The 57,671-nt window shown below is 74.3% G+C and carries 40 protein-coding genes (2 of these 40 cut by a window edge); 16 read left to right on the forward strand and 24 right to left on the reverse strand.

The window, feature by feature from the left end:
- The 3 genes in view from ACZ3YL_RS24460 to ACZ3YL_RS24470 are tightly spaced (at most 22 nt apart) and all read left to right on the forward strand, a layout consistent with a single transcriptional unit that may run on beyond the window.
- Positions 1–2,260, forward strand: the 3' portion of a protein-coding gene (locus ACZ3YL_RS24460) for a non-ribosomal peptide synthetase (RefSeq protein WP_465659850.1). It extends 983 nt beyond the left edge of the window; the window shows 2,260 of its 3,243 coding nt (coding positions 984–3,243); its start codon lies off the left edge, out of view; it ends in the stop codon at positions 2,258–2,260.
- Positions 2,257–3,486: an NAD(P)/FAD-dependent oxidoreductase gene (locus ACZ3YL_RS24465; protein ID WP_188309467.1), complete on the forward strand. Its 1,230-nt coding sequence runs from the start codon at positions 2,257–2,259 to the stop codon at positions 3,484–3,486. The genes ACZ3YL_RS24460 and ACZ3YL_RS24465 overlap by 4 nt, the downstream gene beginning before the upstream one ends.
- A 22-nt stretch (positions 3,487–3,508) precedes the next feature.
- A complete protein-coding gene (locus ACZ3YL_RS24470; RefSeq protein ID WP_465659851.1) occupies positions 3,509–5,047 on the forward strand; it encodes an AMP-binding protein in 1,539 nt (512 codons plus the stop codon).
- Positions 5,048–5,099: 52 nt separating this feature from the next.
- Here ACZ3YL_RS24470 and ACZ3YL_RS24475 read toward each other — a convergent pair whose 3' ends face one another.
- Both ACZ3YL_RS24475 and ACZ3YL_RS24480 read right to left on the reverse strand, forming a co-directional pair.
- Positions 5,100–7,478: a non-ribosomal peptide synthetase gene (locus ACZ3YL_RS24475; RefSeq protein WP_465659852.1), complete on the reverse strand. Its 2,379-nt coding sequence runs from the start codon at positions 7,476–7,478 to the stop codon at positions 5,100–5,102.
- Positions 7,475–8,854, reverse strand: coding sequence for a condensation domain-containing protein (locus ACZ3YL_RS24480; protein WP_465659853.1), 1,380 nt, complete (start codon positions 8,852–8,854; stop codon positions 7,475–7,477). The genes ACZ3YL_RS24475 and ACZ3YL_RS24480 overlap by 4 nt, the downstream gene beginning before the upstream one ends.
- A gap of 302 nt (positions 8,855–9,156) precedes the next feature.
- On the opposite strand from ACZ3YL_RS24480, the gene ACZ3YL_RS24485 reads away from it, so the two are divergent.
- From ACZ3YL_RS24485 to ACZ3YL_RS24495, 3 genes are all read left to right on the forward strand, one after another.
- The gene (locus ACZ3YL_RS24485) at positions 9,157–11,619 is read left to right on the forward strand and encodes a non-ribosomal peptide synthetase (protein ID WP_465659854.1); all 2,463 of its coding nucleotides are present in this window, start codon (positions 9,157–9,159) and stop codon (positions 11,617–11,619) included.
- 14 nt (positions 11,620–11,633) lie between these two features.
- The gene (locus tag ACZ3YL_RS24490; protein WP_465659855.1) at positions 11,634–13,031 is read left to right on the forward strand and encodes a serine hydroxymethyltransferase; all 1,398 of its coding nucleotides are present in this window, start codon (positions 11,634–11,636) and stop codon (positions 13,029–13,031) included.
- Positions 13,032–13,249: 218 nt separating this feature from the next.
- Complete coding sequence (locus ACZ3YL_RS24495; protein WP_465659856.1) at positions 13,250–13,462, forward strand: MbtH family protein; 213 nt, start codon at positions 13,250–13,252, stop codon at positions 13,460–13,462.
- Between the two features lie 66 nt (positions 13,463–13,528).
- Here ACZ3YL_RS24495 and ACZ3YL_RS24500 read toward each other — a convergent pair whose 3' ends face one another.
- The gene (locus ACZ3YL_RS24500; protein ID WP_188309460.1) at positions 13,529–14,182 is read right to left on the reverse strand and encodes an FMN-binding negative transcriptional regulator; all 654 of its coding nucleotides are present in this window, start codon (positions 14,180–14,182) and stop codon (positions 13,529–13,531) included.
- Between the two features lie 128 nt (positions 14,183–14,310).
- Positions 14,311–15,612 carry a lysine N(6)-hydroxylase/L-ornithine N(5)-oxygenase family protein gene (locus tag ACZ3YL_RS24505; protein ID WP_317621475.1) on the reverse strand — a complete coding sequence of 434 codons (1,302 nt, stop codon included), beginning with the start codon at positions 15,610–15,612 and terminating at the stop codon, positions 14,311–14,313.
- A gap of 418 nt (positions 15,613–16,030) precedes the next feature.
- Between ACZ3YL_RS24505 and ltaE the strand changes: the two genes are divergently transcribed.
- Complete coding sequence (ltaE, locus tag ACZ3YL_RS24510; RefSeq protein WP_465659857.1) at positions 16,031–17,080, forward strand: low-specificity L-threonine aldolase; 1,050 nt, start codon at positions 16,031–16,033, stop codon at positions 17,078–17,080.
- A gap of 42 nt (positions 17,081–17,122) precedes the next feature.
- On the opposite strand, the gene ACZ3YL_RS24515 is transcribed toward ltaE, so the two are convergent.
- Positions 17,123–19,591, reverse strand: coding sequence for a SpoIIE family protein phosphatase (locus ACZ3YL_RS24515; protein WP_317621474.1), 2,469 nt, complete (start codon positions 19,589–19,591; stop codon positions 17,123–17,125).
- A 43-nt stretch (positions 19,592–19,634) separates the two neighbouring features.
- Entirely contained in the window at positions 19,635–23,084 is a 3,450-nt protein-coding gene (locus ACZ3YL_RS24520) for a HAMP domain-containing protein (RefSeq protein WP_465659858.1), read from the reverse strand.
- Between the two features lie 460 nt (positions 23,085–23,544).
- Here ACZ3YL_RS24520 and ACZ3YL_RS24525 point away from each other — a divergent pair, with 460 nt between their 5' ends.
- From ACZ3YL_RS24525 to ACZ3YL_RS24535, 3 genes are all read left to right on the forward strand, one after another.
- Positions 23,545–23,940 (forward strand): STAS domain-containing protein, encoded by a 396-nt coding sequence (locus ACZ3YL_RS24525; RefSeq protein ID WP_223243485.1) that lies wholly within the window; start codon positions 23,545–23,547, stop codon positions 23,938–23,940.
- A 101-nt stretch (positions 23,941–24,041) separates the two neighbouring features.
- Positions 24,042–24,509 (forward strand): ATP-binding protein, encoded by a 468-nt coding sequence (locus ACZ3YL_RS24530; RefSeq protein ID WP_188309457.1) that lies wholly within the window; start codon positions 24,042–24,044, stop codon positions 24,507–24,509.
- 102 nt (positions 24,510–24,611) lie between these two features.
- Positions 24,612–25,715, forward strand: coding sequence for a carboxylate-amine ligase (locus tag ACZ3YL_RS24535; RefSeq protein WP_188309456.1), 1,104 nt, complete (start codon positions 24,612–24,614; stop codon positions 25,713–25,715).
- 124 nt (positions 25,716–25,839) lie between these two features.
- Here the strand turns inward: ACZ3YL_RS24535 and ACZ3YL_RS24540 are convergent, their stop codons facing one another.
- A complete protein-coding gene (locus tag ACZ3YL_RS24540) occupies positions 25,840–26,010 on the reverse strand; it encodes a hydrophobic protein (protein WP_188309455.1) in 171 nt (56 codons plus the stop codon).
- 292 nt (positions 26,011–26,302) lie between these two features.
- On the opposite strand from ACZ3YL_RS24540, the gene ACZ3YL_RS24545 reads away from it, so the two are divergent.
- The 3 genes from ACZ3YL_RS24545 to ACZ3YL_RS24555 all read left to right on the forward strand — a co-directional run bounded on the left by ACZ3YL_RS24545 (position 26,303) and on the right by ACZ3YL_RS24555 (position 28,609).
- Positions 26,303–27,835 (forward strand): threonine/serine exporter family protein, encoded by a 1,533-nt coding sequence (locus ACZ3YL_RS24545; RefSeq protein ID WP_465659859.1) that lies wholly within the window; start codon positions 26,303–26,305, stop codon positions 27,833–27,835.
- Between the two features lie 171 nt (positions 27,836–28,006).
- Positions 28,007–28,300, forward strand: coding sequence for a WhiB family transcriptional regulator (locus ACZ3YL_RS24550; RefSeq protein WP_317621473.1), 294 nt, complete (start codon positions 28,007–28,009; stop codon positions 28,298–28,300).
- 153 nt (positions 28,301–28,453) lie between these two features.
- Complete coding sequence (locus tag ACZ3YL_RS24555; RefSeq protein ID WP_188309454.1) at positions 28,454–28,609, forward strand: DUF6131 family protein; 156 nt, start codon at positions 28,454–28,456, stop codon at positions 28,607–28,609.
- An 86-nt stretch (positions 28,610–28,695) separates the two neighbouring features.
- On the opposite strand, the gene ACZ3YL_RS24560 is transcribed toward ACZ3YL_RS24555, so the two are convergent.
- The 4 genes from ACZ3YL_RS24560 to ACZ3YL_RS24575 all read right to left on the reverse strand — a co-directional run bounded on the left by ACZ3YL_RS24560 (position 28,696) and on the right by ACZ3YL_RS24575 (position 30,685).
- Positions 28,696–28,947: a hypothetical protein gene (locus ACZ3YL_RS24560; protein ID WP_465659860.1), complete on the reverse strand. Its 252-nt coding sequence runs from the start codon at positions 28,945–28,947 to the stop codon at positions 28,696–28,698.
- Between the two features lie 170 nt (positions 28,948–29,117).
- Positions 29,118–29,522 carry an SsgA family sporulation/cell division regulator gene (locus ACZ3YL_RS24565; RefSeq protein WP_188307656.1) on the reverse strand — a complete coding sequence of 135 codons (405 nt, stop codon included), beginning with the start codon at positions 29,520–29,522 and terminating at the stop codon, positions 29,118–29,120.
- A gap of 229 nt (positions 29,523–29,751) precedes the next feature.
- Positions 29,752–30,003 (reverse strand): hypothetical protein, encoded by a 252-nt coding sequence (locus ACZ3YL_RS24570; protein ID WP_465659861.1) that lies wholly within the window; start codon positions 30,001–30,003, stop codon positions 29,752–29,754.
- Positions 29,990–30,685 (reverse strand): hypothetical protein, encoded by a 696-nt coding sequence (locus ACZ3YL_RS24575; protein WP_188307654.1) that lies wholly within the window; start codon positions 30,683–30,685, stop codon positions 29,990–29,992. Before ACZ3YL_RS24575 ends, ACZ3YL_RS24570 begins: the two co-directional genes overlap by 14 nt.
- A gap of 249 nt (positions 30,686–30,934) precedes the next feature.
- On the opposite strand from ACZ3YL_RS24575, the gene ACZ3YL_RS24580 reads away from it, so the two are divergent.
- Positions 30,935–31,879, forward strand: a complete 945-nt coding sequence (locus tag ACZ3YL_RS24580) for a helix-turn-helix domain-containing protein (RefSeq protein ID WP_223242964.1) — start codon at positions 30,935–30,937, stop codon at positions 31,877–31,879.
- A 177-nt stretch (positions 31,880–32,056) separates the two neighbouring features.
- Here ACZ3YL_RS24580 and ACZ3YL_RS24585 read toward each other — a convergent pair whose 3' ends face one another.
- From ACZ3YL_RS24585 to ACZ3YL_RS24605, 5 genes are read right to left on the reverse strand one after another with little or no spacing between them, the layout of a single operon-like run.
- A complete protein-coding gene (locus tag ACZ3YL_RS24585) occupies positions 32,057–32,752 on the reverse strand; it encodes a formyltransferase family protein (protein ID WP_465659862.1) in 696 nt (231 codons plus the stop codon).
- 46 nt (positions 32,753–32,798) lie between these two features.
- Positions 32,799–34,037 carry a cytochrome P450 gene (locus ACZ3YL_RS24590; RefSeq protein WP_465659863.1) on the reverse strand — a complete coding sequence of 413 codons (1,239 nt, stop codon included), beginning with the start codon at positions 34,035–34,037 and terminating at the stop codon, positions 32,799–32,801.
- A gap of 2 nt (positions 34,038–34,039) precedes the next feature.
- Positions 34,040–35,821: a beta-ketoacyl synthase N-terminal-like domain-containing protein gene (locus tag ACZ3YL_RS24595; RefSeq protein WP_188307650.1), complete on the reverse strand. Its 1,782-nt coding sequence runs from the start codon at positions 35,819–35,821 to the stop codon at positions 34,040–34,042.
- Positions 35,822–35,863: 42 nt separating this feature from the next.
- Positions 35,864–37,687, reverse strand: a complete 1,824-nt coding sequence (locus ACZ3YL_RS24600; RefSeq protein ID WP_465659864.1) for a non-ribosomal peptide synthetase — start codon at positions 37,685–37,687, stop codon at positions 35,864–35,866.
- Complete coding sequence (locus ACZ3YL_RS24605) at positions 37,684–43,698, reverse strand: acyltransferase domain-containing protein (protein ID WP_465659865.1); 6,015 nt, start codon at positions 43,696–43,698, stop codon at positions 37,684–37,686. The genes ACZ3YL_RS24600 and ACZ3YL_RS24605 overlap by 4 nt, the downstream gene beginning before the upstream one ends.
- Positions 43,699–44,635: 937 nt before the next feature.
- On the opposite strand from ACZ3YL_RS24605, the gene ACZ3YL_RS24610 reads away from it, so the two are divergent.
- Positions 44,636–45,982: an MFS transporter gene (locus tag ACZ3YL_RS24610; RefSeq protein ID WP_465659866.1), complete on the forward strand. Its 1,347-nt coding sequence runs from the start codon at positions 44,636–44,638 to the stop codon at positions 45,980–45,982.
- Between the two features lie 140 nt (positions 45,983–46,122).
- Positions 46,123–47,919 (forward strand): acyl-CoA dehydrogenase, encoded by a 1,797-nt coding sequence (locus ACZ3YL_RS24615; protein WP_465659867.1) that lies wholly within the window; start codon positions 46,123–46,125, stop codon positions 47,917–47,919.
- A gap of 43 nt (positions 47,920–47,962) precedes the next feature.
- On the opposite strand, the gene ACZ3YL_RS24620 is transcribed toward ACZ3YL_RS24615, so the two are convergent.
- The 8 genes from ACZ3YL_RS24620 to ACZ3YL_RS24655 all read right to left on the reverse strand — a co-directional run.
- Positions 47,963–49,675 (reverse strand): ABC transporter ATP-binding protein, encoded by a 1,713-nt coding sequence (locus ACZ3YL_RS24620; protein WP_465659868.1) that lies wholly within the window; start codon positions 49,673–49,675, stop codon positions 47,963–47,965.
- Positions 49,672–50,661 carry an ABC transporter permease gene (locus ACZ3YL_RS24625; RefSeq protein ID WP_465659869.1) on the reverse strand — a complete coding sequence of 330 codons (990 nt, stop codon included), beginning with the start codon at positions 50,659–50,661 and terminating at the stop codon, positions 49,672–49,674. Before ACZ3YL_RS24625 ends, ACZ3YL_RS24620 begins: the two co-directional genes overlap by 4 nt.
- Positions 50,658–51,677: an ABC transporter permease gene (locus ACZ3YL_RS24630; RefSeq protein ID WP_465659870.1), complete on the reverse strand. Its 1,020-nt coding sequence runs from the start codon at positions 51,675–51,677 to the stop codon at positions 50,658–50,660. The genes ACZ3YL_RS24625 and ACZ3YL_RS24630 overlap by 4 nt, the downstream gene beginning before the upstream one ends.
- A 32-nt stretch (positions 51,678–51,709) precedes the next feature.
- Positions 51,710–53,428: an ABC transporter substrate-binding protein gene (locus ACZ3YL_RS24635; protein WP_188307642.1), complete on the reverse strand. Its 1,719-nt coding sequence runs from the start codon at positions 53,426–53,428 to the stop codon at positions 51,710–51,712.
- 145 nt (positions 53,429–53,573) lie between these two features.
- On the reverse strand, positions 53,574–53,666 hold the full coding sequence (locus ACZ3YL_RS24640; protein ID WP_317621300.1) for an Ms4533A family Cys-rich leader peptide: 93 nt from the start codon (positions 53,664–53,666) through the stop codon (positions 53,574–53,576).
- Between the two features lie 90 nt (positions 53,667–53,756).
- Complete coding sequence (locus ACZ3YL_RS24645; RefSeq protein ID WP_188307641.1) at positions 53,757–54,677, reverse strand: PfkB family carbohydrate kinase; 921 nt, start codon at positions 54,675–54,677, stop codon at positions 53,757–53,759.
- A complete protein-coding gene (locus ACZ3YL_RS24650) occupies positions 54,674–57,502 on the reverse strand; it encodes an FAD-binding and (Fe-S)-binding domain-containing protein (protein WP_465659871.1) in 2,829 nt (942 codons plus the stop codon). Before ACZ3YL_RS24650 ends, ACZ3YL_RS24645 begins: the two co-directional genes overlap by 4 nt.
- A gap of 10 nt (positions 57,503–57,512) precedes the next feature.
- Positions 57,513–57,671, reverse strand: partial view of a phosphoribosylaminoimidazolesuccinocarboxamide synthase gene (locus tag ACZ3YL_RS24655; protein WP_188307639.1) — the final stretch only. The gene runs 843 nt beyond the window's last position; 159 of the gene's 1,002 nt are visible here — the last part of the coding sequence; its start codon lies beyond the right edge, outside the window — the gene reads right to left on this strand; its stop codon occupies positions 57,513–57,515.

Below are 57,671 nucleotides of genomic sequence, written 5' to 3' on the forward strand. Positions count from 1 at the left end.
CGACATCGTCAAGATGACGGCCAGTCAGGGATCCGTCAGCCACTCGCCGTTGGTGCAGGCGGTATTCGGATACCACCAGGAGCCGGCGCCGGCCCTGCCATTGGACGGCCTGCGGACCAGCCACTGGAACGTGCCGACCGGATTCGTCCAGACGGACCTGGAGTTCGACCTCACGCGGGCCGCGGACGGTTCCGTGACGGGCGTCATCGCCTATGACAGCGACCTCTTCGACGAGGCCACGATCGCCCGGCTGGGCGCGAACTACCGTGCCCTGCTGGAAGCGGCGCTGGCCGATCCGCAGACACCGCTGGCCCGGCTCGAACCGCGTTCCGCGGCGGAAATCCGGCTCGCCGGCGAGGTGAACGCGACCGACGCCGAGTTCCCGGCGGACGCCTGCCTGCACGAGCTGTTCGAGGCCCAGGCGGCGCGCACCCCGGACGACGTCGCCGTGGTCTCGGAAACGGCCCGGCTCAGCTACCGGGAACTGGACGAGCGGGCCGAGGCGCTGGCCCGGGAGCTGCGGGCCCGGGGCGTGGGCCCCGAGCGGGCGGTGGGCATCTGCCTGGAGCGCTCGGTGGAGCTGGTGGTCGGGCTGCTCGGCATCCTGAAGGCCGGCGGCGCCTACCTGCCGCTGGACCCGGCCAGCCCGCCGGCGAGGATCCGCCAGATCCTGGCCGACGCCGGAGCCCCGGTGCTGCTGGCCGCCCGGGCCCTGGGCGAGGAGATCGACGCGGCCTCGGCCGGCGCCGAGACGCTCGACCCGACGGCCGGCGCCGAACCGCTCGACCCGACGACGCCTCCCGACGCCCCGGTCTCCGCCCCGGCCTGCGCCTCGGCGTTCGAGGCCCCGCACCCGGAGAACCTGGTCTCGGTGTACTACACCTCCGGCTCCACCGGCATGCCCAAGGGCGTGGCCAGCCGGCACCGCGGCTGGGTGAACCGGATGGTCTGGATGCAGCGGCAGCACCGGCTGGCCCGTGGTGAGACCGTGCTGCACAAGACGACGCTGACCTTCGACGACTCCGCCCTGGAGATCTTCTGGCCGCTGTCCGTCGGCGGCCGGGTGGCGGTCCTCGAACCCGGCCGCCACCGGGACCCGGTGGCGGTGCTGGAGGCCGCCACCCGCTACGAGTCGGTGTACCTCCAGGTCGTCCCGAGCATGCTGAACGCGGTGCTCGACCTGGTGGAGCAGGCGCCCGACCGGGTGCCGCCCCGGCTGCGGAACACCACCTCCAGCGGTGAGGCGCTCACCGCCGCGACCGTCGAGCGCTTCCACCGGCTGATGCCGGGCGCGCTGCACAACACCTGGGGCGCGACCGAGGTGTCGATCGACTCGACCTGCCACACCTGCGGCCCGGCCGACGAGACCGCCGCCGGACCGGTGAGCCTGGGCCGCCCGTTCGACAACAACACCGTGCACGTGCTGGACCGCGAGCTGCGGCCGGTCCCGGTCGGCGTGGTCGGCGACCTCCACATCGGCGGCCTCGGCCTGGCCCGCGGCTACCTCAACGACCCGGCACGGACGGCCGGTGCCTTCCTGCCCGACCCGTTCCGCCCCGGCGAGCGCCTCTACCGCACCGGCGACCAGGGCTTCCTGCACCCCGACGGCGCCTTCCGCTTCGTCGGGCGCAGCGACCACCAGGTGAAGATCCGCGGCATGCGGGTCGAACTCGGCGAGATCGAGACCGTGCTGCTCGGGCACCCGCAGGTGCGGGAGGCCGTGGTGGTGGTCGCGGCCGAGGGCCCGGCGCAGCGGCTGGTGGCCTTCGTCACCGCCGCCGACCCGGCCGACCCGCCGGGCTTCGAGGCGGTCCGCGAGCACGCCAAGGAGTGGCTGCCGCACTACATGATCCCGGCCCAGCTGGTGGTCGAGCGGGCCTTCCCGCTGAACGCCAACGGCAAGGTGGACCGCCGGGCACTCACGGTGCCCGAGCCGCCGGCCGGTTCGCAGGCCGCCGGGAGCGAGGCGCCGCGGACGCCGTCCGAGCAGTTCGTCGCCGGGGTGTGGCGGGAGTTGCTCGGGGTCGAGCGGATCGGCGCCGAGGACGGCTTCTTCCTGCTCGGCGGGCACTCGCTGATCGCCACCCGGTTCACCGCGCGGGTGCGCCAGCGGCTGGGCGTGGAGTTCCCGCTGGTCACGCTCTACTCGGAGCCGACGGTACGGGCGACGGCCAGGACCCTGGAGGAGCTGGTCACGCGGAAGCTGGCCGCCGACGCCCGGCCGGCCGCGGCAGGAGAGCCCGCGGAGGCCCAGGCGTGAGCGGAGGCTGGGACGCCGTGGTGGTGGGCGCCCGGGTCGCCGGCGCCGCCACCGCGCTGCTGCTGGCCCGCAGCGGCCACCGGGTGCTGCTGATCGACCGGGCGGCCTTCCCCTCGGACACCGCCTCCACCCTCTACATCCACCAGCCCGGGGTGGCCAAGCTCGCCGAGTGGGGCGTGCTCCCGGCGCTGCTGGACTCCGGCTGCCCCGCGCTGGACACCATCGGCTACGAGGTCGGCGGCGTCCGGCTGGCCGGCCCGGCGCCGGTGATGCCGGGTGCGCCGGCCGCCTTCGCGCCGCGCCGCCGGGTGCTGGACCAACTGCTGGTCGACGCTGCCGTCAAGGCGGGCGTGGAGTTCGCCGACCGGGCCAACCTCCAGGAGCTGGTCCACTCCGACGGCCGGGTCACCGGGGTGCGCTTTCGCACCGCGAGCGGGGTGCGCACCGAGCACGCCCGGCTGGTGGTCGGGGCCGACGGGATGCGCTCCCGGGTGGCCCGACTGGTCGACGCCCCGGTCGAGTCGGGCGACCCACGGGCCAGCTGCGTGTACTACACCGGCTGGACCGGCCTCAGCACCGGCTTCGGCTTCCACGAGAGCCCCGGGAACTGGATCGTCCGGATCCCCACCCACGACGACCTCACCCTGATTTCCACCTACTTCCCGCAGGACCGTTTCACCGAGATCAGACAGGACCCGTTCCGCCACCACTTGGCGGCCGTCCGCGCCACCGCGCCCGGGCTGTACCAGCAGCTCACCGAGGCGGAGCAGGTCGAGCCGATCATCGGGACGGGCGACCAGCAGAACTACTTCCGCCGCGGGCACGGCCCCGGCTGGGTGCTGGTCGGCGACGCCGGGCACCACCTGGACACCATCAGCGCCCGCGGCATCACCAACGCCCTGCTCCAGGCCGCCTTCCTGGCGGAGGAGCTGACCGTCGATCCGGCGGACCCGGTACGGCTGGACGCCGCCCTGGCCCGGTTCACCCGCCGCCGCGACGAGGCGCTGACCGAGCCGTACCAGAGCACGCTGGAGCTGGCTCGGCTGACCGTCACGCCCGCCCGGCTGCGGATGCTGCGCGAGATCGCCGAGTCGCCCGCACTGACCGGCCGCTACTTCGCCGTCGTCGCCGGGATGCTCGGCATCGACGAGCTCTTCGACGACGAGGATCTCGACGACGACGAGCTCTTCGACGACGACGGTCCCGATGACGACGACGTGTGCTGATCCCACCCCTGGAGGAACCGCAATGAGTCCCGCTCCACTCTCGCTCTGGGGCGGCGAGTCCCGACCGCCCTGCCTCCTGGCCGCGTTCGAGGAGCAGGCCCTCGCCAGGGCCGGGGAGACCGCCGTCGTCGACGGTGGTCTGAGCCTGACCTACGGCGAGCTGCTGGCCCAAGTCCGGGGCATCGCCGAGGGCCTGGCCGCGGCCGGGATCGGCCCGGGGGACCGGGTCGCCGTCACCGGCCGGCGCAGCGCCGCGGTGGTGGCCGCGATGCTCGGCACCATGTGGGCCGGCGCCGCCTACCTGCCGCTGGACCGCGAGTACCCGGCGGCCCGGCTCGCCCACATGCTCAAGGACAGTGGCGCCGGCCTGCTGCTGTACGCGGACGAGCCACCGGAGTTCGAGGTGCCGGTGCCCAGCCTGCCGATCGCCGGCCTGCCGACCACCGGCACGGCCGACCCGGTGGACTGCCGGCCCGAGCTGTGGACGTACATCATCTACACCTCCGGTTCCACCGGTCTGCCCAAGGGCGTCGCCGTGCCGCACAGCTGCCTGGACACGATGGCCGACTGGCAGCGCAACCACTCCGTCCGGCCCGAGCTGCGCACCGCCCAGTTCGCCCCGCTGAACTTCGACGTCTCCTTCCAGGAGGTGCTGGGCACCCTGTGCGGCGGCGGCACGCTCGTGGTGGTGCCGGAGGAGCTGCGCCAGGACCCGTTCGAGCTGCTGGAGTGGCTGGGCGAGCACCGGATCGAGCGGCTCTTCCTGCCGTACGTCGCGCTGCAGATGCTCGCGGTGGCCGCCGCCGAGGAGGAGTCGCTGGACCACCTGGCGCTGGCCGAGGTCAACGCGGCCGGGGAGCAGCTGGTCTGCACCCCGGACATCCGGGCGCTGTTCGCCCGGCTGCCGCAGTGCCGGCTGAACAACCACTACGGGCAGAGCGAGTCCGCGATGGTCACGGCGCACACCCTGACCGGCCCCAGCGACTCCTGGCCCGCCCTGCCGCCGATCGGCGCGCCGCTGCCGGGCTGCGAGCTGCTGATCGACCCGCTGGACGCGGCCGAGCCGAACGTCGGCGAACTGCTGGTGGCCGGTGCGCCGTTGTCGCCCGGCTACCTCAACCAGCCGGAGCTGAACGCCCGGCGCTTCGTCAGCGTCGACCCGACCCCGCAGGGGCACACCGCGGCCTTCCGCACCGGCGACCTGGTCCGGCTGGCGGACGGCGAGGTGACCTTCCTGGCCCGCCGGGACAAGGACGTGAAGATCCGCGGCTACCGGGTCAACCTGCTGGAGGTCGAGGTGCGGCTGCTGGAGCTGCCCACCGTCTCCGCGGCCGTCTGCGTCGCCCTGGACGACGGGCAGGGCTCGCGCTCGCTGCACTGCGCGGTGACCGTCGACGCGGGCGCCGGGCCGCTGGACGGCGCCCGGGCGGCGGAGGAACTGCGCCGCCACCTGCCGGATCCGTACATCCCGCGCTCCTTCAGCACGGTGGCCGTGCTGCCGCGCACCCACAGCGGCAAGGTCGACCGGGACGCGGTGGCCCGCACGCTCGCCGGGCGCTGACCGTACGCCGAAAGGGCCGGCTGGGAGGCCGGCCCTTTCGGCGTGCCCGGCCTCAGCGCAGCGACGGCCGGGTGCTGGTGCCGCGCCGCTCGGTGACGATGGCGGCGACCGCGGCCACGGTGTCGGCGGCGATCAGGTCGGCCACCTTCAGCGCGGTGCCGAACCGCCGGTTGAGCCGTCCGACGACCTGGATGGCGGCCAGCGAGTTGCCTCCCAGGTCGATGAACGAGGCGGCGGCGCCTGGGACTTCGGGCAGGCCCAGGACCTCGTGCCAGGTCTCGCCGACGGCGGTGCGGACGGCCGGGTCGGCGGGGCGCTCGGTCGCGGCGGGGGCGGTCGCGGCCTCGGCGGCGAGCCGTTCCAGCTCCGGTCGGGCGATCTTGCCGTTCTGGTTCACCGGCAGCTCGGCGAGCGCGAACACCCGGGCCGGGACCATGCTCTCCGGCAGCCGTTCGCGCAGGTGGGCGCGCAGCTCCTCGACGGAGGCCCCGGCGGTTCCGGCCACCGAGACATAGGCGGCCAGTGACTGGGCGATGCCCGCCGCGTCGCGCACCGGCACCACGACGGCGTCCGCCACCGACGGGTGCTCGCGCAGACAGGACTGGATCTCGCCCAGCTCGATCCGCACGCCGCCGATCTTCACCTGGTGGTCGACCCGGCCGATCAGCTCCAGCTCGCCGTCCGCCCGCAGCCGGGCCAGGTCGCCGGTGCGGTACAGCCGGGCGCCGGGGACGGCGGAGAACGGGTCGGGCAGGAAGCGCTCGGCGGTGAAGGCGGGCCGGTCCTGGTAGCCCCAGCCGACGCCCAGCCCGCCGAGGAACAGCTCGCCGAGCTGGTCCACCGCGGCGGGCGTGCCGAAGGCGTCCAGCACGTGGGCGCTCTGGTTGGTCATCGGCCGCCCGTACGGGATCGAGCGCCAGCGCGGGTCGACGGCCGTGACGTCGTAGTAGGTGCTGTCCACCGAGACCTCGGTGGCGCCGCCCAGGCTGATGAAGCGGGCCTGCGGGAAGGCCCTGCGGACGGCCTCGGGCTGGGCCAGCGGGATCCAGTCCCCGCCCAGCAGGAAGGCCCGCAGCGCGCCGGCCCGGCCGGTGCCCCAGGTGCGCAGGAACTGCGCCAGCGAGGACGGGACGGAGTGCCAGACGGTGATCCCGGCGTGCTCGACCAGCTCGGCCCAGTGCTCGACGTCGTTCTCCCGGCCGCGCTCGGGCAGCACCAGCGTGGCGCCGGTCATCAGCGCGGCGAACACGTCGTAGACCGTCATGTCGAAGCTCGGCGAGGAGACGCCGAGGATCCGGTCGCCGGGGCCGAGGCCGTAGCGGGCGCTGAGGTCGAGGATCATGCTGGTCCGGCCGACGTGGTCGAGCAGGGCGCCCTTGGGCTCGCCGGAGGAGCCGGAGGTGAAGATGACGTAGGCGAGGTCCCGGCCGGTCACCGGGACGTCCGGGCGGGGCTCCCCGGCGGTGGCCGACGGCGGTTCCCCGACCGGGCCGAGGACGATCACCGGGACCTCTTCGGTGCTGCCGTCCGCGCCGTTGGCGGCGCCCGCCGTGTCGGCGACCACCACGTCCACCCGGCCCAGCCGGTGCAGCACCGCGCGGCGGTGGGCGGGCAGCATCGGGTCCAGCGGGACGAAGGCCGCGCCGGTCTTCAGCGCCGCGTACGCCGCCACCACCAGCTCGACGCCGCGGGTCGCCGCCACGCCGACCCGGCCGCCGATCCCCACCCCGAGCCCGGCCAGCCGGGCGGCCAGGGCCTCGGCCCTGGCGTCGAGTTCGCCGTAGCTGAGGCTCACCGGGCCCTGGACCACGGCGATCCGCTCCGGGGCCGCGGCCGCCTGCCGCTCCACCCGGTGGTGCAGGCAGACCGGCTCGGACAGCGGTGGCTGCGGGCGGTTCAACTCCGCGACCAGCTCCCGTTCGGTGGTGGTCAGGTGGTCGACCCGGTCGATCCGGAGCTCGTCGGGGGCGTCGAGGCAGGCCGCCAGGTGGGCGGTGATCCGGGTCAGCGCCTGCGCGTCGTCGGGCCGGGCGGCGGCCCGCAGCCGCAGCGTCCAGCTGCCGTCGGCGGCGGGGGAGAAGGCGAACACGGCCGGTGAGGACTGGGGATCGACGGACAGCTCCAGCCCGCCCCGGAAGCCCGTCAGGTGCCGGGCGAAGACGGCCCGGCAGGCTCCGAGGGTGGGCGTGGAGGATCCGGTTCCGGCCAGTTCGGCGGGCTCGGTGCGCCAGGCCGTCCACTCCCGGGTGGCGTCGGTGCGGCCCCAGACGGTGACCGGCCGCAGGCCGCCGTAGCGCAGCAGCAGCGCGCACAGCCCGGCGGCGAGGTCCGAGGGCGCGGCCGCCCGCAGGCCGGTCAGCGGCCCGGACTCGACGGCGTCGGTGTGGTCGCTCCACAGCACCGGGAGGACGGGATCGGCGTGCTCGGTCATGTCGCGGCTCCAGGGTCTCCGGGGTGGGAATCGGATCGGGTGCGGGCGAGCAGCCGGGAGGCGCGGGCACCGGGGCGCTCCACGGCCGCCCGGAGCAGCCCCCGCAACTGGTCGGCCAGGCCGGCGGCCCACGGCGCGTCGAACGCCTCGGTGGAGTACTCGATGCTGAGCAGGAAGTCCGGGCCGTCCTCGATGAAGGTCACCGTGGCGTCGAAGGCGTGCTGCCCGGGGTACAGGTCGACGTCCTCGCAGGCCACGCCCGGCAGTTCCGGGCGGCCCGGGGAGCTGCCGCCGGTGCGCAGCTGCAGGGTGACCCGGGCCAGCGGGTTGCGGCCGGGGCTGCGGGCGGGGGCGAGGCGGCGCACCACGGTGGCGAACGGCACCTCGTGGTCGATGGCCCGCAGATTGGCGGCGTTCAGCCGGGCGGCCAGCTCGCAGAAGGCCGGGTCGTCGGCGAGGTCGGTGCGCAGCACCACCATGTTGACGAAGTAGCCGATCAGCGGTTCGAGTTCCGGCTCGCCGCGGCCCGCGAGCAGGGTGGCGAAGGCGGTGTCGGGGCGGCCGGTGCGCTCGGTCAGGGCGAGTGAGAAGGCCGCGCCGAGCCACGAGAACAGCGACACCCGGGCGGCCCGGGCCAGCTCGGTGAGGGCGCGGCGCAGCCCCGGGTCCAGGCGCACCACCAGCCGGTCGGCGGCGAAGGACGGCCGGCGGGGGCGCGGGCGCCCGTCCGCCAGGTCGACCGTCGGCGCGTCGCGCAGCGCCTCCGCCCAGTGGCCGAGCAGTTCCTCCAGCTCCGGGCCCTGGAAGCAGTCCCGCTGCCACCGGGCGTACCGCCGGTAGGGCACCGGCAGTTCGGGCAGCGCCGCCTCCGGGTCCGTGCCGGCCAGCAGCGCCGCGTACCCGGCGGACAGTTCGTCGGTGAGCACCCGCAAGGACCATCCGTCGGTGGCGATGTGATGCATCACCAGGCTGAGCACGTGTTCCTCCGGGCCGAGCCGGAACAGCCGCAGCCGGAACGGCCGGCCCGCCGCCAGGTCGAAGGGCTCGCGCGCCTCCCGGTGCAGCGCGGCCGCCAGCTCGTCCCCGTCGGCGACCTCGTACAGCGGCAACTCGGCCTCGCCGGGCGGGAGGACCTGCTGGTACGGCTCGCCGTCGTCCTCCCGGAAGGCGGTGCGCAGCACCTCCTGGCGGCGCACCACCACCGTCAGCGCGGCCCGCAGCAGATCGGTGCGCAGCGGGCCGCGCAGCCGGAAGGCGAGCGGGACGTGGTAGGCGGCGGTGCCGGGCGCCAGCTGCTCGAACATCCACAACGCCTCCTGACCGGAGGACAGTTCGTACCGCTCGGCCGGGTCGGTCGCGCCGACGGAACCGGGCATCGTGCTCCCATCGCTGGAGGGGGTCGGGGCGTTCGGAGGGCCGGGGCGAGTGCCGGGGCGGAGTGCAGGGGCGGAGGGCCGGCGCGTCGCCGTGCCGCCCGGGGCGTCGGGGCGGAAAGGGCGGGCCGGCCGGCGGGCGATCAAGGACCAGTCTGTCAGCGATGCGCACGCTGCGGAAGATCCTTCCGGGCGGAGGGCCGGAAAACTCCGGGGCGAAAGGAAGTTGGTTGTCATCCCTCGACGGGTGAGGTATCCCTTGATCCAGAACCTGTCCGGTGCATGCTCACTCTCGGGAGTCTCCAATGACCGGCCCACACACCGCCGGTGGCCTCGTCACGACGGCGGCCGTCGGGATGGTGCGGTTGCCGTGCGACCGGTGGCTCGCCGATCAGCCGGTCAGCCGCAGTGCTTCGGGTACGCACCCGCTCCCGGCGCCGGTCCTGGCACGCTTCCTGAGCCTCGGTCAGGAGCTGGGCGGCAGCCCGGACACCGGGCTCGCGGCCGTCCTCGCCGTCCTGCTGCACCACTACGGCGGCCAGGACGAGGTCATGGTCACACTGGAGCGGCCGGACGGCCCCGACGAGGCCCGGATCACGGTCGCCGACGAGGCGAGCCTGCGCCGGATCTGGCAGGACCTCGGCCCTGTCCGGCCGATCGTGCCGGGCAGATCGACCGGACAGGACCTCGGCACCCGACCCGCCGGGCCGGGCCCGGAGTCGGACGCCCCGCTGACCGTGCTGCTGCGCGCCGACGGCCCGGGCGCCGCGCTGGAAGCCTCGTACGACCCGGCGCTGCTGGACCGACCCACCGCCGAACGCGTGCTGGCCCACGCCGCCCGGCTGTTGGAGGCGCTGGTCACCGACCCCGACGCCCCGGCCCGGCGGGCCCGGTTCGGCTCGGCGGAGGAACGCGAGCGGATCCTCACGGACTGGAACGGCACCCGGACGCCCTATCCGGACTCCACCGTGGTGGCCGCCTTCGAGGAGCAGGCCCGGGCGACCCCGTCCGCGCCCGCCGTCGAGTTCGAGGGCGAGCTGCTCAGCTACGCCGAACTCGACCGCCGGGCGGGTCTGGTGAGCCGCCGGCTGCTGTCCGCCCAGGGATCCGGCTTCGTCGGCATCCACCTGGAGCGCTCGACCGAGCTGGTGGTGGCGATCCTCGGGGTGCTCAAGGCCGGGCTCGCCTACCTGCCGCTCGATCCCGAACTGCCCGCCGAGCGGGTGCGCCACCTGATCGAGGACTCCGGCGCCCGGACGGTGCTGTGCCGCCCCGAGGACCTCGAAACGTTTCCGGGCGTCACCGCGCTGACCGTCCGACAGGCCGTCGAGGACCCGGGGGAGGCCGTCGGGCGCCCGGAGATCACCGGCGACACCCCGGTCTACCTGATCTACACCTCCGGCTCCACCGGCCGCCCCAAGGGCGTGCTCAACCGGCACGCGGGCGTCTTCAACACCGTCCACTGGCGCCGGCAGCGCTTCGACCTCACCCCCGCCGACCGGGTGCTGCAGAAGACCCCGTTCGGATTCGACGTCTCCGCCTGGGAGTTCCTCTGGCCGCTGGTCTCCGGCGCCTGCCTGGTGGTGGCCCGCCCGGGCGGTCACCGGGACACCCGCTACCTCAAGCGGACCATCCGCGACCGGGGCATCACCGTCGTCCACTTCGTGCCGTCCATGCTGGACGCCTTCCTCGAAGAGGACGAACTGCCCGAGCACTGCGCCGGCCTGCGGCTGGTGTTCGCCAGCGGCGAGGCGCTCACCCCGTCGACCGTCCGGGCCTTCTTCGAGCGGCTGGACTGCGAACTGCACAACCTCTACGGGCCCACCGAGGCCTCCATCGAGGTCTCGCACTGGCAGGCCACCCGGGAGTTCGCCGGGCGTGACGTACCGATCGGCCGGCCGATCGCCAACACCGGGCTGTACGTTCTGGACGAGCGGCTCGAACCGGTGCCGGTCGGTGTGGTGGGCGAACTGTGCATCGGCGGGGTGCAGGTCGCCCTCGGCTACCACCGGCAGCCGGAGTTGACCCGGGAGCGGTTCGTTGCCGACCCCTTCACCCCGGGCGGCCGGCTCTACCGGACCGGCGACCTCGCCCGGCACCGCACCGACGGGCGGATCGAGTACCTCGGGCGACTGGACGACCAGGTCAAGATCAGCGGGTTCCGGATCGAACCGGGCGAGGTCGAGACCGTGCTGCGCGGCCTGCCGGGCGTCGCCCAGGCCGCCGTGCTCCCGGTCGGGCCGGACGGCGCCCGCCGGCTGGCCGCCTTCCTGGTCCCGACCGCGCCGGGTGCCCTCGACCCGGAGCGATGCCGTTCCGCGCTCGCCGGGCTGCTTCCCGGCTACCTGGTCCCCAAGCAGTTCACCGTGCTGGCCGCGCTGCCCACATCGGCCAACGGCAAGCTCGACCGCCGTGCCCTGGCCGACCTCGCCCAGCCGGCCGCTCAGCCCCAGGCCCAGCCCCAGAACCAGGCCCAGCCCCAGGCTCAGGCCCCCGCCGACGACGCCGGGGAAGCCGGGGAGACCGAGGACGCCGAGGACACCGGATCCGGACTGGAGCCGGCCCTGCGCGCGCTGTTCGCCCAGTCGCTGGGCGTCGCCGAGGTCGGCCGCCACGAGGACTACTTCGAACTGGGCGGCCACTCGCTGGCCGCCGTGAAGCTGGCGACCCGGATCCGGGCCGCGCTCGGAGTGGACCTCGACGTCTGGACCCTGTTCGACTTCCCCACCGTGGCCGCGTTGGCACGCGAACTCGCCCGGCCACTCTGACGAAGGACGATCCCATGTCAGCTTCACCCGCCCCCGCCCGCGCCCCGGAGGACGCCGAGGAGGCCGACGACTCCGAGGACATCGTGCGCGACCTGCTGCTCACCGGCGCCGAGCGGCTCGCCGCCGACGACCCGGAGCTGCACCGGGTGCTGGCCCGCGAGCAGGCCCGGCAGAACGCCACCCTCTCCCTGGTGGCCTCCTCCAGCGTGGTCGACCCCTCGGTGCTGGCCGCGCAGGCGTCCACCGCCGTGAACGTGACGGCGGAGGGCTACCCGGGCCGCCGCTACCACGCCGGCTGCGGTGTCATCGACGACATCGAGCGGCTGGCGATCGAGCGCGCCCGGAGCGTCTTCGGCGCCCGCTACGCCAACGTCCAGGCGCACTCGGCGACCACCGCCAACTACGCCGTCCTGTCCGCCCTGCTGGACCCGGGGGACACCCTGCTCGGGATGACCCTGGCCGAGGGCGGCCACCTGACCCACGGCAGCCCGGCCGCGTACGCCGGGCAGTACTTCGACGCCGTCGGCTACGGGCTGGACGCGGACGGGCTGATCGACTACGACCAGGTGGCCGGGCTGGCCCGGGAGCACCGCCCCCGGGTGATCATCTGCGGGGCGACGGCCTACAGCCGGATCGTCGACTTCGCCCGGTTCCGGGCCATCGCCGACGAGGTCGGCGCCTACCTGATGGCGGACATCTCGCACGTCGCCGGGCTGGTCGCCACCGGCCTGCACCCGAGCCCGGTCGACCACGCCCACATCACCACCGCCTGCACCCACAAGCAGCTGTTCGGCCCGCGCGGCGGCCTGATCCTGGTCGGCCGGGACCACGACGCCCCGGCGCCCAGGGGCAACGGCGACCTCGCCGCCTTCCTCCAGCGCGCGATCTTCCCGTACTACCAGGGCGCCCCCGCGCTGAACGCCATCGCGGCGAAGGCCCGCGCGCTGGCGATCGTGGCGACCCCGGGCTTCGCGGCCACCACCGGGCGGATCGTCGCCTTCTCCCGCGGCATGGCGGCCGAACTCGCCCAGCGGGGCTACCCGATCGTCTCCGGCGGCACGGACAACCACACCGTCCTGGTGGACCTGCGGGCCCGCGGCCTCAGCGGCCTGGTGGCCGAGGAGGCGCTGGAGGAGTGCGGGATCGTGGTCAACAAGAACCGGGTGCCCGGCGACACCACCCCGCCGCTGGTCGGCGGCGGGGTGCGGCTCGGCTCCAACAGCGCCGCGCACCGGGGGATGGGCGGGCCCGAGGCGGCCCGCTGCGCCGAGCTGATCGACACCGTGCTGTCCGCCGTCACCACGCTAGGGCCGCGCAGCTACCTGCTGTCCGACGACGTCCGCTACGCGGTCTCCTCCCAGGTCGCCGAACTGGCGGCCAAGTTCCCCCTGCCCGGCTACCCGATCGACTAGGGCCTGTCTTCACACTCCCGTCGTCCGCCCGGAGGGCGGGCGGGGCGGCGGTGGGGTGCGTGCATCGCAAGGCGGAGGAGGACGACAATGCAGCGCATTGGCAACCGACGACAACGCGGCGAGGTGCGTGGCCCGGCGTCGCCCCGCAGGCGGGAGTTTGAAGACAGGCCCTTGGCCCTGTCCGGGCCTCTCCCAGGCCCCCAACGGAAGGAACGCACATGAGCGAGCTCGACGACGACCGCCGGCACCTGGTGGTCCTCAACGACGAGGAGCAGTACTCCGTCTGGCCGGCCGAGCGGGACGTCCCGGCCGGCTGGCGGGTCGAGGGCTTCGCGGGGACCCGCCAGGAGTGCCTGGACCACGTGGCGCAGGTGTGGACGGACATGCGCCCGCTGAGCCTGCGGCGCGCCATGGACTCCGCCCAGGGCTGACCCGCCCGGACGGGAACGCCGGAGGCCCGGGGCGGTACCCGCCCCGGGCCTCCGGCGTTCTCCGGCTCAGCCGGCCTCGGTGCCCAGCCGCAGCGCCCGCATGGTGTCGGCCACCTCCCGGTGCAGCCCCGAGCCGCTGTCGGCGAACCGGTCGATCACCCGCTGCCGGACCTCGGCGTCCTTCTCCTGGCTCAGCTTGAACATCGCCTCGACCTTGGTCACGGTGAAGTGGATGCCGCCGACCGCGCCCACGATCTGCCGGTGGTACTCCAGCGAGGGGGCGAGCGGCATCTTGTCCCCGAACCGGTCCTCCAGCGTCTGCGCGGTGGTGTGGACGATGGTCAGGGTCTCGTCGTCCCCGGCGAGTTCCACCGTGCCCTCCAGGTGGACCGCCACGTAGTTCCAGGTCGGCGAGACCATCGGGGCGGAGTAGAGGGTCGGCGTGACGTAGCCGTCCGGGCCGTGGAAGACCAGCTTCGCCGGGCCGCCGCCGTCGGCGACGAGCTGCCGGAAGTGCGGGTTCGCCCGGGTCATGTGGGTCCACAGGCGCATCCCGAGCAGCGGGCTGCCGACGGTGGTGTCCGGCGGCACGATCACCGGGATGTGGGTGGCGTTGGGCGTCGGGTGCCCGTTGCTGGTGAGCACCGCGAGCGGATGCCGCTCGACGACCCGCAGCGGCCAGTCGTCCCCGTCCACCTGGTAGAGCTTCGGCGTGAACACTCGTCCTTCTCCCTCTCAGCGGTTCGGCGCTGCGGCGTTGCGGCATGCCGGCGTTCAGGCGTGCCGGTGTTCCGGCGTGCCGGTGGCCCGGCGTCCGGGCGTGCCGGTGACCCGGCGCGGCGCCCCGGTCAGCCGGACAGCGCCTTGACGAGCATGTCGCCGATCTCCCCGGCCCGGACGGCGGAGAGCGACAGCAGGGTCTCGGAGAGCCCGTGGCTGTGCTCGCCGAAGCCCTGGACGTAGATCCCGCACCGCACGCCGTCGTCGGTGACCACCCGGTGCTCCCGGTCCAGCCGCAGCCGGCCCTGGTCGTCGAACCGGCAGTGCGGCAGCAGGCCGTCCAGGAACACCGCCGGATCGGTGCGGGTGTACCCGGTCGCGCACACCAGCGCCTGCGCCTCGATGACGGTGCTGGTGCCGGAGGACAGTGATTCGACGTCGACCCGCAGACCGTCCGGAGTTTCCGCCACTTCGCGGATCCGGGAGACGTTGTGGAAATGCAGCCGGGGCTTTCCGGCCACCTTTTCCAGATACGCCTGCCGGAACAGCGAGTTCAGCAGATCGGCGTCCACCACCGCGTAGTTGGTACTGGCGTGATATTCGACGAGGCGCTGTCGGACGTCGTCCGGCGCGGTGTGGAAACGGTCCACCGCCTCGGGATTGAACACCTGGTTGGCGAACGGGCTGTCGTCGGCGACGCTGAAGCCGTACCGGGCGTGCACCGAGTGCACCTGCGCCCGAGGGAAGCGCGCGTGGAGGTGCTCGATCGCCTCCGCCGCGCTCTGGCCCGAGCCCAGCACCACGAAGGAGCGCGGGTCCTGCGGCGCGATCCGCTCCACCTCCGGCAGGAACCCGGAGGTGTGCCAGATCCGGGCCGAGACCGGCAGTTCGGCGGGCAGCCGCGGCTCGATCCCGGCGGCGACCACCAGGTGGCGGGCGCGCTGGACCTGCCGGGTGCCGTCGGCCGCGACGAAGACCACGTCCAGGAACTCGATCCCCTGCTCGCCGGTGACCGGCTCGACCGCCACCACCCGCGACCCGTAGGAGACGAGGTCCGCGAAGCTCTCCGCAACCCACTCCAGGTAGTCGTGGAACTCCACCCGCAGCGGGTAGGCGGACTTGGTGTTGATGAAGTCCGCCAGCCGGTCCTTCGCCTGCAGATAGCACAGGAACGAGTACGGACTCCGCGGATTCCGCATCGTCACCAGGTCCTTGAGGTACGAGACCTGCATGGTCGCGCCCTCGATCAGCATGCCCCGGTGCCAGCCGAAACGCGGCTGCGCCTCGAAGAAGCGCGCGGTCACCGGGGCCCCGTCGGCGGTCTCCGCGATGGCGGCCGCGAGGGCCAGATTCGAGGGGCCGAAGCCGATTCCGGCCACGTCGACGATGCCGGTTCCGGCGACCACGCCGGACCGCTGCCGCTCACCCACGGACTTCCCTGCTCTCTCCCTTTTGGGGATGGCCTTGTCTGGGTCGACGCCGAGTCAGGCCGACCGATGACGGTGCTCAGGGCAGCACGCTGCCGCGACTCCTGATCACTCCATGACAGTAGGAGCTGCCCACCGGCTGTGCAAGCAAAAGAATGAACTCACGATCAATCGAGCTGACTTGGCGTTCTTCCGGCGAGGAGATCAAGACCACCCTTGACGGCGGATCGGCGCGCTGAATAGCATCCGAAGAGTTCGAGGTGGGGGCTGTCCGCACCCCAAGTCGGCGACTCGGCAAATGAGTTCGTCACCGGCTATCCGAACTCCATTCACTGACTTTCCATCAAGAACCGACCGGGCAGGGTTTCGCGCGTGCGGGGATCCGCGACCGCACCGTCCTGGAACGAGAGGCCTTCCCGCCGTGATCGAGCTGCGCAGCGACACCTTCACCCTGCCGACGCCCGCGATGCTCACCGCGATGATCGGGGCGCGGCTCGGCGACGACGTCTACGGCGAGGACCCGACGGTCAACGAGCTGGAACGCCGCTCCGCCGAACTCACCGGCAAGCAGGCGGCCTGCTTCTTCCCGAGCGGCACCATGGCCAACCTGGCCTCGATCATGGCCCACGCCCCGCGCGGCACCAAGGCCGTGGTCGGCGCCGAGAGCGACATCTGGCTGTACGAGGCGGGCGGCGCCGCCGTCTGCGGCGGAGTCGTCTACGAGCCGGTGCCGAACCAGGCCGACGGCACCATCGCGCTCGCCGACCTCGCCGCCGCCTTCCCGGACGACCCGGACGACCCCCAGTTCGCGCTGCCCTCGCTGATCTGCCTGGAGAACACCCACAACCGCTGCGGCGGGATGGTGCTGCCGCTGGACTACCTGGCGGAGGTGCGCCGCTTCGCCGACGAACGGGGCGTCGCGGTGCACCTGGACGGCGCCCGGGTGGTCAACGCGGCGATCGCCGCCGGGGTGGAGGTCGCGGAGATCACCGCGCACGTCGACTCGGTGCAGTTCTGCCTGTCCAAGGGCCTCGGCGCACCGGTCGGCTCGATGGTGGCCGGCAGCGCGGAGTTCGTCGGGAAGGCCCGCCGGCTGCGCAAGATGCTCGGCGGCGGGATGCGCCAGGCCGGGCTGCTGGCCGCCGCCGCCCTGGTCGCCCTGGACACCCGGGAGCGGCTGGCCGAGGACCACGCCAACGCCCGGCGGCTGGCCGAGGGGCTGGCCGTGCTCCCCGGCGTGGAGCTGGACGTGGACACCGTCGCGACCAACATCGTCATCTTCGAGGTCACCGACGAGCGGTTCAGCTGGCGCACCTTCCTGGACGCGCTGGCCCACCACGGCGTGGCTGCCACCGAGTTCGGCCACGGCCGGATCCGCCTGGTGGTCCACAACGGGGTGAGCGCCGAGGACGTGACGGCCGCCGTCGCCATCGTGGCCCGGGTGCTCAAGGAGGGCCCGGTGGCCGGCTGAGCCCGGCGCTCTGCTGAGCCCGGCGGGCTGAGCCGGCCGGGCTCAGCGGACGGCCACCCCGACCAGGCAGGTGTCGTCGTCGGTGTCGGCGCTGCTGTACTGCAGCAGGTGGTCCAGGTGCCCTTCGAGACCGTCCGCGCTGTCGGCCGACAGCCGGTGGGCCCGTTCGGAGAGGGTCATCAGGTTGCTCAGCGACGCCTGGAGCGACTCGTCCCGGCGCTCGATCAGTCCGTCGGTGTACATCACCAGGGTGTCCCCGGCCTCCAGGACGAACTCGTCCTCCTGGTAGTCCGCCTGGTCCAGGGCACCGAGCAGGATCCCGCCGAGCTGCGGGAGGGTCCGCGCCCGGCCCTCGCGCAGCAGCACCGGCGGCGGGTGGCCCGCGCGGGCCCAGCGCAGCCGGCGGGTGGCGGGTTCGTAGAGTCCGCAGACCGCGGTGGCGGTGACGTTGTCGGTGAGGTGGTGGGTGACGCTGTTGAGCCAGTTCAGCAGCTGGGCCGGCCCGGCGCCGGTGGCGGCCAGGCCGCGCAGGGCGTTGCGCAGCGCGACCATGCCGGTGGCGGCCTCGATGCCGTGCCCGGCGACGTCGCCGACGCACAGCAGCACGTCGCCGGTGGGCAGGACGAGGGCGTCGTACCAGTCGCCGCCGACCAGGTGGTCCTTCTCGGCGGGGCGGTAGCGCACGGCCACGTGCAGGTCGTGGAGGTCCAGCGGGCCCCGGGCGGGCGGCATGATGGCGTGCTGGAGCTGGAGGGCCAGCCGGCTGCGTTCGGCGGCCTGCTGCTCGCTCTGGGCGAGCTGGTCGCGGGTGGCGGCCAGGGCGACCTCCGTCCAGTGCTGGGCGGAGATGTCCTGGTAGGCGCCGCGGACGACGCGCAGTCCGCTGCCGGGGTCGTGCACCGGCTCCGCCACCACCCGGATGTGCCGGGTGACCCCGTCGGGGCGTTGCAGCCGGAAGGCGGTGGAGGCCGGTCGCCGGTGGTGCAGCAGGGTGCGCAGGAAGCGGCCGATGGTGTGCCGGTCGTCCGGGTGGGCGTGTTCGGCGAGCTGCTCGAGGGAGATCGGCTGCGAGCCGGGAGCCAGCCCGTGCAGCTCGAACAGGGTCTCGTTCCAGGCGATCTGGCGGGTCCCCAGGTTCTCCTCGAAGCCGCCGATCCGGCCCAGGCGCTGGGCGTGCTGGAGCAGCCGGGCGACCCGCGGGGTGCCGTCGTCGAGCCGCCAGACCACCACCAGGTGGGTGCCGTGCCGGCTGATGCTGACCTGGGCCCGGGTGGTCAGCGGCACCCCGTCGACCAGTGCGGCGAGCCGCATCTCCTGGGTCCGGAAGGGCTCGCCGGTGGCGAAGACGTGCTCGATCATCTCGGCCAGGCCGCCCGGCTCGGCCGCCAGCGGGTACGCCTCCAGCAGCCGCCGGCCCACGATGGCCACGGTGGGGCGGCCGGCGAAGTCCACGAAGGACGGGTTGACGTGCCGGACCACGAACCGCGGCGGGAGCTCGTCGCCGTCCGGGGCCACCCGCAGGACCAGGCAGGGGTCGAACAGTCCGTCGGTCAGCTGCCGCAGCTCGTCGAACCGGGCGTCGGTGGGGTCGGTGGTGGAGAACTCCTGGCCGTCCCAGGACTCCAGGGTCGCGGCCGCGACCTCCGCGAGTGCCTCGAACTGCCGCTGCAGCGGCTGGGAGCGCTCGGGGAGCTCCTCGCGCCAGCAGATCTCCAGCACGCCGATCAGCCGGCCGCCGACGCCGGCCGGAACGGCCAGCCGGCCGCCCCGGACGTCGTGCTGGCCGATCGAGGGGAGCGAGGCGTCGGCGAGGGTGTGGTAGGCGACGGTGCCGCGTTCGTCCAGGGCCCGGCGGGCCGGGGTGGGGACGCCGGGTGGGACGTGCCGCCAGTGGCGGGCCTCGTCCGGCTGGAAGCCGGCACTGCCCGCCAGGGACAGCGAGAGGTCGGGGTGGGCGGCCCAGACGGCCACCGCGGCCACGCCGAGCGGGCGCAGGGCGTGCTCCAGCATGGAGCGCGCCGCCGTCGCGGCGTCGCCGCCCGCGAGGGTGTCCGCCTCGATGCTGCGCAGCCGCCGTGCGACCGGTTCCGCGGGCTGGACCGCCGTCCCGGCGACGAACTCGCGGGCGAGCGCGGAGATCCGGTCCGCCGCGACCTGGTTCACCAGGTCGGCGGCCAGCGCCAGGGTGGTCACCCCGGCCTGGGCGGCGAGGCCCTCCAGCTGCCGGGCGGCCTCGGTGGGGCCGCAGCGCAGGCGTTCCACCAGGACGCCCACGGCGAGTTCGACCACGGCGCGGCCCGCCGAGTCGGCCTGGGCCTGGTCCAGCTCCTGGCGCAGCCGATCCACCGTGCTGGCGAGCCGGCCCATCGCCGTCGCCGTGCGGTCCGCCTCCCGGCCGGCCGGTGGCTGCGGGTCGTCCGGGGTCCGCTGGGCGCCGACCCGGGGGAGGACGGGGCCCGGGTCGGCCGCCGGGGTGTGGTCGGCCGCGGGTTGCTCCTGGGGGTGCTGCACGGTGGTGGGCTCCTGGGTCGTGGACTGCGGCTCCGTACGGCGGTTACCGGGCGAGGTGGTGGGTGATCCGGTTGATCACCTCGTCGGCGTCGACCGGCTTGGTGATGTAGTCGCTCGCCCCGGCGGCCAGGCTCTTCTCCCGGTCGCCGATCATCGCCTTGGCGGTCACGGCGATGATCGGCAGTCCCTCGTGCTCGGGCATGGCGCGGATCGCCGCGGTGGCCGTGTAGCCGTCCATCTCGGGCATCATCACGTCCATCAGGATCACGTCGATGCGGGGGTGGGCGGTCAGCGACTCCAGGGCGGCGCGGCCGTTCTCGGCCTGGAGGACCCGCATCCCGTGCAGTTCCAGGATGCTGGTGATCGCGTACAGGTTGCGGTCGTCGTCGTCGACCACCAGGGCCGTGCGCCCGGAGAGGGCCGGCCCGGCGTCGGGGCTCCAGGCCTGGACCCGGTCCGTGTCGCGCACCGGTGGGAGGGCGCCGCCGGGGTGGTCGGCGCTCATGTGGAGGGCGATCCGTTCGCGCAGTTCGTCGAGGCTGGTGAGCAGTTCCAGCGGGCGGCCGTCCGGCCGTCCGAGGGTGTCCGGGTGCTCGGCGGTGACGCTCCGGTTGTTGTGCGCCAGCACCGGCACGGTGTGCAGCGCCGGGTCGCCCTCCATCTCGGAGAGCAGGGTCGCGGCCGTCCCGTCCGGCAGGTCCAGTTCCAGGACCACGCAGTGGCAGGGCGCGGTGGCGAGGGCGGTGGCGGCCTCCTGGGCGCCGACGGCGGTGACGATGTCGACCTGCCGGTGCCCCGCGGAGTAGCGGGCGAGGTCCGCGACGGCGTTCTCCGCCACCAGGGTCAGCAGGCCGTTCGGGCGGCTCTCGACCACGAGGAGCCGGCGCGGCTGCCCGGGGGCGGCGTGGTCGGCCGGGTCGTGGGGGTGGTCCGCGGTGGGCCGCGCGGCGCCGCCGGTGGCCGGTCCGGACGCCGCCGGGGGTTCGGCGGCGACCTCGTGTTCGACGGGCAGGTAGAGGGTGAAGGCGCTGCCCTGGCCCAGGGTGCTCTCCACGGTGATCGCGCCGCCGAGCAGGTAGGCGATCTCGCGGCTGATGGACAGTCCGAGGCCGGTGCCGCCGTACTTGCGGCTGGTGGTGCCGTCGGCCTGCTGGAAGGCGCCGAACACGGTCTCCAGGTGCTGGGGCGCGATGCCGATGCCGGAGTCGGTGACCCGGAAGGCGAGCACCGGGACGCCGCGCCGCACGCCGTCCGGCAGTTCGGCCTCGGCGGCGGGCTCGATGCGCAGCTCGACCTGGCCGTGCTCGGTGAACTTGACGGCGTTGGACAGCAGGTTGCGCAGCACCTGGCGCAGCCGGTAGTCGTCGGTGCGCAGTTCGCCGGGGACCCCGTTCGCGGTCCGGACGGAGAAGGCGAGGTTCTTCTGACCGGTCATCGGGCGGAAGGTGGCCTCGACGTAGTCCAGCAGGGTGTGCAGCGGCACCGCGTCGACGTTGAGGTCCATCTTCCCGGCCTCGACCTTGGACAGGTCGAGGATGTCGTTGATCAGCTGGAGCAGGTCGGACCCGGCGGAGTGGATGATGCCGGCGTACTCGACCTGCTTGGCGCTCAGGTTGCGGGTGGGGTTCTGCGCGAGCAGCTGGGCCAGGATCAGCAGGCTGTTGAGCGGGGTGCGCAGTTCGTGGCTCATGTTGGCCAGGAACTCGGACTTGTACTTCGAGGCGAGGGACAGCTGGTGGGCGCGCTCCTCCAGCTCCTGGCGGGCCTGCTCGATCTCCAGGTTCTTGGTCTCGATGTCCCGGTTCTGTGTGGCCAGCAGCTCCGCCTTGTTCTCCAGTTCGGCGTTGGAGAACTGGAGTTCCTCCTGCCGGGCCTGCAACTCGGCGGACCTCGCCTGGAGTTCGGCGGTCAGCCGCTGGGACTCGCCGAGCAGTTCGTCCGTCCGGGCGTTGGCGATGATGGTGTTGACGTTGACGCCGATGGTCTCCATCAGCTGGTCCAGGAAGTCCCGGTGGACCTGGGTGAACGGCTGTACGGAGGCCAGCTCGATGACGCCGAGGACCTGCTCCTCGACCACGATCGGCAGCACGATCAGGGACAGCGACTCGGTGCGGCCCAGGCCGGAGGAGGCGGCCAGGTAGCCGGGCGGCAGGGCGCCGACGGCGATGGTTCGCCGGCTGCGCGCGGCCTGGCCGACGAACGACTCGCCCAGCCGGAAGCGGGTGGGCCGCTCGCCGTCGGGGAACGCGTACGAGCCGACGAGCTGGAGTATCGTCCCGGCCCCGCTGTCCTCGGCGAGGTAGAAGGCGCCGCACTGGGCGCCGACCAGCGGGGCGAGTTCGTCCATGACGGACTCGGCGACCACGCCCAGGTCGCGCCGGCCCTGCATCAGCGCGGAGAACCGGGCGAGATTGGTCTTCAGCCAGTCCTGTTCCTCGTTGGCGCGGGTCGTCTCGCGCAGCGACTCGACCATGAAGTTGATGTTGTCCTTGAGGTCGGCGACCTCGCCGGAGGCGTCCACGGTGATCGAGCGGGTGAGGTCGCCGGCCGCGACGGCGCTGGTGACCTCGGCGATCGCCCGGACCTGCCGGGTGAGGTTGCCGGCCAGCTCGTTGACGTTCTCGGTGAGCCGCTTCCAGGTGCCGGAGACGCCCTCGACCTTGGCCTGTCCGCCGAGCCGGCCCTCGGTGCCGACCTCCCGGGCGACCCGGGTCACCTCGTCGGCGAACGAGGAGAGCTGGTCGACCATCGTGTTGATGGTCTCCTTCAGCTCCAGGATCTCCCCGCGTGCGGTGACGGTGATCTTCTGTGAGAGGTCGCCCTCGGCCACCGCGGTGGCCACCTGGGCGATCGCACGGACCTGCCCGGTGAGGTTGCCGGCCATGGAGTTCACCGAGTCGGTGAGGTCGCGCCAGGTGCCGGAGACGCCCTCGACCTTGGCCTGGCCGCCGAGCCGGCCCTCGGTGCCGACCTCCCGGGCGACCCGGGTCACCTCCCCGGCGAACGAGGAGAGTTGGTCGACCATCGTGTTGACGGTGTTCTTCAGCTCCAGGATCTCGCCCCGGGCGTCCACCTCGATCTTCTGGGTGAGGTCGCCGCGGGCCACCGCCGTGGTCACCTGGGCGATGCCGCGCACCTGCCAGGTGAGGTTGCCCGCCATCGCGTTGACCGAGTCGGTGAGGTCCGCCCAGGTGCCCGAGACGCCCGGCACCTGGGCCTGGCCGCCGAGCCGGCCCTCGGTGCCGACCTCCCGGGCGACCCGGGTCACCTCGGAGGTGAAGTGCGACAGCTGGTCGACCATCCCGTTGAACACCGAGGCGATCTCGCCCAGCAGCCCGTGCTCGTCATCGGGCAGCTTGGTGCTGAAGTCGCCGTCCCGGACGGCCGTGAGCCCCGCCAGCAACTGCCGGAGCTCGGGCTCGTTCACGAGTGCCGTGTCCGGCTCGTTTCCCGGGCGCTGCCGTGAACCGTCGGTCGTGGTCAGGCCAGCCATCGAACGTCGCCTCCGTAGAACGCGGGGCCTGGGCCCGGCATCCGGTCGTGGGCACCGCCGGGCGGGAACCGGACGGCGCCGGTCGATGCTCCGGGTGCGGTGGGTACCGCCACGGAGGCTACCCCAGCGCCCTCACCGCCGGAAATGGCCGCCGCCGGGGCGGGACGGGCCGCCGCGGGCCTTCACCGGACCTCCACGGAGCCGGGGCGCATCGATCCGCCGGGGCGGGGTAATAGAGCGCCCGTCGTGCCGTCGCATGGGAGGACCGGCATGCTCGCGCCCACCGGTGAACCCCTCGCCACGGCAGCTCCCAGCGGACGGTCCCCGGGATCGACCCCGGCGGGCCGGCTGCGGGAGGGGCCGGAGGGCGGCTGACGCCGCTCGGCCCGGGCCGGGCTGCGGTTTTGGCCGTCGCGTCCGGCCTGCGTAGGGTCGGGGTACGGACAGGGAGGGAACGACGATGATGCCATCCGAGGACGACCAGGGCGCCACGGCCCTGGCGGTTCCCGCGCCCCGGCCCGGCCTGGAGGTGCGCAGCCGCACCACCGACGAGGGCGCGGTGGTGTGCACGCTGGTCGGCGACCTCGACGTCGAGTCGCTGGTCCCGGCCGCCGGAGCGCTCGCCGACCTGGTCGCGCGGCGCCCGACCGCCGTGGTGATCGATCTGCGGGGAGTCGCCTTCTGCGACTCCTCGGGCCTGAACCTCCTGCTCAGGACGCGCCTCGCGGCGGAACGGGAAGGACTGGAACTGCGGCTCGCGGCGGTGGCGCCCACCGTGCAGCGGGTCCTCGAACTGACCGGCGCGCAAGCGGTCTTCTCCGTCCACGAGTCGGTCGAGGCGGCCCTGGCCCGTTGAGGGCGGTGCCCGCCGGGGCTCCGTCCCGGATCGGGCATAATCCCGGGGCCACCGGGAAACCGAGCTGCGAAAGCGTCGTCGATCCAAAGGGGTGCCCTCACATGACGATGAGCCGGGGAGCCCTGGACGGCGGCCCTCACGGGACCGGTCTCGTCCTGCCCGCCGGCGGTCAGCGGCGGCGCCTGCCCCTGCTCGGGCTGCCCAAGCCGGTCGCCCGGGCCCGGGCCCACACCGTCCTGGCGCTCGGCGACTGGTGCCCGCCCCGGACGGCGGACGGGATCGCGGAGGACATCGTCCTGGTGGTCGCCGAACTCGTCGGCAACGCCATGCTGCACGGCGGCGGTCCGCTGGAACTCGTCCTCGACCTCACCGGGGACCGGCTGCGGATCGAGGTCAGCGACCGCAGCGGCGACCTGCCCGCCCCGCGCGAACCGCACCATCCGGCCCTGCCCGGCGGCCACGGGCTGTTCATCGTGCAGCGGATCGCCGACCGCTGGGGGGCCGAACGGCACGCCCTGGGCAAGACGATCTGGGCCGAGTTCGACGCCGGCCGGCTCGACCGGGCGTAGCACGGCCCCGGTCGCCCCGGTCCCGCCCGCGGGCCGCGGTGTCCTGGCGCGCGGATCGGGGCGGGCCGTGTACGGAACGGTCTGCGGGGTAGCGGTCCGGGCATGCTGACACTCGGAGTCGAAGAAGAATACCTGCTGGTGGACCCCCGGGACGGGGTGCCGCTGCCCCGGGCGGCCGAGGTCCTGGCGACCGCCTCGCTGGCGCCCGCGCTGCGCCCCGCGGAGGCACAGCACGAACTGCTCCAGGTCCAGGTGGAGACCGCCACACCGGTGTGCGAGGACCTGACCGAGGTGGCCCGGCACCTGTCCAGGGTGCGCGCCGGACTGAACGCGGCCGCCGCGCAGCACGGGTGCCGGGTGGTGCCGGTCGGGTCGGCGCCGTTCGCCCCGGGCGGCCCGGTGCCGGTCACGGACGGGGAGCGCTACCGGCGCGCCCGCGACCAGGCACCGGCGCTGGTGGACGACCTGATGCTGAACGGGATGCACGTGCACGTCGGCGTCCCGGACGAGGAGGAACGGCTCGGGGCCCTGGTGCGGCTGCGCCCCTGGCTGCCGGTGCTGGTGGCGCTGAGCGCCAACTCGCCGTTCTGGCGCGGTGCCGACACCCGGTTCGCCAGCTGGCGGACGGTCCACTTCGACCAGTGGGCGGTCAGCGGCCCGCCGCCGGCCTTCCACGACCTGGCGGACCACCATCGGCGGGTGGCGGCGCTGAAGGCCGCCGGAGCGATCGTGGACGAGGGGCAGCTGTACTGGCAGGCCCGGTTGTCGAGCCGCTACCCGACCGTCGAGATCCGCGCGATGGACGTCCAGCTGACCGTCGCCGAAGCCGAGTTGTTCGCCGGTCTGGCCAGGGCACTGGTCGTCTCGGCGGTTCTGGACGAACGGGCCGGGCGCCCCCGCCCCGACGCTCCGGACGAACTGCTGCGCGCCGCTACCTGGCACGCCGCCCGCACCGGCCTGCACGGCCGGCTGGTCTCCCCGTCCGACGGAGTCGCCCGGCCGGCCGCGGCCGTGCTCGGAGAACTGCGGGCCCGTCTCGCCCCCGGGCTCGCGGCGTCCGGGGACACCGACCGGGTGGCCGAGCTGTGGCGCGGCCTGGAGCGCGAGGGCAACGGGGCCGACCGGCAGCGCCGCTGGTGCCGCGAGGGCGGCCGGAAGGGCCTGGTGGCGGGGCTGGTGGGGGCCACGGTGACCCGTACGCCCTGACCGCGGGTGGTGCCGGGGGAGCGGCCCCGGCACCACCGGCCGGTTCCGGACGCACCGCGGGGCCGCCCGGACGGACGGCCCCGCGGTGCGGAGCGGCCGGCCGTGCCGACCGCCCCGTGAGCGGCTACCAGCGGTACCAGCGACCCCGCGCGCCGGTCGACGACGTGCCCCGCGCGACGAAGCCGAGCAGCCAGACCACGAGCACGATGACGGCTGCCCACCAGAGCACCTTCAGGGCGAATCCGGCGCCGAACAGGATCAGAGCGAGCAGAAGGACCAGCAGGAGCGGGACCATGGTTCGACCTCCTCGGTTGGCGTGTGTGTCGTCGCTCCTTCTGCCCCCGGATCGCAGGAGTATGTCCCGGTTTGTTGTGCCGGGGCGGGTGCGCGGTCCGTCCCGCCGGGTACGGGCGCGTGGTCAGAACGCCTCTCGCAGTGCCGGCAGGAGGGTCTGCCCGGTGACGGCCGTCTCCACCAGGGCGTGCGGGCCCGGCCGCGCTCCGGGTGTGACGTTCACGAATCGACGGCGACGGGTAGTCGGATGGGTGCCGAGAGCAGCCGAGTGGGGGGTGATGCAGGGAGCGACGATGCCGGAGCACGAGGAGCGTGGCGCGCGGGCCGGAACGGACGGCCCGGACGGCCGACGGGTGCCGCCGCAGGGCAGGCCGGAGGAGGCCGAGGAGGCCGACCCCGTCTCCGGAAGACCGCCCGGGGCGGCGGACGGCGCGGTCCGCTGGCCCGAGCAGATGCTGCCGCTGCTGCGCACCCCGGCCGCCGCCCACCCCCCGGCCGGGCACGGCGAGGGGGAGGACGGCGGCGCGGACGGGCCGGGCCCGACCGAGGTGACCGCCGTGCTCGGCCTGGCGCTGCTGGTGGGCGAGTTGATGCTGGCCTGCGGTGAGGCCGCGGAGGACGTCGAGGCGGCGATGCTCGCCGTCGCGCGGACCTACCGGGCCCGCGCCTGCGACCCCCAGGTGGCCTTCACCCGGGTCGCGATCTCCTACCAACCCGGCCACGGCGAACCGCCGGTGACGGCCGAACGCTTCGTGCGCCGGCCCGCCGAGGACTACGCGGGCCTGGCCGCCCTGTTCCGGATGGTCACCGAGATCACCGCGGGCGGGCTCGCCGTGGACGACGCCCACCGGCGGCTGCGGGCCGTGCGCCGGCACTGCCGCCACTACCCGGCCTGGCTGCTGGTGCTCTCCTCCGGCCTGCTGGCCGGCGGCGCCACCCTGCTGGTCGGCGGCCGGGCCGACGCCCGGGCCTGGCTGGTGTTCGTCAGCGCCGTGGTCACCACGATGGCGGGCGGTCTGCTGGCCGCCCAGGTCGAGCGGCACGACCTGCCGGAGTTCTACCGGATCGCGGTGGCCGCGACCCCGGCCGCGGTGGTCGGCATCCTGATGTCCTTCAACCACCTGCACCTGCGCGGCTCGGTGGTGATCACCGGCGGACTGTACGCGCTGCTGCCCGGCTGGCCGATGGTGGCGGCCGTGCAGGACGGCCTCGCGGGCTTCTACCTCACCGCCGCCGCCCGGCTGCTGGAGGTGCTGTACCTGCTGGCGGGCGTGGTCGTCGGGGTGATGACCGTGCTCTACGTCGGGGTCAACAACGGCGCCGACCTGGCCGCCCAGAGCGGCCCGGCCGCCGCCGCCAACCCGCCGCTCCAGCTGGCCGCCGCCGTCCTGCTGGCGCTGGCCTTCGCCGTGCTGCTCAACACCGAGCCGGCCACGCTGCCGGCCGTCCTGGTCAACAGTGCGGCGGGCTGGACGACGTACTCGGTGCTGGTCGGCGCGGGCGCGGAGCCGATCATGGCCACCGGCCTGGCCGCGGTGCTGGTGGGCCTGTCCGGCCAGCTGATGGCCCGGTACCGGGGCAGCTCGGTGCTGCCGTTCGTCACCGCCGCGCTGGGGTCGCTGCTGCCCGGGTCACTGCTCTACTTCGGGCTGCTCGCCTTCGTCCGCGGCGAGCCCGAGGCCGGGCTCAGCGGCCTGGGGCACGCCACGGCCACCGCGATGGCCCTTGCCATCGGCGTCAACCTGGGCCGGGAGGCGGCCCGGCTGTTCCTCCCGGCCCGGGGTCCGGCCCCGGCCGCCGGCCGCCGGGGCCGCCACCGGCGCTGAGCGGCGGCCGGGCCCCGCTTTCCGGACCGGGCCCCGGGCCTGGACGCGTCAGAGGTGCGTCACAGTGCGCCGCAAGCGCGTCAGAGGTGCGCCAGGGTCCGTGGCCGGGGGCATGAACGCGCGGGACGGGGTTAGACGACGGGGGACGACCCCCGACCGGAAGGATCCGCCGTGGCCGACCTCCCCCGCCTGCCCGAAGCCGCCGAGCGCCGCTGGAGCCCCGAACCGGCGGCGGCCTGCCGCCGCGCCGACCACGGGCGCCTGTTCCTGGCCGCCCCCGAGCGGCCGGACGCCGCGAGGGAGCGCGAGGAGGCGGCGAAGGCCGTCTGCGCCGGCTGCGAGGTGCGGGTGGAGTGCCGCCGGCAGGCGCTCGCGGAGCGGGAGCCGTACGGGGTCCGGGGCGGCCTGACGGCGGAGGAGCGCCGGGCCCTGTTCACCGGCGGTCCGGCCGCTCCGGCGGCCTGAGGCCCGCCGGGGTTTGCCCCGGCGCTGGGGCGGTAGACGCGGTTCATGGGCACGGCGGAGGACGTGACGGCTCCGCCACCCGGGCGGGTTTCGGTACCGAGCGTGCCGCGGCCGGCCTTCCGACCGCCGTCTCCACCACCCAGGGAGGACACAGTGATCGTCCTCGGCGTCATCCTGCTCATCGTCGGCTTCGTCATCGGATTCCCGATCCTGTGGACCATCGGGATCATCCTGGTCGCCATCGGCCTCGTCCTGTGGGTCGCCGGTTCCCTCGGGCACGCGGTCGGCGGCCGTCGCCACTACTACTGACCGGCACACCTCGCACCCGGCTCGGGCCGGCCAGGACACCCGTTCCTGGCCGGCCCGAGCCGGGTGCGGCCCGCTCAGCGGTCGGGTCAGTGGTCGGGTCGGTGGTCGTCGGAGCGCCGCCCGGCGCGCCGCGGGCCCTCGCCGTCGGGCGTGCGCCAGGAGTCCGCGCGCCCGGCGGCGGCGCCCCGCTCGGCCCGGGGCGGCCGGCGCCGGGACAGGCGGTGGCTGCCCCAGGCGAAGGCGCCGATGAGCAGCGCGGCGACGACCAGGGCGGGCAGCAGGACGGCCGGCAGCGAGGGGCTGACGGCGAGCGCGGCCGGGAGCGGTTGCGTGGTCATGGTCGGCTCCGTTCCGTTCGGTTGCCATGGGGTCGGGGGCCGGAGGGCCGTGGCGGCGGCCCGGCCCCGCGGGGAGGAAGGGCGCCGGGCCGGGACCGCCGTGCGTTCCGGCTACCCCGCCCGGTCCGGCCCATGCACGGCCGTCGCGCGGCGGTGGACGGGCCGGCCCGTCAGGGCAGCAGCCGGGCGAGGGCGGCGTCGACGTCCAGGTGTTCCGGCTCGCGGCCGGCCGGCACCAGGGCGAAGGAGTCGACGAGGAAGGCGGTCACCGCTTCCGCCGGGACGCTGATCAGCGCCCGCCCCTCGCGGCTGCGCAGGGTCACCAGGACCTGCCCGCGCGGCCCGGGGGCGACGGTCACGTCCCCGTACCCGGCCGGGGCGTGCCGGCCCTCGTTCAGCAGCTCGCGCGCGAAGAACCACCGGAGCTCCTCGCCTCCGTCGTCGACCGGGGGGAAGGCCAGGCACACCGCGTACGGGAGCGAGGCGTCGAAACGCAGCTCGGCCTCGACCGACACGTGCGGGAACGGGCCTTCGGGCAGGGTGACGGAGGTGAGCCGGCAGGTGGCGACGGTCATGCGGTGGATCTCCATTCGGTGGACGGGGCTCCGGGGGCCCGCCGCGGCGCCGAACGCCGACGGCGGCAGCGCTCGGCTACCCCTTCCGGGCCGATCCACCGCTCCGGCGTGCCACGGAAACACACCGGATTCCCGCCGGTTCCGCACGCCGTCCCCGCGGGTTCCGCGCAGGCCCGGCACCCGTCCGGCGGCGGGTGCCGGACGGGTGCGGGGCGGGGGCGGGGCGTCGTCAGGGCGCCACGGCGTCGGCCGCGGGCGGCTCCGGGTCGTCCTCGTCGTGCGTTGCGGCCTTGCGCCGGACGTCGGCCGGGGTGGGGGCGGTGATCGAGTGCTCCTCGGCGGACCGCTCCCGGTCCCCGACCGGCCCCTCCGCCTTCTCCCGGACGTCGGCCGGGGTGGGCGAGGTGATCGAACGCTCCTCGGCGGACCGCTCCCGGGCCGGCTCGTCCGGCTGGGTCCCGTTGTCGTCACGCGTGGTCATGGTGTGCTTCCCTTCCGAGGCGGCGATGGTCGGACGGTTCGGCGGGTGCCCGCCAGCCCGGTTCCGAATCAGCCGGACCGGACGCCCCGAGGGCGCGGCGCCCGCGGACCGGATCAGGCGACGGCGTCCGGGGCCAGGCCGTCCGGGCGGGCCCGTCGGGGGCCGGTCCGCCCGCGGCCCGGCTGTCCGGGCTGGTCTCCGGCCCCGGCTGCGGGCCGACGCCGGCCGTGCCGATCCGGGTGAGCGCCGAGCAGAGCCGGCGTACGGCGCCCTCGGCGTCGCCGAGTTCATCGGCGTCCGGTACGACGGTGCCGAAGGACTGCCGCCGGTCGGCGGGCAGCGACCGCCAGCGCAGCACGGGCGTCAGCACGGTGCTGGCCCGGGCGAGGAACCAGGCCAGCTGCCCGTGGGTGCGGGCGATGCCGATGGCCAGCACCGCGAGCGCCTCACGGAGGTGCTCCAGCCGGTCGATGACCGCCAGCCGCTCCTGCTCGGCGGCGGTGCCCACCGCCTGGGCGAGGCCCTCGGCGGTCGTCCGGGCGAGGACCGCGTCCTGCGCGGCGAACTCCAGGAGCCCGTCCCGGAACTGGCGTTCAGCCTCCGCGGCGAGCTCGGTGACCTGCGCGGACATGTCGGTACCGGACTGCGGGCGGCGGGACTGCGGAGCCCTGCGCACGGTCATGGTGGTCCTTTCCCGGTGGGTGGACGGCGCCCAGGAGCAGGGCACCGATCCCACCGTGGTGCACCGCGGGGCCCGCCCACAGCTGCGGGAGCGAAGCGCCGGCCCCGGACGGCTGCCGGAACGAAACGGCTGCGGGCGGGCGGGCGAGGGCCCGGCTTTGCGTGCCGCCGACGGGCGCGTAGCGTCTGGACCAGGTGCGCGGGCCAGGGCTGCCGCGCGGACGGACGGGTGGTGAGGATGGTCGAGTCGTTGTCGTTCGACAGCGCGAGCCTGGAGGCCACGGAGGAGTTCCTGTCCACCGCCTACACGCCGATGCGGATCGGCAAGTCGGTGGCGGACGCCCGGGCGAGCATCAGCCGCCGGGCGGTCGGCCCGCTCAGCGTGGACCGGCTGTCCTTCGGCTACGACATGTCCTACACCGCCGACAGCCTCGGCCGGGTGTGCCTGATCAGCGTGCACGCCGGGACGCTCGCCGACCGGACCGGAGACGGCGAGGAGACGGTGTTCGGCCCGGGCGAGACCTTCCTGATCGCCCCGCCGGACGCCCCCTACCAGGGCGAGGTCCGTTCGGCCCGCTACACCATCGCGATGTTCGACAGCAGTCTGCTGGAGGCCGTCGCGCCGACCGGTGCGGACGGGCGCGGCCCGGTGCGGCTGACCGGGCTGGGGGCCGTCGACGAGGCGGCGAACCGGCAGCTCGGCGCCGCGGTCGCCTACGTCCGCGACCACGTGGTGGGCAATCCGGCGGCCTGCGCCAGCGAGCTGCTGATCGCCTCCGCGGCCCAGCACCTGGCGGCCGCGACCCTGGCGGCCCTGCCCCACACCGGCCGCACCGAGCCGGTGCCCGCCGACCGGACGGACGCCACCCCGGACACCCTGCGCCGGGCGATCGCCCACATCGAGGCGAACGCGGAGCGCGACGTCTCGCTCGCGGACATCGCCGCGGCCGCCTTCGTCACCCCGAGGGCACTGCAGTACGCCTTCCGCCGGCACCTGGACACCACGCCGCTCGGCTATCTGCGCCGGGTACGGCTGGACGCCGCGCACCGGGAGCTGCTGGCCGCCGACCCGGGCGGCGCCACGGTGGCCGGGATCGCGATGCGCTGGGGCTTCGCCCACCAGGGGCACTTCGCCGGCCTCTACCGCGAGGCCTACCACCGCTCGCCCGGCGACACCCTGCGCGAACGGGCCTGAGCCGCACCCGCGCGAGCGGCGACGGCGACGGAGCGTCCGGACGGTGCGACGCGACGTGGTACGGCGCGGTGCGGTGCGGCGGAACGCGGTGCGGGGCCGTGCGGCGGCCGCCCGCTGACCGCCGGCGGGAACGCCGGTGCCCCGCACCCGGGGAGGGCGCGGGGCGGGGAGTCCGGCTCACTGCTCGTGCAGGGCCCACTTGCTGCCGTCGACCCGGGCCGTGCCCGGCAGGGCGATGAGTTCGGGTTTGAACAGCGGCGGCGCGCCCATCGCGGGCTCCCAGGTCGCCAGCGACTCGTCCTGGGGGACTTCGATCCGCCGGTCGGCGGCGAGGTCGGTGACCACCTTGAGGAGCAGTCGCACCCCGAGCGGTGCCAGGTGGTCGCGCCACAGGCTCTGCGCGGTGGAGCCCGGGGGGACGAACAGGTGCTGCTGGGCGGCGATCGGGCCGGCGTCGGTGCGTTCGGTGAGGTGGTAGACGCTGCCGCCGGTCACCTTGTCGCCGTCGCGCACCGTCCAGCGGATGGCGTCCCGGCCGCGGTGCAGCGGCAGCAGGCTGGGGTGGTAGCCGATGGTGGCGACGGCGGCCCGGGCGCGGGTCTCCCGGCCGAGGAAGGCGTGCGAGTGCGCGGCGAGGATGATGTCCACCCCGTCGGGCACGTGCCGGGCGCGCAGTTCGGCCGAGTCGGTCCAGGGGATGTCCCGGGGGTACGCCCAGGAGCGCAGGCGGTCCCAGCACATCGCGTTGGCCTCGTCGGACTGCCCCTTGCGCAGCCGGGGGGCCGCCGCGCCGACGATCTTGTGTCCGCTGTCCAGCAGGGCTTCCGCGACCTGCACCGCGAACGCCCCTTGTCCCGATAGGTAGATGTTCATCCGTACTCCTGCGCTGGCTGGTCGGGTCTCGGTCGGTGTCAGGTCGCTACCCGGCTCCTTCCAGCCCGGCGCGGTCGGGTTCGAACCGCACCGGCATGGTGGAGAACCCGGTCAGGAAGTTGGAGCGGATCCGCCGGGCCGGTCCGGTCTGCTCGAAGCCGGTGGTGAAGTCCCGCAGCGCGGTGAGCAGTTCGGCGATCTCCACCTTGGCGAGGTAGGAGCCGACGCAGAAGTGCGGGCCGTAGCCGAACGCCAGGTGCTTGTTGGGGGTGCGGCCGAGGTCGAAGCGTTCGGGCCGGGCGAAGACCCGCTCGTCGCGGTTGCCGGAGGCGTGCCAGAGGGTGACGATCTCCCCGGGGCGCAGCCGTACGCCGTGCAGTTCGGTCTCCCGGCGGACGCTGCGCCCGAAGTGCATGGTGGGCGAGGCCCAGCGCAGCACCTCGTCCACGGCGGTCTCCACCGCGACCTCGCGGCGTTTGAGCCGCTGCCACTGCTCGGGGCGGGCGGCGAGGGTGTGGACGCAGTCGATCATCGTCAGCCGGCTGGTCTCGTCGCCGCCGATGATCAGGCTGTAGCAGTTGAGCACCACGTCCTCGTCGGTCAGCGGCACGCCGTCGATGGAGCTGGCGACCAGCATGCTGATGACGTCCTCGCCGGGGTGCTCGCGGCGTTCCTCGACGAGGTCCATGAAGTACATCAGGATCTCGTTGCGGGCCATCTCGGAGTCGACCTCGTCGACGTCCTCGTGGTCCGCGGAGAGCGCGGCCTTGGTGAGGCTGAGCAGGTACTCCTGGTCCTGTTCGGGGACGCCGAGCAGGTTGGAGATGGTGGTCATCGGGATCCGGGCGGCGATCTGCGCGGCGAAGTCGCAGCCGCCGCACTCGACGGCCTCGCGGATCCAGCGCCGGGTGTTGGCCCGGACGGACCTCGCGACCTCGTCCAGCACCCGCGGGGAGAGCACCCGTTGGAGGATCTTGCGCAGTTCGTGGTGGCGGTGCCCGTCGGTGACGGCGAGCATCCGGCCGGCCCCGGCGTCGCCGCCCTCCAGGAGGGTGACGAGCACGTTGCCGCGCTCGGAGGTGAAGTTCGCGTCGTCCCGGTAGACGGCCATGATGGACTCGTGCCGGGAGAGCACCCAGAAGCCGCGGCGGCCGTCCGCCGGGGGGTTCCAGTGCAGCGGCGCGGTGTCCCGCAGGGTGCGCCAGAAGCCGTCGAGGTCGTGGCCGGCGAAGGTGGCCGGGTCGCCCAGGTCGGCGGTGGCCGGGGCCGGTGCCGGTGCGTTCATGGTCACCAGTCCGTGCGCCAGAACCGGCGCGGCTGGAACGGGTAGGTGGGCAGCGGCACCCGGTGGCTGGCCTCGCCGCGGTGCAGGGCGGCGAAGTCCACCTGCTGACCGTTCACCCAGGCGGCGGCCAGGTCGGCCAGCGCCCGGGCGTCCCGGCCGGCCGGCACCAGCCCGTGGTCGCCGCGGGTGAGGGCGCCGGGGTCGGCGGCGGGGGCGGCGGCGGTCGTGGTGGCCGGGCCGCCCGCGTCCACGGCCAGTGCGGCGATCAGCTCGGCGCGGCTGCGGACCACGGCCGCCCAGCGGCGGGGCATCACCTTGCGGCCGAGGTTGAGGCTGTAGCAGACGTCGTCCAGCCGCAGCCCCGGGTCGGCCTCCAGCCGCTCGCGGAGCCGGGCGCGCTGACGGGCCAGCGCCTCGTCGTCCAGGGCGGACAGGGTGGCCAGCCGCGGTCGGCCGTCCTCCTCGGGGGCGCGCCCGGCGGGGGCGGGCGCCTCCTCCAGCAGCAGGTGGGCGTTGTAGCCGCCGCCGCCGATCGAGGTGATGCCCGCGCGGCGGATGCCGGACTCCGGCTCCCAGTCCGCCCCTTCGAGCTGCGGCACGAACGGTGTGCCGGGGAAGTCGAGGTCGGGGTTGACCTCGGTCAGGTTGATCGTCGCCGGGAGCTGCTTGTGGTGGAGCGCCAGCGCCGCCTTGATCGCCCCGAAGCCGCCGGAGACCACGCCGCCGTGGCCCACGTTGCCCTTGACGCCGCCGATCGAGGTGGTGGCGGTCTGCTTGCCGAACGCCATGCTCGCGGCGTGCACCTCGAGCTCGTCGGTCATCGGCAGGCCGAGCCCGTTGGCCTCGTACATACCCACCGTGTCGGGGGTGACCCCGCCGACCTCCATGGCGGCGGCGATGCAGGCGCTCAGCCGCTCGGGCTGGGCCAGGCCGTAGGCCATCGCGCTGACGCCGTTGTTGTTCACGGCCGAGCCCTTGACCACCGCGTAGATGTGGTCGCGGTCGGCGACGGCGTGGCTGAGCGGCTTCAGCAGCACGGTGACGACGCCGCTGGACAGCGCGGTGCCGGTGCCGTTGGCGTCGAACGGGCGGCAGTGGCCGTCCTTCGACAGGATGCGGTTCTCCTCCCACAGGTGGCCGCGCGGGTGCGGCAGGCGCACCATCGCGCCGCCGGCGATCGCCAGGTCGGTCTGGCCGAGCAGCAGCGACTGACAGGCCAGGTGCACCGAGTAGTGGAAGCCCGCGCAGACGGCGGCCACGGTGACGGCCTCGCCGGTGAGCCCCATGTAGTACAGGGCGTTGGAGGTCATGGTGTCCGGGGACCACGCCAGGCTGGCCTCGATCGCCTCGGGGCCGACCGAGACCCGGTCCGGCGGGGAGCCGTAGAGCGCGGCGGTCTGCGGGTTGTTGGCGCCGTACATGCCGATCTCGGCCTGGAGCCGGTCCGGGTCGTAGCCGCCGTCCTCCAGCGACTCCCAGGCGCTCTCCAGGAACAGCCGGTTCTCCGGGGTCATCGCGGCGGCCATCCGGTCGCTGATGCCGAACACCGAGGGGTCGAACTTGTCGTAGGTGTCCAGCACGCCGCAGGCCCGGACGTAGAACGGGCTGTGGATCAGGGTCTCGTCGACGTGGATGTCGTCCTTGGCCAGGAAGCTGACGGACTCCCGGCCGTGGACGAGGTTGTCCCAGAACTGTTCCTTGGTGCGGGCGCCGGGGGCCCGGAGCGACATGCCGATGACGGCCACGTCGCCCGGGTCGTAGTCCTGTTCGGGGCGGTCGGTCATGAGGGGGCTCCTGCTTCGTTCTTCGTCGGGGGTGGGCCTGGCTCAGCGGTCGTCGGCGGAGCGGCCGCGCAGCGCGGCGCGGCGGGCGCCGGCGCGGCGGCGGGCGGACTGGACCACCTCGGGGGTGGCGCCGCTGTCGTCGTCGAGCCACCGGGCCAGCGAGGCGATGTCGCGGAAGCTGAAGAGGTCGGGCACCCGGACCCGTCGGTCGAAGCGGCGGGTCATCAGCCGGGCCAGCCGGATGAGCAGCAGCGAGTCGCCGCCGAGGTCGTAGAACGCGGACTGCACGTCGATGGTCGACGGTTCGAGGTCGAGCAGCTGGCCCCAGATCTCGGCCAGCGCGATCTCGGTGGGCGTGCCGGGGGCGGTCAGCGGCCCGTCGGGGTCGGCGGCCGGCGGCTCGGGGAGCGCGTTGCGGTCGAGCTTGCCGCCGGGGCCGAGCGGCAGGGCGGGCAGCGAGACCAGGGCCGCGGGCACCATGTAGTCGGGCAGTTCGACGGCGAGCCGGGCGGTGACGGCGCTCTGCAGCGCGGCGTCCAGCCGGGGGCCGTCGGGGGCGTCGCCGGCCGGCACCAGGTAGCCGACCAGCCGGTTGCCCCGGACGACGGCGGCGGCCTCCCGGACCTCGGGGCAGCCGGTCAGCCGGGCCTCGACCTCCTCCAGCTCGATCCGGTAGCCGCGCAGCTTGACCTGGTGGTCGCTGCGGCCGTGGAAGCGCAGTTCGCCGCCGTCGGTCAACTCGACCACGTCGCCGGTGCGGTACATCCGCTCGCCGGCCCGGAACGGGTCGGGGACGAAGCGCTCGGCGGTGGTGCGCGGCCGGTTGACGTAGCCGTGGGCGAGGCCGGCGCCGCCGAGGTACAGCTCGCCGGGCGTGCCGGCCGGGAGCCGGCGCAGCTGCTCGTCCAGCACGTAGACCCGGGCGCCCTCGGTGGGCGGGCCGATCGTCGGCTCCTCGGCCGAGTCCTCGGGGACGGGCCCGAAGGAGCAGAACACGGTGCCCTCGGTGGGGCCGTAGGCGTTGAACACCCGGGTGGCGCCCGTCTCCCGGAAGGTGCGGTCGACCAGTTTGCGGCGCAGCGCCTCGCCGCCGAACACCACCGAGCGCAGCTCGGGCGGCAGGGCCCCGGCGTCGAGCAGGCCGTTCATCACCGAGGGGACGACGTTGAGGTGGGTGATCCGGTCGGCGTACCGGCTCTCCGGCAGGTGCACGGCGCTCTCCACCAGCACCACGGCGCCGCCCCGGCAGAGCGCGTTGAAGATCTCCATCACCGACATGTCGAAGCAGACCGAGCTGGCCGCCGCGATGCCGCTCAGGTCGCAGCCCTCCAGGACGCGGTCCATCGCGGCGAGCATCGCCACGGCGCCGCCGTGCCGTACGGCCACGCCCTTGGGCTTGCCGGTGGAGCCCGAGGTGTAGATGACGTACGCGGTGTCCTCGGGCACGACCGGGACGGGCCCGGCGCCGGGCTCGGTGGTGACGGTGCCGCCGTCGCCGAGTACGAGCACGGTCGGGCCGGGCGGGCAGCCGGCCCGGGAGGCGGGCGTGGTGAGCAGCAGCCGGGTGCCGCTGTCCTGGACCATGAAGGTCAGCCGGTCGGCGGGGTAGTTCGGGTCCAGCGGCAGGTAGCAGGAGCCGCTGCGCAGGGCGGCCAGGATGCCGACCAGCAGGTCCGGGGTGCGTTCGACGCAGATGCCGACCGGGACGCCCGGGCCGGCGCCGGCGGCGGTCAGCCGTTCGGCCAACTCCAGGGAGCGCTGGTCGAGTTCGCCGTAGGTCAGGACGCCGGCCTCGGCGTAGACGGCGGTCGCCCCGGGGCTCTTGGCGGCCAGTTCGACGAACGCGGAGTGCAGGGTGTCGGTCACCGGTCCGTCTCCTCGGGCAGGCCGGCCGGGGCGATGGCGCCCAGGGCCAGGTCGGGTCGGGCGATCGCGTCGAAGAGCACGCTGCGGTACAGCGCGAGCAGTGCGGTCACGGTGGGCCTCTCCAGGTAGCTCGGTTTGAACTGGACGTGGCCGGCCACCTCGCCGTCGATGTCCGCCATCGAGATCTCCAGGTCGAACTTGGCGAGGTGCCGGCGCACCTGGAGCGGTTCGAGGGGCAGCGCGCCGTCCGGGGTGAGGGTCTCGCCGACGCCGTGGAAGAGCTTGACGGAGCGGGGGAAGGCGTCCGAGGACAGCCAGTTCACCACCACGTCGAACCACGGGGAGCGGCCCTCGACCCTCGGCGGCTTCAACTGGGAGGCCAGCAGGTCCAGGGGGTAGTTCATGTGCTCCAGCAGGCCGAGCGAGAAGGCGTGGACCTCGCGCAGCAGGTCGCGGAAGCTGCGGTCGGCGGCCGGGCTCGCCCGGACCAGCACGGTGTTGAGGTAGTAGCCGATCGCCGACTCCCAGCCGGGCTCGGAGCGTTGGGCGATCGCGGTGGCCAGTACGGCGTCCTCGGTGCCGACCGCGCGGTTGAGGGTGGCGAAGAACCCGGCCAGCACGACGGTGCTGATCGACACGCCCTCGCGCACCGCGAACTCCCGCAGCAGCCGGGTCTCCTCGGCGTTCCAGCGGAACGCGAGGTCGCGGCCCTCGTAGGTGACGCCCGGCGGGCGCTGCTTGGCGGACAGGTCGAGGTGGGCGGGCGGGTCGGCCAGCCTCTCCGACCACCAGTCCAGGGCCGCGTCGGCGGCCGGCCCGGCCAGCCACTGCCGCTCCCAGGCGACGAACTCGGTGTACGGGGCGGCGGGCGCGTCGGCGGCCGGGTCGGCGCCCTGGTAGTACGCCTGGAGTTCGCGGATCATCACATCGGCGGAGGCCGCGTCCGAGGCGATGTGGTGGACCAGCACCAGCAGGTAGTGGTCGGCCGGGCCGCGGTTCAGCAGGACGACCCGCACCAGCGGCCCGTTGTCCAGGTCGAGCGGCCGGTGCCCGTGCCGGGCCAGTTCCTCGCGGGCCTGTTCGTCGTCCAGCCCGGAGCCGTCCACCACCAGGAACTCGTACACCGGCTCGTCCAGGACGACCTGGTACGGCCGGCCGCCGGCCTCCACGAACAGGGTGCGCAGCGCGGGGTGGCGGGTCATGACGGCCCGGACGGCGCGCTCCAGGGCCTGCGCGTCGACGGCCGTCCGGATCCGGGCGGCCACCATGAAGTTGTAGGGCACGGCGTCCGGCGAGACCATCTGCATGAACCACAGCGAGGCCTGGCCGTGCGAGGCCGGCGCCAGTTCCAGGCCGAGGCCGGCGGCGCGCAGCTGCTTCAGGGCGGGGGTGTCGTCGGCCGCCAGTAGGCCGCGGGCGTCCAGTTCGTCCAGCAGCTCCTCGGCGTCCAGCTCGGACAGCTCGTCGAGGAAGGCGCGGTCCGGCTCGGCCTTCGGCAGTGGAGCCGACGTGGGGGCGGGCGCGGTGGCGGCGGGGGCGGCGGGGGCCGCGGGCGGTCCGGCGGTGAGTTCGACGAAGTGGCCGACCACTTCGGAGATCGACCGGCCGTCCAGGAAGACCACCGGCGACACCCGGTGCCCGAACAGCGACTGCATCCGGTTGACCAGCCGGATCCCCAGCATCGAGTCGAGGCCGAAGTCGCGCAGGCACGCCTCGGTGTCGAAGCCGCTCACCGGCACGCCCAGGGCGTCGGCGAGTTCGGCCAGGACGATCTCGGCCACCGGCCGGCCCGGCGCCCGTTCCACCGGCCGTGCCTCGGGCTGCGCCGCCACCACGGCGGCGGCGGTGGGTTCGGCGGCCGGCGCGGGGGCCCGCGGCGCGAGCGGCTCGGTGTCGATCCAGTAGCGCTCCTTCTGCCACTGCACCAGCGGGGTCTCCACCAGGTCGACGTCATCGCCGAACAGCGGGTCGAAGGTCAGCGGCAGGCCCTGGACGTACAGCGAGGCGGCGGCGCCCAGCAGGCAGCGCAGGTCGCTCTCGTCCCGCCGCAGCGAGTTGACGGCGTGCACCCGGGCGCCGCGGGTCACGGCGATCTCCTCCACCGCGCCGCGCAGCGTCTCGTGCGGGCCGATCTCGATGAAGGTGTCGACGCCCCGGTCGACCAGCGCCCCGACGGTCTCGGCGAACCGGACCTGGTTGCGCAGGTTGTGCACCCAGTAGTCCACGTCGGTGGCCGGGTTGACGCTGTCGGCCAGCGCCGTGGAGTGGAAGTCGATGACGGGCGGCAGCGCGGTGATGCCCTCGATGCCCTCCCGCAGCGGCGGGAGCAGCGGGTCCATCCCGGGGCTGTGCACCGGCCGCTCCACCCGGATCCGGCGGACCGAGACCCCGTCCCGGCGAAGGTCGGCCTCCAGGGCGTCGACGGCCTCGGGCGAGCCGGAGACGGCCGCGCTGGTGGGGCTGTTGACCACGGCGACGGCCGCGTGCGCGGCGTACGGGGCGAGCCGGGGCAGCAGCTCCGCCTCCGGCAGGTCGACCGAGATCATGGCGCCCGCGGCGGCCTTGCGTTCGAGCAGGTGCGAGCGGGTGACCACGACCCGGGCGGCGTCCTCCAGCGACAGCGCGCCCGCCACGCAGGCGGCCGCGACCTCGCCCAGGCTGTGCCCGACCACGGCGGCCGGCTCGACGCCGAGCCCGAGCCAGACCTGTGCCAGCGAGACCTGGAGGGCGAACAGCACCGGCTGCTGGAAGTCCATCTCCTCGTACCGGGCCTCCTCGGCGGGCGCGGCGAGCCGCTCCAGCACCGAGCCGCCGCCGGCCGCGCGCACGGCCGCGTCGCAGGCCTCCATCCAGGACCGGAACCCGGCGTGGGAGCGCAGCAGTTCACGGCCCATGCCGACCCACTGGGTGCCGCCGCCGGAGAACACCAGCGCCACCCGGCGGTCGGTGTTGCCGGAGACGGTGCCGGTGACCACGTCGGGGTGCGGGCGGCCGGCCGCGACCCGGGCGAGGCCGTCCAGGACGTCCTGCCGGTTGCGGGCGAGCAGCGCCACCCGGTGGCCGTGGTGGGTGCGCCGGGCGGCGAGGGTGTAGGCGAGGTCGCAGACCCGCAGGCCCGGGTCGCGCTCCACGTGGTTGGACAGTGCGCGGCAGGTGTCGGCCAGCGCGCCCGCCGTCCGGGCGGTGACGGGCACCAGGTGCAACTGTTCGTCGGCGGCGCGCTCGCCGGGGACCGGCGCGGTGTGGCGGCCCCGGTCGCCGGCCAGGAACGGGTGGGCCGGGACGGGCAGTCCGGCGGTGTACAGGGCGCCGAGCGAGCCGAGCAGGGTGCCGGCCTCGTCGGCGCCGCGGCGCAGCGAGGGCAGGGTGGTCGCGGTGAGGATCTCCGAGACCGACTTGAGCAGCAGCGGGTGCGGGCTGAGTTCGACCACCGCGTCGACGTCGTGGTCGCGCAGCCTGGTCAGGGCGTCGACCACCCGGATCTCCCGGCGCAGGTTGTCCGCCCAGTAGTCCGGGCCCAGTTCGGCGCCGTCGACGGCCTCGCCGGTGACCGTGGAGATCATCGGGATGCGGGCCGTCCGGGGCCGGATGCCGTCCAGTTCGGCCTTCAGCGGGGCGAGGACGTGGTCGACCAGCGGGGAGTGCGGGGCGTGGCCCATCCGCACCCGGTGGTTGGTGACGCCCAGGTCGGTGAGCCGGCGGACCAGGCCGTCGATCTCCTGCGGGGTGCCGGTGACCAGGGTGGAGCGCAGCCCGTTGCGGCCGGAGAGGGTGAGCCCGCCGGTCAGGTACGGCTCGACCTCCTCGGCGGCGGTCATCACCACGATGCCCTCGCCGCGCCCGACCGCCAACTGCTGGAGCAGTCGGCCGTGGTGGGCGGCCAGCCGGGAGGCGTCGGCGAAGTCCAGCGCCCCGGCGACGTGGGCGGCGGCGAACTCGCCGACGCTCTGCCCGACCACGACGTCCGGCTCCACCCCCAGCGAGCGCCAGGCCTCGGCCAGCGCGACCTGGAGCGAGAACAGCAGCGGCTGGAAGACGTCCATGTCGTCCAGCCGGCCCTCCGGCGACAGCAGCTGGTCGACCAGGGAGAAGCCCAGCAGCTCCCGCATCCGCCGGTCGGAGCGCATCATGGAGCGGCGGAACACCGGCAGCCCGGCCAGCAGTTGGCGGCCCATGCCGAGCCACTGCGAGCCGTTGCCGGAGAACAGGAACGCCACCCGCGGCCGGCGCCCGGCGGCCTCCCCGACGCTCAGCCCGTCGGCCTCCACGCCGCTGCCGAAGGCGTCCAGCTGGGAGCGGAGCGCGGCCAGGTCGTGGGCGGCGGCCGCGAGCCGGAACGGGCCCTCGCCGGGGGTGCGGCGGCAGAGCGCGCGCAGGTCGGTCGCGTCGCGCACCGCCCGGGCCCGCTCGGCCAGCTCCTCCCGGGAGTCGGCGGCCAGCAGCAGCAAGGAGCTCTCCGGGCGCGGCAGTTCCTCCACGGCGACGTGACAGATCGCGCCGCCGAAGCCGAAGGAGCTGACGCCGCCCCGGCGGGCGTCCGAGCGCCGCGGCCAGGGCGTCAGCCGGTCCTGCACGGTGAGGTTGTACTCGTCGAACATGATCTGCGGGTTGGGCGCGCTGTAGTGCAGGCTCGGCGGCAGCACGCCGTTGCGCATCGACATCGCCAGCTTGACCAGCCCGACGATGCCGGCCGCCGCCTCCAGGTGCCCGACGTTGGACTTGACGGAGCCCAGCCGCAGCGGCTCGGCGCGGTCGCCGCCGAGGACGGCGCCGATGGCGTTGGCCTCGATCGGGTCGCCGAGCGGTGTCGCGGAGCCGTGGCACTCGATGTAGTCCACCAGGTGCGGGGCGATGCCCGCCCGCCGGTACGCGGTGCGCAGCATCTTCTCCTGCGCCAGCGGGTTGGGCGCCGTCATGCCGTTGCTCAGGCCGTCGTTGTTGGAGGAGCTGCCCTTGATCAGGCAGTACACCGGCAGGTCGCGTTCGAGGGCGACGCTCAGCGGGGCGAGCACCACCACGCCGGCGCCCTCGCCGCGCACGTAGCCGTTGGCACGGGCGTCGAAGGACTTGCAGCGGCCGTCCGGGGCGAGCGCGCCCATCTGGTCCATGGCGGTGTAGTAGTCGGAGACGAAGCTGAGGTTGACCCCGCCGGCCAGGACGAGGTCGCTCTCGCCCAGCTGGATCGACTGGCAGCCCACGTGTACCGAGACCAGGGAGCCGGCGCAGGCGGCGTCGATGGCCATGCTCGGGCCCTGGAGGCCGAGGACGTAGGAGACCCGGTTGGCGATGATGCCGTCGTGCATGCCGGTCGCGGTGTGCGGGGTGATCTGGGCGTCCGGGCCGCGGTAGTGCGCCAGCGCGGCGTAGTCGCCCCAGCAGGAGGCCATGAACACGCCGGTGTCGCTGCCGAGCAGGCTGTGCGGGGCGATGCCGGCGTCCTCCAGGGCCTCCCAGCACAGTTCCAGGACCAGCCGCTGCTGCGGGTCCATCTGGACGGCCTCGCGGGGCGAGATGCCGAAGAACAGCGGGTCGAAGCGGTCGATGCCGTCGATGAACCCGCCCCAGCGCACCGCGTCGTTCATCAGCTCGCGGCGGGCGGCCGGCACCGGCCCGACGGCGTCGCCGCCCTCGACCAGCAGCCGCCAGAACGCGGACGGGTCCGGCCCGCCGGGGAACCGGCAGCCGATGCCGACGATCGCCACCGGCTCCTGGGAGGGCGAGCGGCGCTCCTTGGCCGCGGCGGCTTCGGCGGTGCCCGGGCCGTGGACCAGGGCGCGGGCCAGCTCGTCCACGGTCGGGTACTGCCACAGCCAGGTGGCGGGCACCTGCCGGCCGAGGAACTCGGACAGCGCGGCCGCGAGCGCCACCGACCTGCCGGAGTCCAGTCCGTAGCGGTGCAGCGGCGCCCGGCGGTCCAGGGCGGTCGGGGCCACGGCCAACAGCTCGGCGGCGCGGGATAGCAGGAAGTCCGTCACGGCGGACAGGTCTCGCGCTGCGCGTTCTTCGGGCATGGCGACTCCCTCGGCGGGCCGGGTGGAATGGGCGGTCAGGGGGTGGCGGTGGGCATGGTCGACTGCCGTGGTTTCGTACAGAGTCGAATGAAAGCGCGGGCCGGGGCGCGGGTGGCTCGGGCGCGGGAATCCGTGGCGCTGGTCTCTTCGTCCGCCCTGGAACCGGGCGGGCGGGAACGCATGGTCGCAGAGGTGAGTGCAACGAGTATGCGGATTCAATGGAGGCCGGATTGCCTGATGCTTACCTGATCGGCGGACATCAGCGTGCCACCCTGTGAATGGTGAGACAAGCGCACTTTGAGGGTCAGTTGAGGCGTGGCGAGTTCTGATCTCGCCTGTGTCTGAATCAGCCTCTTCAGGCGCGAAAAATGCGCAGAATCTTTCGGAATCTTTCGGATTACTCGGTCGAAACCAGGCATCCCCGGCCACGGCGGGCCCCCCGCCGACCCGGCCGGATCCGCCGCGCCGAGCCGCCCCCCGTCGCCGTCCGCCCAGGTCGGCGGCGCCCTCCGGGGCCGGGCCGGAACTCCCGGGCGGGGGACGGAGGATAGCGGGTGACAGGTACACGCGTACCGTAGCGAACCGGCCGCCCACGACCTGTCGCCGGGGCCGGCCGTCAGTCGGCCGTCAGTCGGTTGTCAGCCAACCGTCAGCCAGTCGTCAGCCGGCGGTCGGCCCGCCGCGGCTCGGCCGCCACCCGGTCACGACTCGGACGCCGCCCGGGCACGCCCCAACGGAGGTGGCCCGAGTGGTAGTTCGGGCCCGGGCGGGGTGGACAGCAGTTGAGTGACCACTGCAATCTGATCAGCATGGCAGTTGAGAATATTGATACGGCGTCAGCCCGGCCCGACGGCTCCTTAGCGCAACGCCCCCCACACCACCCGGTGTCCACCCCCCGCAGTGCCCGCACCCGCCGCGACGGAGAGGGCGAAACGGCATGACCGACACCGCGGTCGAGCTGCTGCGCCGGCCAGGACTCGCCCTCGGAGTGCTCGCCGGGGCACTCGCCCTGGACGTGAGCGGCCTCGGGGTGCTCAACGCCGCCCTGCCCTCCGTCGGAGAGCGCTTCCAACTCCACGACAGCACGCTCCAGTGGGTGATGACCGCCTACGCCGTCACCTTCGCCGGCTTCCTGCTGGTCGGCGGCCGGCTCGCCGACGTGCTCGGCCGGCGGCGGGTGTTCGAGGTCGGCATCGCCCTGTTCACCGCGTCCGCGCTGGTCGGGGCGATCGCGCCGAACATCGGGGTGCTGCTGGGCGCCCGCGCCGTCCAGGGCATCGGCGCCGCCCTGTCGGGGCCCGCCGCGCTGGCCCTGCTCACCGAGACCTTCCCGGCCGGTCCGGCCCGCAACCGGGCCTTCGGCGTGTACGCGGCCGTCGGCGCCGCGAGCTTCAGCGGGGGAGTGCTGCTCGGCGGCGTGCTGACCCAGTTCCTCGGCTGGCGCTCGGTGCTGGGGTTCTCGGTGCTGCTCGGAGTCGTCGTGCTCGCCGTGACCCGGGTCGGACTGCCCGACGGCACCGGGCACAGCGGCCGCCTCGACCTGCCCGGCGCGGTGTCCGGCACCCTCGGCCTCACCCTGCTCGTGGTCGGCGTCAGCAGCGACGGCGCGACCGCGTGGGCGGTGCTCTGCGTCGCGGTGCTCTGCCTGGTGCTGTTCGTGGTGCGGGAGAGCCGCACCGAGGACCCGGTGCTGCCGCTCGGCCTGTTCCGGCTCGCCTCGGTACGGGCCGCCAGCCTGGCGGCGTTCCTCCAGTACATGGGCTCGGTCGGCCTGCTGTTCTTCGCGCCGCTGTACCTCCAGGGCATGCTGCACTACTCGCCCTCGGAGTCCGGCCTCGCGCTGGTCCCGATGTCCGCCGCCGTCTTCCTCACCGCCAACTTCGTCACCGGCCGCCTGCTGGCCCGCTACACCGCGCGCACCCTGATGGTCGTCGGCCTGGTGCTGATCGGCGCCGGCGCCGGACTCTGGCTGACCACCCCGCACGAGGGCGGCTACCTGGTGCACGTGCTGCCCGGCCTGGTGGTCAGCGGCATCGGCCAGGGCCTCAACTTCCCGTCGATGACCTCCGCCGGACTCACCGGCGTCCCCGCCGAACAGCACGCCGTCGCCGGGGCGGTGAACGTGGTGACCCAGCAGATCGGTGCCAGCGTGGGCACGGCCGTGATGGTCCTGGTCGCCGCGACCAGCACCGACCAGCTCACCGGCTACCACCTCGCCTACGCCACCGCCGCCGGCGCCTGCGTCCTCGGCGCGGCCCTCATCGCCACCCGCCGCCAGGCCTGACCCGCCCGCCCGGGGAGGCCCGGCGGGCACACCCGCCCACCGGGCTCCCCGCGCCGGCGGAGGCGTTCCGCGCGGATCCGCGAGGAGGTAAGAAGGAGTCCGACCGTGGTCCGCTTCCACGACCCGAAAGGCGCCGCCCGATGACGTCCCTGCTGCTCTCCCGCCGTGACCTCGACTTCCTGCTGTACGAGTGGCTGGACGTGGCCGCGCTCACCGAGCGGCCGCGCTACGCCGAGCACGCGCGGGAGACCTTCGACGCCGCCCTGGAGCTGAGCGAGCAGGTCGCCACCCGGCACTTCGCGCCGCACAACAGGAAGAACGACGCGCAGGAGCCGCGCTTCGACGGGGAGCGGGTGCACATCATCCCGGAGGTGAAGGAGGCGCTGGACGTCTTCGCCGGCACCGGGCTGCTGGGCAGCGCGATGGACCACGAGGTGGGCGGGGCCCAGCTGCCCGCCGTCGTCGCCAACGCCTGCTTCGCCTGGTTCCAGGCCGCCAACCCGGGCACCTCCGGGTACCCGTTCCTCACCGCGGGCCATGCCAACCTGCTGCTGGCGCACGGCAGCCGGGACCAGATCGACACCTATGTGCGGCCGATGCTGGAGGGCCGGTTCTTCGGCACCATGTGCCTGTCGGAGCCGCAGGCCGGGTCCTCGCTGGCGGACCTGCGCACCCGGGCCGAGCCGCGGGCGGACGGCACCTACCGGCTGTTCGGCAACAAGATGTGGATCTCCGGCGGCGACCACGAGCTGTCCGAGAACATCGTCCACCTGGTGCTGGCCAGGATCCCCGGCGGGCCGCCCGGGGTGAAGGGCCTGTCGCTGTTCATCGTGCCCAAGGTGCTGGTGGGCGCCGACGGTTCGCCCGGCGAGCGCAATGACGTGGTCCTGGCCGGGCTGAACCACAAGATGGGCTTCCGGGGGACCACCAACACCCTGCTCAACTTCGGCGAGGGCGTCCACCGGCCGGGCGGCGAGCCCGGTGCCGTCGGCCGGCTCGTCGGTGAGCCGCACCACGGCCTGGCCCTCATGTTCCACATGATGAACGAGGCCCGGATCGGCGTCGGGCTGGGCGCCGCCGCCCTCGGCTACACCGGCTACCTGCACGCCCTGGAGTACGCCCGCAGCCGCCCCCAGGGCCGTCCGGTCGGCGCCAAGGACCCGGCCGCCCCCCAGGTGCCGATCATCGCCCACGCCGACGTCCGCCGGATGCTGCTGGCCCAGAAGTGCTACGCCGAGGGGGCGTTGGCGCTGGTGCTGTACGCCGGCCGGCTGCTGGACGAGGAGCGCACCGGCGTGACGCCCGAGGACCGGGCCCGCGCCAAGCTGCTGCTGGACGTCCTCACACCCGTAGTCAAGAGCTGGCCCTCGCAGTGGTGCCTGGAGGCCAACAGCCTCGCCATCCAGGTGCACGGCGGCTACGGCTACACCCGCGAGTACGCGGTGGAGCAGTTCTACCGCGACAACCGGCTCAACCCGATCCACGAGGGCACCCACGGGATCCACGGGCTGGACCTGCTCGGCCGCAAGGTCGTGATGGACGGCGGGGCGGGGCTGCGGCTGCTGGTCGAGACCGTCGCGGCGACGGTCGACCGGGCCAAGGGCCTCGGCGGTGACGCCGGCGAGTACGCGGCGCAGCTGGACGCGGCCGTGCGGCGGATCGCCTCGGTCACCCGACGGCTGTGGGCGACGGGCGATCCGGAGACCGCCCTGGCCAACTCCAGTTGCTACCTGGAGGCGGTCGGCCACACCGTGGTCGCCTGGCTGTGGCTGGAGCAGTTCCTCGCCGCCGAGGGTGGCAGCGGCCCCTTCTACGAGGGCAAGCGGCACGCCTGCCGGTTCTTCTTCCGCCAGGAACTGCCCAGGACGGAGGCGCAGTTCCGGCTGCTGGAGAGCCTGGACCGGACGGCGGTCGAGATCCCCGACGACGCGTTCTGAACCCGGAAGGCCCCCGCACCCCGGTCAGGGTGCGGGGGACCGGTCAGGCCCCGACGGAGGCCAGCCGGGCGTGGCGCCGGGCGCTCGCCTCGGCCGGGTCCAGCACCGGGACTGCGGCCAGCAGGCCCTTGGTGTACGGGTGCTGGGGCGCGTCGTAGACCGCGTCGGCCTCGCCCTGTTCGACGATCCGCCCGGCCCGCATCACCGCGACCCGGTCGCTCACCTGCCGGACCACGGCGAGGTCATGGGCGATGAAGACCAGCGCCAGGCCCAGGTCGCGCTGCAGTTCGCCGAGCAGCTCGACCACCTGGGCCTGGGTGGTGACGTCCAGCGCGGACACCGGTTCGTCGCAGACGATCAGCCGCGGCCCGGGTGCCAGGGCCCGGGCGATGCCGACCCGCTGGCGTTGCCCGCCGGAGAACTCGTGCGGGTAGCGGTGGTACCAGTCGGGGTCGAGCCCGACGCGTTCGAGCAACTCGCCGACCCGGGAGCGGATCCGGCGCTCGTCGGTCCGGCCGGCGATCCGCAGCGGGTCGGCGACGGACTCCCCGATGGAGCGGCGCGGGTTGAGCGAGGAGACCGGGTCCTGGAAGACCATCTGCAGCTCCTGCCGCAGCGGGCGCAGCTCCTTGTCCCCGAGCGCCCCGATGTCGCGGCCGCGGTAGTGGAGCCGGCCGCTCGTCGGGTCCAGCAGCCGGACGAGCATCCGCCCGAGGGTGGTCTTCCCGGAGCCGGACTCGCCGACCACGCCCAGGGTCTCGCCGGCCCGGACGGTGAGCGAGACGCCGTCCACGGCGGCCACCGGGGCGGCGCGCCGGGCGAGGGAGCCGCGGGTGGTGAACTCCCGGCGCAGGTCGACGGCTTCGAGCAGCACCTCGCCCTCGGCGGGCCGGGCAGGCCCGGCAGGTCCGCCCGGGGCGGCCGGAACAGCCAGAACAGCCGGAACAGCCGGAACAGCCGGGGCGTCGACCCGGGGCACCGCCGACAGTAGGGCCCGGGTGTACGGCTCGCGCGGCGCGCCCAGTACCTCGGCGACCGGCCCGTGTTCCACCGCCCGGCCGTCCTTCATCACCAGCACCCGGTCCACGCTCCCGGCGACCACCCCCAGGTCGTGGGTGACCAGGACCAGCCCGGCCCCGGTCTCGGTGCGCAACTCGTGCAGCAGGTCGAGGATCTGGGCCTGGACGGTGACGTCCAGGGCGGTGGTCGGCTCGTCGGCGACCAGCAGCCGCGGCTCGCAGGCCAGGGTCATCGCGATCAGCACCCGCTGGCGCATCCCGCCGCTGAACTCGTGCGGCCGGGAGCGGCAGCGCCGCGCCGCGTCGGCGATGCCGACCCGGTCGAGCACCTCGACGGCCCGGGCCCGGGCCTCGCGGCGGGAGACGGGCCGGTGGACCCGGACGACCTCGGCGATCTGGTCCCCGACCGCGTAGTAGGGGTCGAGGGCGGAGAGCGGGTCCTGGAACACCATGGCCGCCAGTCCGCCCCGCAGCCGGCGGAGTTCGTCGCCTTCGGCGGTGACCGCGTCGACCCCGGCGACCCGCACCGAGCCGCCGATCCGGGCGCCCGTCCCGCGGTGCAGGCCGAGCAGCCCGTAGGCGATGGTGCTCTTGCCGGAGCCGGACTCGCCGACGATGCCGAGCGCCTGCCCGGGCTCCAGGGTGAAGCCGACGCCGTCGACGGCGCGGACGTGGCCGTCGCCGACGGGGAAGTCCACGACCAGGTCCCGGACGTCCACCAGCGGTTCGGGGCTCATGCGAGGACCACCCTTCGGTCGGTCACCGCGTAGAGCACGTCCGCGACGACATTGGCGAGCACGACGCAGAACCCGGTGACCAGGGTCAGGCCGACCACGGTGGGCAGGTCGATCAGGCCCACCGAGCTGACCAGCAGCTTGCCGAGCCCGGGGAGGCCGAAGAGCGTCTCGGTCAGCACGGCGGAGCCGAACATCGTCCCGAGGTCCAGCGCGGTGAGCGCGATCACCGGGGTGAGCGCGCCGCGCAGCGCGTGCCGGGTCACCAGCCGCCGTTCGCTGACGCCGTACGCCCGGAAGGTCCGGATGTGGTCGTCGGCGAGGGTCTCCAGCATGGACGAGCGGGTCAGCCGGGCGTACTTGGCGGACTCGATCAGGGCGAGCGAGACCCAGGGCAGCAGCAGGCCCCAGAACCACTGCTGCGGGTCCTCGGTCAGCGGCACGTAGCTGGGGAAGGGCAGCCACTGGAGCTGGGCGCACAGGACGATCAGCAGCACCAGGCCGATGACGAACACCGGGACGGCGGTGCCGGCCAGGGTCAGCGCGGTCAGCAGCCGCTCGCTCAGCCGGCCCCGGCGCAGCGCGGAGAGCAGCCCGGCACCGACCCCGAGGGCCAGCCAGAGCACCATGGCGCCGAACGCCAGCGAGGCCGTCACCGGGAGCCGGGCGGTGATCATGTCGGTGACCTGTTCGCCGCTGCGGTAGGAGACGCCCAGGCAGGGCGCGGGGCAGTGCAGCAGGCCGGTCCCGGCGCTGAAGTCGCGTCCGGCGACGATCCCCTGGAGGAAGTGGGCGTACTGCAGGTACACCGGCGCGTCGAGGCCCAGCCGTTCGCGCACCTGGAGGACCTGGGCGGGGCTGCACTTCTCGCCGCAGGCGAGCTGGGCGGGGTCGCCGGGGGCGAGGTAGAACACCGCGTAGACGACCAGGGAGAGCGCGAGCAGCACGCCGAGCATGCCGACGGCCTTGCGGAGCAGGAAGCGGGTCATGCGGTGGCCTCCTCGGTGGCGGCGCCCGACGGGTCGGCGCCCGACGTGGTCCCGCTCCGCGTCCCGACCCGCAGCCGGGAGGCCGCGCGCGGGTCGAGCTCGGTGCGGACGGCGTCGCCGAGCACGGTGAAGGCGAGCACGGTGACGAACAGCAGCGCGGACGGCAGCAGGACGTACATCGGGTCCGCCCGGAACCAGGTGGTCGCGCCGGAGAGCATCTGCCCCCACGAGGAGGTGGGCGGCTTGACGCCCACGCCGAGGAAGGACAGCCCGGCCTCGGAGACCACGTTGGCGGGCAGCAGCACCGCCGCGTAGGTGATGACCGGCGCGGCCAGCGAGGGCAGCAGTTCCCGGCGGGCGATCCGCCACCGGGAGGCGCCGGCCAGCCGGGCCGCGGCCACGTAGTCGAGTTGGCGGAGGCTGAGCGTCTGGGCCCGGACCAGCCGGGAGGTGCCGGCCCAGCCCAGCAGCCCGATGACCAGGGTCAGCAGCAGCGGGCGGGGGAAGTCGGAGGGCACGATCGCCATCAGCGAGATGGCGAAGACCAGCGAGGGCAGGGCGAGCATCACCTCGGTGGTGTTGCCGATCAGTTGGTCGAGCAGCCGGCTGCCCAGGCCCGCGGCGAGGCCGAGCAGCACACCGAGGGTGACCTGGACGAGGGTGGCGCCGACGGCGACCAGCAGCGAGATCCGGGCGCCGTGCACCAGCCGGGCGAACACGTCCCGCCCGGTGCCCGGTTCGACGCCGAGCCAGTGCTCGGCGCTGACCCCGCCGAGCGGGCCGGTGGGCACTCCGCCGGCCGCGGAGTCGAGCAGGTCGTTGTGGTAGCCGGTGGGGTCCTGGCCTTCGAGCGCGCTGAGCAGCGGTGCCGCCGCCGCGATCAGGGCGAGCAGGACGATGACGAGGCCGGCGGCGCGGACGGTGCGCCGCGCGAGCAGCCGCCGCCACACCTGCCGTCCCCCGGCGGCCGGGGAGGCCGTGAGGGCCTCCCCGGTGGTGGGCTTCTGTGGAGCCATGGTGGTCCGACCGATCCGTCCGTCGCCGTCCGCTACTTGACCGCGACCTGGGAGATGTCCAGCACGCCGGTCCAGTCGCTGATCACGACGTTGCGGACGTCCTTGCCGGCGAGGCGCTTGTAGACCGGGTGGAACAGCGGGACGGTCAGGGCCTGGTCGCCGATCCGCTGGTCCAGGGCGCCCCAGCGCTTGGCGGCCTCGGCGTGGTCGGTGATCTTGTTGATCTGGTCGATCTCGTCGTTCACCGAAGGGTCGTCCAGCTGGGCGGAGTTGAAGTTGTAGCCGTCGGTGACGATCTGCCGGCCGTCGAAGATCGGCGCCAGGAACGGGCCGCCGGACGGCCAGTCGGCGCCCCAGCCGGAGAGGAAGAGGCCGGGCTCGGTGCCGACGGTGTGGATGGTCTTGGAGTAGCGGGTGCCGTCCAGGGCGTCGAGCTGGACGGTGATCCCGGCGGCCTTCAGACCGTCCTGGACGGCGGTGGCCAGGTTGGGTCCGTAGCCCTTGCCGGACTCGGTGGAGTGGGTGAGCGTGATGGTCAGGCCGTCCGGGTAGCCGGCCTCCTTCAGCAGCTCCTTGGCCTTGTCCGGGTTGCCGGTGGCGCCGGCCGGGAACGGGTCGTACGGCGTGTACCCGAAGGTCTCCTGGGCGGGCAGGTAGGTGGTGGCGGCCTCGGCGAGCGAGGAGCCGCCGGCGGCGTTGACCACCGAGGTGCGGTTGAGCGCGTAGGCGATCGCCTGTCGGACCTTGGGGTTGTCGAAGGGCTTGACCTTGGGGTTGAACGCCAGGTAGTTGACGTAGCCGAAGTGGCCGGTGCCGACCCGGGCGGCGAGCGCCTTGTCGTCCTTCACCTGGGCGAGTTCGGAGGGGCCGAGGTTGGTGTCGGTGGTGACGGCGGCCGCGTCGGCGCCGGTGCCGGAGGCGAGCCGCTGGTTGATCACCGCCGGGTCGAGGCCGGACTGCACGTCGATGGTGTCGGGGTACGCCTTGCGCTGGTCGTCCGTCGCCGTGGACCAGTGGGGGTTGCGCTTGAGGACGATGTGGGTGCCGTCGTTCTCGTTCTTGACCACCTGGTAGGGGCCGGAGGAGACGGGGTGGTCCTGGTACTTCGTCCCGGTGTCCTTGGCCTGCGGGACGGGGGCGAACTGGGTCTGGGTGGCCAGGTAGGGGAAGTCGCCCTCGGGCTTGTTCAGGTGGAACACGATGGTCTTCTGGTCCGGCGTCTCGATGGCGTCCAGGCCGCGGCCGCCCTGGTACGGACCCTGGTAGTCGGCGGCGCCGACCAGCCAGTCCCTCAGATAGGGTGCCCCGCCGGAGAGTTCGGGGGCGAAGGAGCGCTCGATGCCGTACTTGATGTCGGCGGTGGTGATCGGCGAGCCGTCCTCGTAGCTGAGGTTGTCCTTGAGGTGGTACGTCCACACCGTGGCGCCCTCGGAGGAGGTGCCGGTGTCGGTGGCGAGGTCGGGGACGACCTTGGTGCCGGCCGCGCCGTCGGCCCGGTTGCGGGTGGTGAGGGTGCGGAAGACCAGCGAGGGGACGTTGCCGCCGCCGGAGGTGTAGAGCCGCGCGGGGTCGAACTGGTCCTGGGGGTTCTGGTTCAGGACGGTGAGGGTGCCGCCCGGCTTCGGCGCCGCGTCCTTGCCGGTGCTCCCACCGCCGTCGGCCTTCGGTCCGCAGGCCGCCGCTCCGGCGACCAGGGCGACGGTGACGGTCGCCGCGGCGAGGCGGCGGGGGCTGAAGGTGGTTCGAGACATCGGAAAGGGGGCCTTTCGCTACCGATGGTGTACGGAGGAAGGCGGGCGGCAGTGAGGCCTCGGGAAAAGGGGAACGGCACCGCGCCCGCGGGAAGGGGCGACGCCCCGAGGCGGCGATCACCGCAACGCTTCGGGACAGGCGGGTTCAGCGACAGAGGTTGTCGGCGACGCAGTGCGCGGCCACGCCGATCAGCGCCAGCTCGATGGCGGCGCAGCGGATCGGGTGACGGTCGGACATGCCGAAAAGACTGTACGACTAAAAGCGGAATGTCAAAGTGCCGTTTGTCGGGGGCGCCGGGGCGGGCGCCGGCCCCCCTGGGGGCCGGCCCTACGGCCGCAGCGCGGCGTACGTCGGCGTGGTCAGGTACGCCGTGGTCAGGGCGGCGGCCTCCCGGAGCGCCTCGGCCCACGGGGTGGGGGCGAGCCGGGCGGCGAGGAGGCAGGCGAACAGGATGTCGCCGGCGCCGACGGTGAGCGGCTGCCCGTTGACGGTGGGAGCGGGCTGGTGCAGCAGGGCGCCGCCGTCCCCGGGGACGAGGACGGAGCCCTGGGCGCCGAGGGTGACGAGCACGTGGCCGTCGGAGTCGACGAGCTTGCGGGCGGCGGCGATCGCCTCGTGCGCGGACAGGTCGGACAGGTCGGACCCGTGGGGCAGGCCGGGCAGGCCGGGCAGCTCGGTGCCGGCCCAGAGCGAGAGTTCACGGGCGTTGAGCGAGACGAAGGTCGCCTGTTCGCCGTCGGGGACGAGCTTGTGGACTTCGGTCGGGTCGGCGGAGAGCAGCCAGAACGGGATGCCGCGTTCGCGGGCGGTGGCGCACAGCCAGGCCAGGGTGGCGGGGTGGCTGTCGGTGCCGGAGACGATGACCGAGGCCTGGTCGAACAACTCGGGCCGGGCGCCCAGCAGTTCGGGAGTGAGCAGGTCGAGCGCCGCTTGGCCGACGAAGTGCATGTCGATGACCGAGCCGTCCACCAGCTGGGCCTCGAACAGGGGCAGCGGGGTCGGGGCGGGCAGGGCGATCCGCTCGACGCCGTGGGCGGCGAGGTGCGCGTCCACGGCGGGGGCGAGGTCGCCGGTGTACTCGGCGGTGAGGAAGAGCGGGTCGCTGCCGCGGGCGGCCATCGCGCATGCGACGTTGTGGATGACGCCGCCCCACTGCAGGGCCGCGGGCGGCAGGGCGCGGCCGATCGGGCCCTCGTGGAGGTAGTCGAGGGTGACGGTGCCTATCAGCAGGGGGCGCTCGGTGGTCATCTGCGGTCCAGAAGTTCGGCGAGGTGGAGGCTCTCGCGGTGGGCGAGCTGGTCGAGTTGGGTGCGGCAGGAGAAGCCGTCGGCGAGCAGGTCGGTGTCCGGCCCGGCGGCGCGGACGGCGGGCAGCAGGGAGGTCTCGGCGACCCGCACACTGGTCTCGTAGTGGCCGCGCTCGGCGCCGAAGTTCCCGGCCAGCCCGCAACAGCCGTCGACCGCCTGAACGGTGGCGCCCGCCCGGGTGAGCAGCTCGCGGTCGGCGGACCAGCCCAGGACGGCGCGGTGGTGGCAGTGCGGCTGGGCGACGACCTGGGTGCCGGTGAGCGGCGGGGGCGTCCAGCCGGGGGTGTCGGTGAGCAGCTCGGCCAGGGTGCGGGTGGCGCGCGCGACGGCCGCCACGGCCGGTGTGGCGCCCAGGAGTTCGGCGGCGTCGCCGCGGAAGACCGCGGTGCAGGACGGTTCCAGCCCGACGACCGGGATGCCCGCCTCGGCGTGCGGGGCCAGGGCGGCGACGCTGCGGCCGAGGGTGCGGCGGGCGAGGTCCAGCTGTCCGGTGCTGATGGTGGTGAGGCCGCAGCAGAGCTGCCGGTCCGGGATCCGCACCTGGTAGCCGGCCCCTTCGAGGACCCGTACGGCGGCCTGGCCGACCTGCGGGGCGAAGTGGTTGGTGAAGGTGTCGACCCAGAGCAGCACCGGGTCGCCGGTGGACGCCGGTCGCGGGCGGGCGGCGAACCACTGGCGGAAGGTGCGCGGGGCGAACCGCGGCAGCTCCCGGCGCGGGTCCACTCCGGCGGCCCGTCGGCCCAGCCGGCCGAGCGGCCCGGCCAGGGCGCGGTTGGTGAGCCCCGGGGCGAGGGCGGCGAGGCGGGCCCAGTACGGGAGCAGGCCGAGCGAGTAGTGGGAGGCGGGGCGCAGCCGGCCGCGGTAGCGCTGGTGGAGGTACTCGGCCTTGTAGGAGGCCATGTCGACGCCGCTGGGGCAGTCGGAGGAGCAGCCCTTGCAGGCCAGGCAGAGGTCCAGCGCCTCGGCGAGTTCGGGGGCCTGCCAGCCTTGCACCAGCGTGCCGTTGACCATCTCCTGGAGCACCCGGGCACGGCCCCGGGTGGAGTCCTTCTCGTCCCGGGTGGCCAGGTAGCTCGGGCACATCACGGAGTCCGGGGCGGGGCTGCTCGCCCGGCACTTGCCGACGCCGGTGCAGCGGTGGACGGCCCGGGTGAAGTCGCCGTCGTCCCGGTGGTGGGCGAGTCCGAGACCGATGCGCAGCGGGGCGGCGGCGGGGAGGCGGAGGTCGGCGTCCAGCGGGGCCGGGTGCACCAGGACGCCGGGGTTGAGCAGGCCGTCGGGGTCGAAGACGGCCTTGACCGCGCCGAAGGCCTCCAGTGCGGCGGGGGAGTACATGTGGGGCAGGAGTTCGCCGCGGGCGCGGCCGTCGCCGTGCTCGCCGGACATCGAACCGCCGTGCCGGCCGACCAGTTGCGCGGCCTGTTCCAGGAACGCCCGGAACACGGCCGGGCCGCCCGGCCGTTCGAGCGGGAAGTCGAGCCGGACGTGGACGCAGCCGTCGCCGAAGTGGCCGTACGGGATGCCGGTGAGGCCGTGGTCGGTCAGCAGTGCCTCGAACTCGCGCAGGTAGGCGCCGAGTCGGTCGGGCGGAACGGCGGCGTCCTCCCAGCCGGGGTGGGCGCGGCCGGTGCGGGCGACCAGGCCGGCGCCGTCCTCGCGGATCCGCCACAGCGCCGCGGCCTCCGCCGCGTCGGTGATCAGCCGGGAGTCCAGCGCCCCGGCGGCGGCGATCACCCGGGCCGCGCCCGCGCGGGCCTCCTCCGCGGTGTCGCCCGCCACCTCGACCAGCAACCAGCCGCCGCCGCGCGGCAGTTGCGGCAGGGCGGCGGAGCCGCGCAGACCGCGGACGATGTCGACGATGCGCCGGTCCAGGCCCTCGACGGCGACCGGCTCGCAGGGCAGCAGCCGGGGGACGTCGTCGGCGGCGCCGGCCATGTCGGGGTAGCCCAGCACCGCCAGCGCGGTCGCGGCGGGGACGGCGGTGAGCCGCAGCCGGGCCCCGAGCAGCACCCCGAGGGTGCCCTCGGAGCCGGTGAGGGCGGCCGGGAGGTCGAAACCCCGTTCCGGCAGCAGGTGTTCGAGGGAGTAGCCGGACACCTGCCGCCCGAACCGGCCGAGTTCGGTGCGGATGACGGCCAGCCGGCCCTGCACCACGCGGGAGAGCGCGGTGAGGGTCGGCGAGCCGGAGGGGTCCGCGCCCTTGCGGGCGGTGAGGCGTTCGCCGGTGCCGGTGACCACGTCCAGCTCGACCACGTTGTCGGCGGTGCGCCCGTAGCCGAGCGCCCGGGAGCCGCAGGCGTTGTTGCCGATCATCCCGCCGATCGTGCAGCGGCTGTGGGTGGACGGGTCGGGGCCGAAGCGCAGGCCGTGGGCGGCGGCGGCCCGTTGCAGGTCGTCCAGGACGACTCCCGGGTCCACCACGGCGGTTCGGGTCTCCGGGTCGATCCCGTGCACCCGGTTGAGGTGGCGGGAGAAGTCCAGGACGACGCCGGGGCCGACCGCGTTCCCGGCGATCGACGTACCGGCGCCCCGGGCCGTCAGCGGAACGCCGAGCGAGCGGCAGACGTCCAGCGCCGCCGCCACCTCGTCGGCGCCGCGCGGGAACGCGACGGCGGCGGGGACGATCCGGTAGAGCGAGGCGTCGCTGGAGTACTCCGCCCGGCGGCGCGTGGAGCCGTCCGCCTCGACCCCGGCGCGGCGGAGTGCGGCGGTCACCTCACCCGGCTCGGCCACGTCCCCCGGCTCGGCCACGTCCCCAACTCTCATGTTCCGTACCCTAGTTGTTCGAAGTCCCGACCAGCCCGACCCGCTCCAGCAACTGCGGTGCGGGCAGCGAGGAGTGGAACTCCTCGACCGCCGCGGCCAGCCGTCGCTCGGGCTGCGGGGTGTCCGGGCGGCCGCCCGTCCACAGCGCGGTGAGCGCATGGTAGACCTC

The sequence above is a fragment of the Kitasatospora sp. NPDC023176 genome, from assembly GCF_055560495.1.

What these genes read in the sequence shown, in the direction of transcription:
- ACZ3YL_RS24650 (WP_465659871.1), bottom strand. Translation starts at nt 57,502, where the DNA reads ATGAGAGTTGGGGACGTGGCCGAGCCGGGGGACGTGGCCGAGCCGGGT.
- ACZ3YL_RS24530 (WP_188309457.1), top strand. Translation starts at nt 24,042, where the DNA reads ATGACGATGAGCCGGGGAGCCCTGGACGGCGGCCCTCACGGGACCGGT.
- ACZ3YL_RS24490 (WP_465659855.1), top strand. Translation starts at nt 11,634, where the DNA reads ATGTCAGCTTCACCCGCCCCCGCCCGCGCCCCGGAGGACGCCGAGGAG.
- ACZ3YL_RS24475 (WP_465659852.1), bottom strand. Translation starts at nt 7,478, where the DNA reads ATGACCGAGCACGCCGATCCCGTCCTCCCGGTGCTGTGGAGCGACCAC.
- ACZ3YL_RS24560 (WP_465659860.1), bottom strand. Translation starts at nt 28,947, where the DNA reads ATGACCACGCAACCGCTCCCGGCCGCGCTCGCCGTCAGCCCCTCGCTG.
- ACZ3YL_RS24605 (WP_465659865.1), bottom strand. Translation starts at nt 43,698, where the DNA reads ATGCCCGAAGAACGCGCAGCGCGAGACCTGTCCGCCGTGACGGACTTC.
- ACZ3YL_RS24630 (WP_465659870.1), bottom strand. Translation starts at nt 51,677, where the DNA reads ATGGCTCCACAGAAGCCCACCACCGGGGAGGCCCTCACGGCCTCCCCG.
- ACZ3YL_RS24570 (WP_465659861.1), bottom strand. Translation starts at nt 30,003, where the DNA reads ATGACCACGCGTGACGACAACGGGACCCAGCCGGACGAGCCGGCCCGG.
- ACZ3YL_RS24625 (WP_465659869.1), bottom strand. Translation starts at nt 50,661, where the DNA reads ATGACCCGCTTCCTGCTCCGCAAGGCCGTCGGCATGCTCGGCGTGCTG.
- ACZ3YL_RS24645 (WP_188307641.1), bottom strand. Translation starts at nt 54,677, where the DNA reads ATGACCACCGAGCGCCCCCTGCTGATAGGCACCGTCACCCTCGACTAC.
- ACZ3YL_RS24535 (WP_188309456.1), top strand. Translation starts at nt 24,612, where the DNA reads ATGCTGACACTCGGAGTCGAAGAAGAATACCTGCTGGTGGACCCCCGG.
- ACZ3YL_RS24525 (WP_223243485.1), top strand. Translation starts at nt 23,545, where the DNA reads ATGATGCCATCCGAGGACGACCAGGGCGCCACGGCCCTGGCGGTTCCC.
- ACZ3YL_RS24640 (WP_317621300.1), bottom strand. Translation starts at nt 53,666, where the DNA reads ATGTCCGACCGTCACCCGATCCGCTGCGCCGCCATCGAGCTGGCGCTG.
- ACZ3YL_RS24520 (WP_465659858.1), bottom strand. Translation starts at nt 23,084, where the DNA reads ATGGCTGGCCTGACCACGACCGACGGTTCACGGCAGCGCCCGGGAAAC.
- ACZ3YL_RS24495 (WP_465659856.1), top strand. Translation starts at nt 13,250, where the DNA reads ATGAGCGAGCTCGACGACGACCGCCGGCACCTGGTGGTCCTCAACGAC.
- ACZ3YL_RS24610 (WP_465659866.1), top strand. Translation starts at nt 44,636, where the DNA reads ATGACCGACACCGCGGTCGAGCTGCTGCGCCGGCCAGGACTCGCCCTC.
- ACZ3YL_RS24620 (WP_465659868.1), bottom strand. Translation starts at nt 49,675, where the DNA reads ATGAGCCCCGAACCGCTGGTGGACGTCCGGGACCTGGTCGTGGACTTC.
- ACZ3YL_RS24485 (WP_465659854.1), top strand. Translation starts at nt 9,157, where the DNA reads ATGACCGGCCCACACACCGCCGGTGGCCTCGTCACGACGGCGGCCGTC.
- ACZ3YL_RS24540 (WP_188309455.1), bottom strand. Translation starts at nt 26,010, where the DNA reads ATGGTCCCGCTCCTGCTGGTCCTTCTGCTCGCTCTGATCCTGTTCGGC.
- ACZ3YL_RS24595 (WP_188307650.1), bottom strand. Translation starts at nt 35,821, where the DNA reads ATGACCGACCGCCCCGAACAGGACTACGACCCGGGCGACGTGGCCGTC.
- ACZ3YL_RS24590 (WP_465659863.1), bottom strand. Translation starts at nt 34,037, where the DNA reads ATGAACGCACCGGCACCGGCCCCGGCCACCGCCGACCTGGGCGACCCG.
- ACZ3YL_RS24615 (WP_465659867.1), top strand. Translation starts at nt 46,123, where the DNA reads ATGACGTCCCTGCTGCTCTCCCGCCGTGACCTCGACTTCCTGCTGTAC.
- ACZ3YL_RS24470 (WP_465659851.1), top strand. Translation starts at nt 3,509, where the DNA reads ATGAGTCCCGCTCCACTCTCGCTCTGGGGCGGCGAGTCCCGACCGCCC.
- ACZ3YL_RS24635 (WP_188307642.1), bottom strand. Translation starts at nt 53,428, where the DNA reads ATGTCTCGAACCACCTTCAGCCCCCGCCGCCTCGCCGCGGCGACCGTC.
- ACZ3YL_RS24565 (WP_188307656.1), bottom strand. Translation starts at nt 29,522, where the DNA reads ATGACCGTCGCCACCTGCCGGCTCACCTCCGTCACCCTGCCCGAAGGC.
- ACZ3YL_RS24480 (WP_465659853.1), bottom strand. Translation starts at nt 8,854, where the DNA reads ATGCCCGGTTCCGTCGGCGCGACCGACCCGGCCGAGCGGTACGAACTG.
- ACZ3YL_RS24575 (WP_188307654.1), bottom strand. Translation starts at nt 30,685, where the DNA reads ATGACCGTGCGCAGGGCTCCGCAGTCCCGCCGCCCGCAGTCCGGTACC.
- ACZ3YL_RS24585 (WP_465659862.1), bottom strand. Translation starts at nt 32,752, where the DNA reads ATGAACATCTACCTATCGGGACAAGGGGCGTTCGCGGTGCAGGTCGCG.
- ACZ3YL_RS24545 (WP_465659859.1), top strand. Translation starts at nt 26,303, where the DNA reads ATGCCGGAGCACGAGGAGCGTGGCGCGCGGGCCGGAACGGACGGCCCG.